The organism is Actinomadura sp. NPDC000929 (assembly GCF_040492065.1).
Taxonomy (GTDB): domain Bacteria; phylum Actinomycetota; class Actinomycetes; order Streptosporangiales; family Streptosporangiaceae; genus Spirillospora; species Spirillospora verrucosospora.
Genome location: NZ_JBEUPA010000057.1, coordinates 1 through 42,711 on the forward strand (window position 1 = coordinate 1; position 42,711 = coordinate 42,711).

39 protein-coding genes are annotated in these 42,711 nt (G+C 73.1%); 16 read left to right on the top strand and 23 right to left on the bottom strand.

Annotated elements, in window-relative coordinates:
• Positions 1-896, bottom strand: an 896-nt coding sequence (locus ABWI04_RS20765; RefSeq protein ID WP_353833450.1) for a serine/threonine-protein kinase, incomplete at its 3' end; no start/stop codon positions are given.
• Positions 896-2,737 carry a serine/threonine-protein kinase gene (locus ABWI04_RS20770; RefSeq protein WP_353833451.1) on the bottom strand — a complete coding sequence of 614 codons (1,842 nt, stop codon included), beginning with the start codon at positions 2,735-2,737 and terminating at the stop codon, positions 896-898. The genes ABWI04_RS20765 and ABWI04_RS20770, both read right to left, overlap by 1 nt.
• Before the next feature lie 158 nt (positions 2,738-2,895).
• On the opposite strand from ABWI04_RS20770, the gene lysX reads away from it, so the two are divergent.
• A complete protein-coding gene (gene lysX, locus ABWI04_RS20775) occupies positions 2,896-6,195 on the top strand; it encodes a bifunctional lysylphosphatidylglycerol synthetase/lysine--tRNA ligase LysX (protein WP_353833452.1) in 3,300 nt (1,099 codons plus the stop codon).
• Here lysX and ABWI04_RS20780 read toward each other — a convergent pair.
• Entirely contained in the window at positions 6,192-6,677 is a 486-nt protein-coding gene (locus tag ABWI04_RS20780; RefSeq protein ID WP_353833453.1) for a hypothetical protein, read from the bottom strand. The genes lysX and ABWI04_RS20780 overlap by 4 nt on opposite strands.
• A 111-nt stretch (positions 6,678-6,788) precedes the next feature.
• Here ABWI04_RS20780 and ABWI04_RS20785 point away from each other — a divergent pair, with 111 nt between their 5' ends.
• From ABWI04_RS20785 to ABWI04_RS20795, 3 genes are read left to right on the top strand one after another with little or no spacing between them, the layout of a single operon-like run.
• Positions 6,789-7,157, top strand: a complete 369-nt coding sequence (locus tag ABWI04_RS20785) for a type II toxin-antitoxin system RelE/ParE family toxin (RefSeq protein WP_353833454.1) — start codon at positions 6,789-6,791, stop codon at positions 7,155-7,157.
• Positions 7,157-7,456, top strand: coding sequence for a helix-turn-helix domain-containing protein (locus tag ABWI04_RS20790; RefSeq protein WP_353833455.1), 300 nt, complete (start codon positions 7,157-7,159; stop codon positions 7,454-7,456). The genes ABWI04_RS20785 and ABWI04_RS20790 overlap by 1 nt, the downstream gene beginning before the upstream one ends.
• A gap of 14 nt (positions 7,457-7,470) precedes the next feature.
• A complete protein-coding gene (locus ABWI04_RS20795) occupies positions 7,471-8,961 on the top strand; it encodes an alpha/beta hydrolase (RefSeq protein ID WP_353833456.1) in 1,491 nt (496 codons plus the stop codon).
• A gap of 12 nt (positions 8,962-8,973) precedes the next feature.
• Here ABWI04_RS20795 and ABWI04_RS20800 read toward each other — a convergent pair whose 3' ends face one another.
• On the bottom strand, positions 8,974-10,062 hold the full coding sequence (locus ABWI04_RS20800) for a winged helix DNA-binding domain-containing protein (protein WP_353833457.1): 1,089 nt from the start codon (positions 10,060-10,062) through the stop codon (positions 8,974-8,976).
• A 77-nt stretch (positions 10,063-10,139) separates the two neighbouring features.
• On the opposite strand from ABWI04_RS20800, the gene ABWI04_RS20805 reads away from it, so the two are divergent.
• On the top strand, positions 10,140-10,640 hold the full coding sequence (locus tag ABWI04_RS20805) for a CGNR zinc finger domain-containing protein (protein ID WP_345181668.1): 501 nt from the start codon (positions 10,140-10,142) through the stop codon (positions 10,638-10,640).
• 3 nt (positions 10,641-10,643) lie between these two features.
• Here ABWI04_RS20805 and ABWI04_RS20810 read toward each other — a convergent pair whose 3' ends face one another.
• The 4 genes from ABWI04_RS20810 to ABWI04_RS20825 all read right to left on the bottom strand — a co-directional run bounded on the left by ABWI04_RS20810 (position 10,644) and on the right by ABWI04_RS20825 (position 16,645).
• Entirely contained in the window at positions 10,644-14,804 is a 4,161-nt protein-coding gene (locus ABWI04_RS20810; protein WP_353833458.1) for a hypothetical protein, read from the bottom strand.
• Between the two features lie 83 nt (positions 14,805-14,887).
• Positions 14,888-15,091 (bottom strand): PspC domain-containing protein, encoded by a 204-nt coding sequence (locus ABWI04_RS20815; RefSeq protein ID WP_173397798.1) that lies wholly within the window; start codon positions 15,089-15,091, stop codon positions 14,888-14,890.
• Between the two features lie 145 nt (positions 15,092-15,236).
• Positions 15,237-15,998: an HAD family hydrolase gene (locus tag ABWI04_RS20820; RefSeq protein ID WP_353833459.1), complete on the bottom strand. Its 762-nt coding sequence runs from the start codon at positions 15,996-15,998 to the stop codon at positions 15,237-15,239.
• The gene (locus tag ABWI04_RS20825; protein WP_345181676.1) at positions 15,995-16,645 is read right to left on the bottom strand and encodes an MBL fold metallo-hydrolase; all 651 of its coding nucleotides are present in this window, start codon (positions 16,643-16,645) and stop codon (positions 15,995-15,997) included. Before ABWI04_RS20825 ends, ABWI04_RS20820 begins: the two co-directional genes overlap by 4 nt.
• A 116-nt stretch (positions 16,646-16,761) precedes the next feature.
• Here ABWI04_RS20825 and ABWI04_RS20830 point away from each other — a divergent pair, with 116 nt between their 5' ends.
• The 3 genes from ABWI04_RS20830 (at position 16,762) to ABWI04_RS20840 (ending at position 19,222) form a co-directional block, all read left to right on the top strand.
• Complete coding sequence (locus tag ABWI04_RS20830) at positions 16,762-17,826, top strand: phosphotransferase family protein (protein ID WP_353833460.1); 1,065 nt, start codon at positions 16,762-16,764, stop codon at positions 17,824-17,826.
• A complete protein-coding gene (locus ABWI04_RS20835) occupies positions 17,823-18,923 on the top strand; it encodes an Rv3169 family protein (protein WP_353833461.1) in 1,101 nt (366 codons plus the stop codon). Before ABWI04_RS20830 ends, ABWI04_RS20835 begins: the two co-directional genes overlap by 4 nt.
• 98 nt (positions 18,924-19,021) lie before the next feature.
• Positions 19,022-19,222, top strand: coding sequence for a hypothetical protein (locus tag ABWI04_RS20840; protein ID WP_345181682.1), 201 nt, complete (start codon positions 19,022-19,024; stop codon positions 19,220-19,222).
• 62 nt (positions 19,223-19,284) lie between these two features.
• Here ABWI04_RS20840 and ABWI04_RS20845 read toward each other — a convergent pair whose 3' ends face one another.
• The 3 genes from ABWI04_RS20845 to ABWI04_RS20855 all read right to left on the bottom strand — a co-directional run bounded on the left by ABWI04_RS20845 (position 19,285) and on the right by ABWI04_RS20855 (position 21,460).
• The gene (locus ABWI04_RS20845) at positions 19,285-19,584 is read right to left on the bottom strand and encodes a Fe-S cluster assembly protein HesB (protein WP_089310191.1); all 300 of its coding nucleotides are present in this window, start codon (positions 19,582-19,584) and stop codon (positions 19,285-19,287) included.
• A gap of 94 nt (positions 19,585-19,678) precedes the next feature.
• Positions 19,679-20,638, bottom strand: coding sequence for an LLM class F420-dependent oxidoreductase (locus tag ABWI04_RS20850; protein WP_345181685.1), 960 nt, complete (start codon positions 20,636-20,638; stop codon positions 19,679-19,681).
• A 54-nt stretch (positions 20,639-20,692) separates the two neighbouring features.
• Positions 20,693-21,460 carry an SDR family oxidoreductase gene (locus ABWI04_RS20855; RefSeq protein ID WP_353833463.1) on the bottom strand — a complete coding sequence of 256 codons (768 nt, stop codon included), beginning with the start codon at positions 21,458-21,460 and terminating at the stop codon, positions 20,693-20,695.
• Positions 21,461-21,671: 211 nt separating this feature from the next.
• Here ABWI04_RS20855 and ABWI04_RS20860 point away from each other — a divergent pair, with 211 nt between their 5' ends.
• Entirely contained in the window at positions 21,672-22,121 is a 450-nt protein-coding gene (locus ABWI04_RS20860) for a Zn-ribbon domain-containing OB-fold protein (protein ID WP_353833464.1), read from the top strand.
• Positions 22,118-23,308, top strand: coding sequence for a lipid-transfer protein (locus tag ABWI04_RS20865; protein WP_353833465.1), 1,191 nt, complete (start codon positions 22,118-22,120; stop codon positions 23,306-23,308). The genes ABWI04_RS20860 and ABWI04_RS20865 overlap by 4 nt, the downstream gene beginning before the upstream one ends.
• Positions 23,309-23,317: 9 nt before the next feature.
• Here ABWI04_RS20865 and ABWI04_RS20870 read toward each other — a convergent pair whose 3' ends face one another.
• Together ABWI04_RS20870 and ABWI04_RS20875 are read right to left on the bottom strand one after the other, a co-directional pair.
• Positions 23,318-24,925 carry a serine/threonine-protein kinase gene (locus ABWI04_RS20870; RefSeq protein ID WP_353833466.1) on the bottom strand — a complete coding sequence of 536 codons (1,608 nt, stop codon included), beginning with the start codon at positions 24,923-24,925 and terminating at the stop codon, positions 23,318-23,320.
• Between the two features lie 76 nt (positions 24,926-25,001).
• Complete coding sequence (locus ABWI04_RS20875; protein ID WP_353833467.1) at positions 25,002-25,373, bottom strand: DoxX family protein; 372 nt, start codon at positions 25,371-25,373, stop codon at positions 25,002-25,004.
• 361 nt (positions 25,374-25,734) lie between these two features.
• Between ABWI04_RS20875 and ABWI04_RS20880 the strand changes: the two genes are divergently transcribed.
• Genes ABWI04_RS20880 through ABWI04_RS20890 form a run of 3 tightly spaced genes read left to right on the top strand, consistent with a single transcriptional unit; the run spans position 25,735 to position 29,092 of the window.
• A complete protein-coding gene (locus ABWI04_RS20880) occupies positions 25,735-26,355 on the top strand; it encodes an ATP-binding cassette domain-containing protein (protein WP_353833468.1) in 621 nt (206 codons plus the stop codon).
• A gap of 28 nt (positions 26,356-26,383) precedes the next feature.
• Positions 26,384-28,501, top strand: coding sequence for a YhgE/Pip family protein (locus ABWI04_RS20885; protein ID WP_353833469.1), 2,118 nt, complete (start codon positions 26,384-26,386; stop codon positions 28,499-28,501).
• 15 nt (positions 28,502-28,516) lie between these two features.
• On the top strand, positions 28,517-29,092 hold the full coding sequence (locus ABWI04_RS20890) for a TetR/AcrR family transcriptional regulator (RefSeq protein WP_353833470.1): 576 nt from the start codon (positions 28,517-28,519) through the stop codon (positions 29,090-29,092).
• A gap of 3 nt (positions 29,093-29,095) precedes the next feature.
• On the opposite strand, the gene ABWI04_RS20895 is transcribed toward ABWI04_RS20890, so the two are convergent.
• The gene (locus tag ABWI04_RS20895; RefSeq protein WP_345181704.1) at positions 29,096-29,821 is read right to left on the bottom strand and encodes an SDR family oxidoreductase; all 726 of its coding nucleotides are present in this window, start codon (positions 29,819-29,821) and stop codon (positions 29,096-29,098) included.
• 144 nt (positions 29,822-29,965) lie between these two features.
• Positions 29,966-30,490, bottom strand: a complete 525-nt coding sequence (locus ABWI04_RS20900) for a pyridoxamine 5'-phosphate oxidase family protein (protein ID WP_353833471.1) — start codon at positions 30,488-30,490, stop codon at positions 29,966-29,968.
• A gap of 306 nt (positions 30,491-30,796) precedes the next feature.
• Here ABWI04_RS20900 and ABWI04_RS20905 point away from each other — a divergent pair, with 306 nt between their 5' ends.
• Entirely contained in the window at positions 30,797-31,306 is a 510-nt protein-coding gene (locus tag ABWI04_RS20905; RefSeq protein ID WP_353833472.1) for a hypothetical protein, read from the top strand.
• Between the two features lie 73 nt (positions 31,307-31,379).
• Here ABWI04_RS20905 and ABWI04_RS20910 read toward each other — a convergent pair whose 3' ends face one another.
• The 6 genes from ABWI04_RS20910 to ABWI04_RS20935 form a co-directional block, all read right to left on the bottom strand.
• Positions 31,380-31,880 (bottom strand): MarR family winged helix-turn-helix transcriptional regulator, encoded by a 501-nt coding sequence (locus ABWI04_RS20910; protein ID WP_353833473.1) that lies wholly within the window; start codon positions 31,878-31,880, stop codon positions 31,380-31,382.
• A 212-nt stretch (positions 31,881-32,092) separates the two neighbouring features.
• Positions 32,093-33,661, bottom strand: a complete 1,569-nt coding sequence (locus ABWI04_RS20915; RefSeq protein WP_353833475.1) for an acyl-CoA synthetase — start codon at positions 33,659-33,661, stop codon at positions 32,093-32,095.
• A gap of 18 nt (positions 33,662-33,679) precedes the next feature.
• Positions 33,680-34,837 (bottom strand): thiolase family protein, encoded by a 1,158-nt coding sequence (locus tag ABWI04_RS20920; RefSeq protein ID WP_345181716.1) that lies wholly within the window; start codon positions 34,835-34,837, stop codon positions 33,680-33,682.
• A complete protein-coding gene (locus ABWI04_RS20925; RefSeq protein ID WP_353833476.1) occupies positions 34,830-35,870 on the bottom strand; it encodes a thiolase family protein in 1,041 nt (346 codons plus the stop codon). Before ABWI04_RS20925 ends, ABWI04_RS20920 begins: the two co-directional genes overlap by 8 nt.
• Entirely contained in the window at positions 35,870-36,844 is a 975-nt protein-coding gene (locus tag ABWI04_RS20930) for a Zn-ribbon domain-containing OB-fold protein (RefSeq protein WP_345181720.1), read from the bottom strand. Before ABWI04_RS20930 ends, ABWI04_RS20925 begins: the two co-directional genes overlap by 1 nt.
• Positions 36,834-38,393, bottom strand: coding sequence for an acyl-CoA synthetase (locus ABWI04_RS20935; RefSeq protein WP_345181723.1), 1,560 nt, complete (start codon positions 38,391-38,393; stop codon positions 36,834-36,836). The genes ABWI04_RS20930 and ABWI04_RS20935 overlap by 11 nt, the downstream gene beginning before the upstream one ends.
• A gap of 170 nt (positions 38,394-38,563) precedes the next feature.
• On the opposite strand from ABWI04_RS20935, the gene ABWI04_RS20940 reads away from it, so the two are divergent.
• Together ABWI04_RS20940 and ABWI04_RS20945 are read left to right on the top strand one after the other, a co-directional pair.
• The gene (locus ABWI04_RS20940) at positions 38,564-39,376 is read left to right on the top strand and encodes a crotonase/enoyl-CoA hydratase family protein (RefSeq protein WP_353833477.1); all 813 of its coding nucleotides are present in this window, start codon (positions 38,564-38,566) and stop codon (positions 39,374-39,376) included.
• Positions 39,377-39,480: 104 nt separating this feature from the next.
• The gene (locus tag ABWI04_RS20945) at positions 39,481-39,879 is read left to right on the top strand and encodes a hypothetical protein (RefSeq protein ID WP_345181726.1); all 399 of its coding nucleotides are present in this window, start codon (positions 39,481-39,483) and stop codon (positions 39,877-39,879) included.
• A gap of 69 nt (positions 39,880-39,948) precedes the next feature.
• On the opposite strand, the gene ABWI04_RS20950 is transcribed toward ABWI04_RS20945, so the two are convergent.
• Together ABWI04_RS20950 and ABWI04_RS20955 are read right to left on the bottom strand one after the other, a co-directional pair.
• Complete coding sequence (locus ABWI04_RS20950; RefSeq protein WP_353833478.1) at positions 39,949-41,064, bottom strand: hypothetical protein; 1,116 nt, start codon at positions 41,062-41,064, stop codon at positions 39,949-39,951.
• Between the two features lie 168 nt (positions 41,065-41,232).
• On the bottom strand, positions 41,233-42,342 hold the full coding sequence (locus ABWI04_RS20955) for an NAD(P)H-dependent flavin oxidoreductase (RefSeq protein WP_345181730.1): 1,110 nt from the start codon (positions 42,340-42,342) through the stop codon (positions 41,233-41,235).
• Positions 42,343-42,711 lie beyond the last annotated feature (369 nt).

Genomic DNA, 42,711 nt, shown 5'->3' on the forward strand with positions numbered 1-42,711 from the left:
CGCGAGCGCACCGGCCGGGACTCGGCCAAGAAGATCTTCGAGCGGTACCACGCGCTGCCCGCGAGCTCGCCGATCTTCAGCCTGTGCCCGGAGGCGACCGCCTTCAGCGCCGCCTCGGCCCGGTCCCCGGTCATCCGCCGCACCGGGTCGCGCTCCAGCAGCCCGGTGAGGACGGGCGCCAGCGGCCCCGCGTTCCTCGGCGGCGGGACGTCCTGCGTCATCACGGCGGCGAGGACCGCCATCGCGTCGCTGCGGTGGTGCGGCGCCTTGCCCTCCGTCGCCGCGTACAGGGTGGCGCCGAGCGCCCACAGGTCGGACGCGGGGATCGCCGGGTCGCCGTTCACCCGCTCCGGCGACATGTACGCGGGCGACCCCATGATCAGCCCGGTGCCGGTGAGGGTGGCGTCGCCCGCCACCTGGGCGATGCCGAAGTCGGTGAGCACGGCCCGGTCGTCGCCGGTGACCAGCACGTTCGCCGGCTTGACGTCGCGGTGCAGGACGCCGATCGCGTGCGCCGCCCGCAGCGCCCCCGCGATCTGCGCGCCGATGGTCGCGACCCGTCCGGGCGGCAGCGGCCCGTCCTCCTCCACGACCTCCTGGAGGGAGCGGGCGCGCACCAGCTCCATGACGATCCACGGCCGGCCGTCCTCGTCGACGACGTCGTGCACGGTCACGACGCCCGGGTGGTTCAGCCTGGCCGAGGCGCGGGCCTCGCGCAGCGTGCGGCGGTGCCGGTTCTCGCGCTCCTCGTCGCTCAGGCCCGCGGGCAGCACGACCTCCTTGACCGCGACCTCGCGGTCGAGGGTCTCGTCGGAGGCGCGCCACACGGTGCCCATGCCGCCGCGCCCGACGACCGATTCGAGCCGGTACCGACCGGCCAGCAGCCGCCCCTCCATCAGGCGTCCGCGGGCTTGAAGAACCGGTAGACCGGCTGGAGTTCGGAGTACACCTCGTCCCAGTCGCCGTCAGGGGCCCGCAGCAGGATCGCGTAGCCGTGCCCCTTCGTCACGAACCCGCGGTTGAGGATGTGCACCCGGCCTCCGTCGCCGTCGTAGGTGAACTCCCAGTCCGCCGACTTGTCGCCGTTCCCGGTGTCGGGCACCGGCGGGTGGTCGCCGGTCGCGGCGATCCTGAGCTTCTTGTAGCCGGGCCAGCCGGAGCCGCCCCGCTCCTGCCGCCGCCAGTCGTCGATCGCGCTCGGGCCGGGGTCGTCGGTCTGGTCGATCTGGATGTAGGTCTTGCGTCCGGGCGCGTAGAAGAAGTCGCCGCCGTTCTTGCGCTCGGGTCCCTTCCAGCCCTCGGGGACGGGAACGGAGTAGCCGCTGCGGTCCTTGTGCGTCCTGAACCCGGCGGGAAGGGCCGGGCTCGGGTTCTTCGACTTGACCGGGGAGGACGAGGACGCCCTCCCCGTGGCCGGCGGCGTCGAGGCGCTCTTCTTCGCGCCCTTCCCCTCGTCGTCGCCGCCGTTGCTGGCCAGCGCGATCCCCGCGATGACCAGGATGACGAGGAGCACCACCCCCGCGATGATCAGCACGTTGCGGTTGGACGTCAGCGCCGGCCGTCCGGCGGAGGGGTGGTGGGTCGTCGGCGGGAAGTGCGTGTCCGGGCCTGGCTCGGGCCCCCGGCTCGGGACCGTGACCCGTCCGGCGGGCTGGGTGCGGGGCCCCGGCCGCCAGGAGCTGACCCTGTCGGGGTCGGGCGCGGTCTCGGCGGGGTTCGCGGCCTCGGGCGCGCTCGGCGCCCCCCTCGGGAGGTCGAAGCTGGTGAGCTGGTCGGGCCGGTCGCCGGCGCCGGCCGGGCGGGGCGCCTCGTCGGGGGCCTCCGGCATGGTCGTCTGCGTCCCCGGCGCCTCCTCGACCGGGTACTCGACGGCCATCGTCCGCTGGGTGTCGATGGTCTCCTGCCGGACGATGTCGTCCAGCATCCGGCCGGCCTCGATCGCGTCCATCCGCTGGTCGGGGTTCTTGCGCAGCAGGCCCTCGATGACCGGGACGAGCCGGCCGCCCTTCTCCGGCGGGTCGGGCTCGTCGGAGATCACCGCGACCAGCGCGGCCATCGGCTCGGGACGCTCGAACGGCGACTTGCCGTGCAGCATCGCGTACAGGGTGACGCCCAGCGACCACAGGTCGGAGGCCGGACCGGCGACGCGGCCCCGGGCCCGCTCCGGCGCGATGTAGGCGGGCGAGCCCATGACGAGCCCGGTCTGGGTGAGGGTGGCGTCGCCGGAGGCGGTCGCGATGCCGAAGTCGGTGAGCACGGCGCGCTCGCCCATCCGCCCCGTGCCGGTGATCAGCACGTTGCTCGGCTTGACGTCGCGGTGCAGCACGCCGGCCTCGTGCGCGGCGTGCAGCGCGGCGAGCATCTGCCGGGCGATCTCCGCGGCGCGGCGCGGCTCCATCGGCCCGTCCTGCTTGATCACCTGGTCCAGGGAGCGCGCCCTGATGAGCTCCATGATGATCCAGGGGCGGTCGTCCTCCTCGACGACGTCGTAGACGGCGACGACGCCCGGATGACTGAGCCTGGCCGCGGTGCGGGCCTCACGGAACGTGCGCTTGTGGTGCACGGCGCGTTCCTCATCGGTGAGACCATGCGGGAGGATGACCTCCTTCACCGCAACGTCACGACCGAGGACCTCATCGTGCGCCTGCCAGACCGTCCCCATGCCGCCTCGGCCGACCTGGGTCACCAGGCGGTAGCGGCGGGCGAGCAACCGCTCACCGGTGGGTTCATTTGGCATATCCGCGACCATATCGACTTTTGCTGACAACCTTGGACTGAGAGTGCAAGCCACATCCCCTTACCCGTACGACGCCCGAGATCACTCCGCGGTTCGCCGCGGGCCGGGCGCGCGGGGGCGGAGACGTGATCGACGTGCGACCCGGTAGAAAGGGGACCATGACCGAGCAGGGCCAGCAGCGCGGCCTGCGGGGCGAGTGGGGGCGGCTGATCCAGGCCGCGCCGACGATCTTCTTCTGGTACACCCGACTCTCCGGGATCCTGTCGCTGCTCGCATGGGTCTCCTATGGTCTCATCCTTGAGATAGCCGATATCTGGGCGTTGCGATGGATCGGTTATCTCGGCTGGTTCCCGAGCGTCCCGATCGGCCTGCTGTGGATCCTGCTGTCGATGGGCGTCCGGCGGCGCAAGAAGGCCGCGTGGCGGATCCTCGTCCTGATCTTCTGCCTGCCCACCGCGCTCGGCGTCACCGCCGTCCTGACGACGCTGATCAACCCGGACAGGCCCACCCCCGTCGGCCTGATCGTCACCGCCGCCGTCTACCTGGCGGTGCTCGGCCTGCTGATCTCCGCGCGCGGCCAGTTCACCACCCTGCCCGACCGGGCCAACCGGCGCCTGGCCACCCTCGTCTTCACCAGCCTCCTCATCGTGACCTGCGGCATCGGGACGTTCCTCGTCACCGTGACCGACCGCATCTCCCGCGGCGACTTCTGGACGCACCCGCTCTACGCGATCGCCCAGACCGTCCTCGGGCCGCGGGTCACCGGCAAGCCGATCGACGTGTCGGTGCCGTTCTGGGTCGACGTGATCCTGTGGGTGCTCGGCACCGGACTGATGATCGCCACGTTCTGGGCGCTGTTCCGGCCCGGGCGGCGCGACCCCGTCCTCAGCCCCCCGGAGGAGCTGGCGGCCCGCGCCCTGCTCGCCGAGTACGGCGACCAGGACTCCCTCGGCTACTTCGCGCTGCGCCGCGACAAGGACGTCATCGTCGCGCCGAACGGTAAGGCGGCCATCGCCTACCGGGTGGAGGGTTCGGTCTCCCTGGCCAGCGGCGACCCGCTCGGCGACCCCGAGTCGTGGGACCAGGCGATCGAGGCGTGGCTCGGCGAGTGCCGCGCGCACGCCTGGATCCCCGGCGCGGTCAGCGTCGGCGAGCGCGCCGCCCGCATCTACAAGCGGCACGGCTTCGACGCGCTGGAGCTCGGCGACGAGGCCATCGTCGACCTCACCGACTTCAACCTGGACGGACGGGAGATGCGGCAGGTCCGCCAGGCCGTCCGGCGCGTCGAGCGGGCCGGGTACACCGTGCGGATCCGCCGCCACTCGCAGATCCCCGGCTGGGAGATGGCCAAGCTCATCCGCAGCGCCGACGCCTGGCGCGGCGAGGAGACCGAGCGCGGCTTCTCCATGGCGCTCGGCCGGCTCGGCGACCCCACCGACGGGCGCTGCGTCATGGTCGAGGCGTTCGACGCGCACGGGGAGCTGCGCGGCCTGCTCAGCTTCGTCCCCTGGGGGCGGGCCGGGCTGTCGCTCGACCTGATGCGCCGCGACCGGCTCGCCGAGAACGGCCTCAACGAGTACATGGTCGCCAAGCTCGCCGAGAAGGCCGCCGCGGTCGGCGCGCAGCAGCTGTCGCTGAACTTCGCGATGCTGCGCTCGGCGTTCGAGCGCGGCTCCCAGATCGGCGCGGGCCCCGTCGCCCGGCTCTACTACCGGTTCCTGTCGTTCGCCTCGAAGTTCTGGCAGCTGGAGTCGCTGTACCTGTCGAACGCCAAGTACATGCCCGACTGGCGTCCCCGCTTCATCTGCTACGAGCACGGGCGGCACCTCGTCCGGCTGGGCCTCGCCTACGCCCGCGCCGAGGGGTTCCTGCCGAGCCTGAACCGCCCCAAGCTGGACCGGGCCGCCTCGATGGTCCCCTCCGACGACCTCGTCGAGAGGATCAAGGAGATCGAGGAGGCCGCGGAGGCCGCCCGCGCCCCCCAGCGCCGGCTGTCGGAGCAGGAGCGGGTCCGGCACGCCAAGCTCGACCAGATCCGCGCCGCCGGGATGGAGCCGTACGCGCTCGGCTGCGAGCGCACCGACGTCGCCTCCGGCATCCGGGAGCGGCACTCCGGTCTCGCCCCCGACACCCGCACCGGCGACTCCGTCGCGATCGCGGGCCGCGTCGTCCTCGCCCGCGAGCACGGCCGGCTGATCTTCGTCACGCTGCGGGACGAGACCGGCGACCTGCAGGTCATGCTGACCGCCGACTCGGTCGACGAGGAGTCGCTGCGCCGCTGGAAGGCGCTCATCGACCTCGGCGACCAGGTCGGGGTGCGGGGCGAGGTCGTCACGTCCCGGCGCGGGGAGCTCTCGGTTCTCGCGTCCTCGTGGACGCTCGCCGCCAAGTGCCTGCACCCGCTGCCGAACAAGAGCTCCGGGCTGTCGGACCCGGAGGCCCGCGTCCGGCAGCGGTACGTGGACTTCATCGTCAACGACGAGTCCCGCCGGATGCTGCGGATGCGCGGCGACGCCGTCGCCGCCGTCCGGGACGGCCTGCGCGCCCGCGGCTACCTGGAGGTCGAGACGCCGATGCTCCAGCCGGTGCACGGCGGCGCCACCGCCCGCCCGTTCACCACCCGCATCAACGCCTACAACATGCAGCTCTACCTGCGGATCGCGCCGGAGCTGTACCTCAAGCGCCTCCTCGTCGGCGGCGCCGGCCGCGTCTTCGAGCTGAACCGCAGCTTCCGCAACGAGGGCGTCTCGCAGCGGCACAACCCCGAGTTCACGATGCTGGAGGCCTACGAGCCCTACGGCGACTACGACACCATGGCCGAGCTGACCCGCTCCCTCGTCGTGGACGCGGCCCGCGCCGCCCTCGGCACCACGGTCGTCGTCCGGGACGGCGCCGAGTACGACCTCGCCGAGCCGTGGCAGGAGATCACCGTCTACGAGTCGGTGTCCAAGGCGCTCGGCGAGGAGATCACCCCGGGCACCTCGCCGGAGCGCGTCCACGCGTTCGCCGAGCGGGCGGGGCTGAACGTCGACCCGCAGTGGGGGCAGGGCAAGGTCGTCCAGGAGCTGTTCGAGGCGCTCGTCGAGGAGCACCTGACGGCGCCCACGTTCGTCCGCGACTACCCGGCCGAGACGTCCCCGCTGACCCGCCCCCACCGCGACGACCCGCGCCTGGCCGAGAAGTGGGACCTCATCGTCTTCGGCCTCGAACTCGGCACCGCCTACTCCGAGCTGATCGACCCCATCCTCCAGCGGCAGCGGCTCACCGAGCAGTCGCTCCAGGCCGCGGGCGGCGACCCGGAGGCCATGGAGCTCGACGAGGACTTCCTTCGTGCCCTGGAGTACGCGATGCCGCCCGCCGGGGGCATGGGCATGGGCATCGACCGGCTGCTGATCACGCTGACGGGCCGCAGCATCCGCGAGACGATCCCGTTCCCGCTGGTGCGCCCCGGCTCCTAGAGGCCGCGCGGGACGGGCCGGAACCCCTGCCCCGCGAGCCACGCCCGTGCCGCTCCCCGCCGGGCGTCCTCCCCCTCGGGCAGGACGCCCGGCGGAACGGGCAGCCCCTCCGCCTCGTCGGCCGGGAGCACGTCCCCGCGCTCGGGATCGAGCACCTGGAAGCCGTCCTCCATCGCCGCGGCGACCGCCCCCAGGTCGACGGGAAGCGGAGCCAGCCCGGTCGGCGCCCCCGCGCCCAGGGCGGCGGCGAGCTCGTCCGCCAGCTCGGCGTCGCCGGGCAGGTCGCGCTCGTTCAGCTCCTCCAGGCACGCGAGGGCGAGGGACCGCGCGTCGCGCCCCTGCGCCAGGGCCGCGACGAGGACGTCCCCGGCGTACTGGAGCACGGGAGCCAGCGGACGGCCCCGGAGCAGCTCGGCGTCCCCGAACCCCCGGTGCGCCGCCGCCCGCAACCGCGCCAGCGCCTCATCGCCCCATTCCGTCACGCACACATTTGTACAGACAACCTCTGACACGCGCGCTCGATTCATTGCCCGTGCGGCCTGGACATGGCGAACGGCGGCGACATACCATCAATGAAATATACCTTGGAGGGTATGTTCGAGATCGAGAGGGAACCCGAGGTCGTCGCGTGGCTGGACACTCTGACCTTCGTCCAGTACCAGCGCGTCATGCGGAACGTGGACGACTACCTTGTGGACCGTGGAGACCTTCTCGACGGCAACCACACCCGAGCGTTACGAGCCGGCGTTCGTGAGTTGCGTCTTCACTTGGAGGACACCACGTGGCGGATCACCTACTGGCTGCCGACGGCCCGCGGACGCCTCATCGTGTTGCTGACGGCTTTCCAGAAGGTTCGCAATGGCTCCCAGCCGCAGGATGTCGAAAGGGCGGTCTTCATGCGAAGAATCTGCGAGTCGTCCCACTTGGCACCCACAGGGCACGTCTATGAAAGGAGCGAGTGATGGCCGGGCATAGCGGGTGGCGGGCCTACCGCGCGAAGCGACTGCGGGAGGAGACCGCGGCCCATCTCGAGTACGAGCAGGCGGGGCTCGACCTCCGCCTCGGTGACATGGTGCGCGAACGCCGACTCCGCCTCGGGCTCACGCAGGCGGTCGTCGCCGAGCGCGCCGGCATCACCCAGCCCGCGCTCTCGCGGCTCGAAGGGGGTGGCGGAATTCCCACCCTCGCGATGCTGGACCGCATAGCCAGGGCCATGAACACCACCTTCACGATCACTGTGGGAGAGGACGCGGCGGCCTGACCTCCATCAGGATCGTGGCGGTGGTGGTGGGGGTGGTGTGTGCCGTCGTCGGGGGTGCGGGGGTGCTGGCGGCGGACGCCGGGCTCCGGCGGCGGGCCGTGGTGGTGGACGGGGTGCCGGTCGAGATCGTGCGGCAGGCCGGGGCGTCCGGGCGGGCGCCGGGTGTCGTGGTGGCGCACGGGCTCGGAGCAAGCGGGCGCCTGATGCGCGGGTTCGCCGACACGCTGGCCCGGCGCGGGTACGCGGTGGCGCTCGTCGACCTCGCGGGGCACGGGGCCAGCACGCGGCGGCTCCCCGGGAACGGGGACGGCCCTGCCGCCGATGCCCGGCTCGACCGTGACGTGGACGTCGCCGTCACGCGCCTGCGGGCCATGCCGAAGGTGGACGGGGAGCACATCGGACTCGTCGGGCACTCGCTGGGAGCCGCCGCGGTCATCCGCTACGGCGCGGCGCATCCGTCCGTCGGGGCGACGGTCGCGATCTCGCAGGGGTCGATGGCGGTGCCGGCGTCCGCGCGGAACGTGCTGCTGGTCGCCGGCGGCCTGGAGTTCCCCGCGTATCGGGACGGCGCCGTCCAAGCGCTGCACGCCGTCCACCCGGAGGGGCGGCCCGGCGCGACCTACGGCGATCCGCGCGACGGGACGGCGCGACGGGCCGTCATCGTCGGCGGTGTCGAGCACGTCGGCGTGCTGTTCAGCCCGCGCACCCATCGCGAGACCGGCGCCTGGTTCGACGCGGCGTTCGGGCGGCACTCGGCTCCGGTCTCCGACGTGCGCGCCGTCCAGCGCGCGGGGTCGGCGCTGCTGCTTCACCTCGCGGCCGTGCTGACCTTCGGGGCGATCGCCTCGGCGCTGCTCGGGCGGCCCTCGGACGCCCGCGAGGCGCGCCGCCGCGTCCCGGTGCGGTTCGCGCTGCTCGCGGCGGCGTTCGCGGCCGGGGTCGCGGTGCCCGTGATGGGGGTCTTCCGGTTGCCGCTCGCGGTGGCCGGTCCGCTCGCCGGGTTCTTCGGCGTCGCCGGCGTGGTGGCGCTCGTCTGCGCGAGGGACCCCGGCTTCCTCGGGGGCCGGCCCCGGGCGCGGACGGTGGCGGCGGCGGCCGTCCTCGTCGCCTTGACCGTGGTGTCGTTCGCCGTCCCGGCCCAGCTGGGGTGGGCGCACGCGGTGCCGGTGGGCCCGCGGGTGTGGGCGCTCGTCCCGATCACCGCGGGCACCGCCCTGTACTGCCTGGGGGTCGAGGCGCTGTGCGCCGGACATGATCGGCCGACCGCCATCGGCGTGCACGCCTGGGCGGCGACGGCCGCGCTGGCCGCCCTCCTCGCGGCCGCCCTCGTCGGGGCCGTCTCGCCGTTCGTGCTGCTGGTGTCGCCGCTGATCGCCGGACTCCTGGCCTGGCAGGGCGTCCAGGCGGCGGCGCTGCGCTCGATCCGGGCCCCGGCGTGGGCGACCGCGCTCGTCGGCGGCGTCCTGCTGGCCTGGCCCCTCGCGGTCACCATGCCGATCACCTGACGTCCGGTGAGCTCACCGCGCGAAGCGCAGGACGTGGTCGGCGTCGGCGGCGGCGAACGCCAGGAGGCGGGCCGCCTCCTCCCGGACCGGCTCCTCGTCGGGGAGGGGCGCGAGAAGGTCCACGGTCAGCTCGGCGCGGGCCGCCTTCCGGTCGTGCTTGAGCGTCCAGGTGCCGTGGACCCGCCCGTCGACGAGGACGGTCGGCTTGGTGACGGCCCCCACGCACACGGCTTTGCGCTGCTCGTCCGTCATCATGCGGCTCCGGTCGGAGTAGGCGAGGATCAGGTTGTCGAAGGCCGGGAGGAAGCGGACAGGCGCGGGGGCGTCGGCGTCCGGGAGCGGCATGCCGGGAAGGTCGAAGAGCTCCGCGCCGCTCTCGTCCCGGTAGGTCCGCAGGGACGGGCGGAGCTCCTCGAAGGCGGCGTCCATGCGGCGCAGCCCGGACCACATCTGGAAGTCCTTGACGGAGGCCGGGCCGAACGCGGCCAGGTAGCGGCGGATCAGCCGCTCCGGCGACTCCGGGGAGAGCGGGCGGCCGATCCACTCCTCCGCCAGGGCGAAGGGCGTCGCGCCGCCGGTGTTCCACGTCCCGCTGGGCGGCGGATGGACGACGGAGACCAGCGCCTGCGCCGACCAGCCGAGCGCCTGGAGGTCGCGGTCGGGCCAGCGCTCGGCGAGGGCGCGGGCGAGCTGGGGGCGGGTGAGGGTCCGCCCCCGCAGGAGCCTGCGCGCCTCGGCGGCGAGCCCGTCCAGGTCCCAGTCCCGGGTGGCGCTGCCGAAGGCCGCCTGGCGTCCGCGCAGGACGCTCTCCTGGACGAGGGGGCGCATCCACAGGAAGTCGGCGGTGGAAGCCAGGTGCTGCGTCCCCCGAAGGATCGTGCTGCGCACGGCGGACCGGTCATAGAGCAGGCCGGTGAGGTCGTCCCGGCGGAAGCCCTCCAGCCGCGTCCAGAGTCCGATGTACGGCATGTTGGTCTCCTGGGCCTGGATGGCGACGAGCCGTTCGACCGCTTCCAGGAGGGGCACGCCGGAGCGCTCCAGGAGCAGCTGCCGCTCAAGCGCCGCCCGGTTCAGCGTCCGGCGATCCAGTGTCCGCGTCATACCGCCAGTCTACCAGAACGGAATGCTCTATTCCGCAATTGGGCCCGTATCATCGAGCCGGGAAGGTAGGTGGTGATGTGCGTTACGTTGCCTACATCGGCAACCTGACCCGGCTCGCGGTCGAGCTGGTCAACGGGGACGAGCCCAGCGAGCTGCGGCGGGAGTTCTTCCAGCAGCACGACGTGGTGGAACCGGACGACCCGGGGGACCTCCTCCCGGCCCTGCGCGACGCGGTCGCGGCCGTCGCCGACGGCGGACCGCCCCTCCCGGTCAACCTCCTCCTGGACCGTTTCCCGCCCGCGATGCGCGTCGCCGAGCACGACGGCGACGGCCCGCACCTGCACTTCGCCCGCGACGGCGAGGACGGCGTCCAGTGGCTCGGCCGAAGCTGCGCCGCCGCCCTCGCCCACGTCCTGTGCGGGGACCCCGACGTCACCGTGGGCCGCTGCCGCGCGGACGGCTGCGCCCGCTTCTACGTGGACGAGTCCCGCAACCGCAGCCGCCGGTTCTGCTCGAACGCCTGCGCGAGCCGCACGACCGTCGCCGCCCACCGCGCCCGCCGCCGGGCGAGCCGGTGAGCGCTACCCGGCGCCCTCCCGGTACACCTCCACCGCGTACCGGAGGCGGGCCCCGACGAGCAGCGCCTCGTCCTCCGGGCACCCGAGGAGCCGGGTGACCAGCTCGACGATCTGGTCGTCGGTCAGATCCGGTTCGAGCTCGGCGACGTGCCCCACGATCTCGACCAGCTCGGGCCGCTTGTAGGACGCGATCGACCGCCCCCGCCGAACCCGCGTCTCCCCGACCGACCGCCGCTGCGCCGCCCCTTCCGCCTCCTGCGCAGCAGGCCGCACGTCTTCCGCCCGTGCCGAACCCTCCCCCCGCGAACGAGGCTGCGCAGGTTGCGGACGCTGCTCCTGCGCGGATTCTGGCTGCGAGGAAACCTCCGCCTGCGAACGATGCGCCGCTGGTTGCGGCCGCTGCTGCTGCGCAGGCTCGGACTGCGGAGGGACCTCCGCCTGCAAGCGGGGCTGCGGCTGCGAGGACTCCGTCCGCGAGCGAGGCTGGCTCTGTTGCGGGCGCTGCTGCTGCGCGGGTTCTGATTGGGGCGGGATCTCCGCCTGCGAGCGGGGGCGCGGCTGTCGTGGCTGCTGCGGCTGTGAGGGCTCCGTCCGCGAGCGAGGCTGCTCCTGTTGCGGGCGCTGGGGGCGCTGCTTCTGTGAGGGGTCGGTCTCTTGTGGGCTAGGTGCGCCCGGTTGTGGGGGTTGTGTTTCCGCCGTGGTTTCCCTCTGCGGGCGGGGTTGGGCTTGTTCTGGGGGATGGGCCTGCTGGGGCGGCTTCGGGCTCTGTGAGGGGTTCGGCAGCGGGCCGGGTCTGCCCCAGAGCGCGGGGATGTCCGAGCGGCCGGGAGGCGGGGCGTGCCCGGCCTCCGGGACGCGCGGGTCGGGGCCCGTGGCCTGGGCGCCCGGCTCCTGGGCGGGCTCGTCCCACCTCATGGCGTCCAGGCGCCGGGGCGGAAGGCTGCCGCCGCGCCCGCCCGGCCGGCCCTGGTCCTGCGGCTCTCGCCGGGGCGCGTCCAGACGTCGGGGCGGTGCGCCTTGCCCGGACGCGCCGGTGCCGGGACGCACAGGCGGTCGAGCGCGCACGTCCCGCTGCGTCACGTCCGGCCGCTCCCCCGCGCGCGGGTCACGGCCCCCCAGACCGGGGCCGGGACGCGGTTCTCTCGGTCGTTCCAGCGGGCGCGGGTCGCGCGGCCTCGTTCCTGCTTCCTTCCGCGGAGCCTCGGGCGGGACGGCGGCGGGCGGCCGCGACCGGAGGTCTTCTCGCGTCGCTTCCGGGCGCGGGGGCTGGATCGGGATGTCCCGTTGGGTCACGTCCGGGCGCTCGGACAGGGGGCGCGCAGCGGGAGGAGGCGGGGTGCGGGGAGTGGTGAGGGCGGTGAAGAGCGTGGTGGTGGGGGTTATCGCTTCGTGCAGGTGGGACGGGAGGCGGGGGCTCGGCGGCGGGCCCTCGGGAGGGGGGAGGTCGGGGCCGGACGGGCCGACGAGGATGGTGCGGGGCGCGTGCCAGAGGACGAAGAGGGCCTCGGCGCCGGCCTCGTGCTCGCCGTCCACGATGACGACGTCGAAGTCGTCCGGAGCGGGCGGGAGGACGTCCGGGACGCGCCACAGCGGCAGGATCCACGCGGGGACGATGTCGGGTCCGGAGCGGGCGAGGGCGGACGCCGCGGCGCGGGCGGCGGTGAGGTCGGCGCGGGCCTCGCGCAGGGCGCCCTCGGCCTCGGCGAGGGCGTCGCGGAGGCGGTCCGCGGCGGCGGGGCCGGTGGAGGCCGCGCGGCGGCGGGCCCACGTCCAGGCGTCGTCCCAGCGGCGGGCGCGGTCGTGCCAGACGTCGTCGCCGTCGGTGGCGATCATGAGGTGGGCGAGGTCGGGGTGGACGGCGCGGACGCGGGCGACCAGCTCCTCGCAGCGGATCTGCCGGGAGCGCTCGTGCCGGGCCTCGGCGAGGGCGCCGAGGGCGCGGCCGTAGGCGGCGGCGTCGCGGGCGTCGACGGCCGCGAGCGCGGCGCGGAGCTCGGGGGGATCGTCGGCGTCAACGGGGCCGATCGAGTCGCGGAGGGCGTCGAGGTCGGCGGTGGCGCGGCTGACGCCGAGCCCTTCGAGGGCGTTGCGCAGGGCCGCGGCGTAGTCGTGCCACTGGATCGGGTGGACGAGCGGGACGCGGAAGCCGGAGCGTTCGAGGAGCCGCCGCGTCGAGTCCAGGGCGGTCATCGCGTCGCGGACGCGGGCGAGCCGGGCGTGCGCGCGGACGAAGCGGGCGACGCGCTCGCCGGGCGGCAGGTCGGCGGGGAAGGAGATGCCGGCGGCCTCCCACACGTACTGCAGCTCCCGGCAGGTGATCCGCACCATGAGGTCGGTGTGGGCGATGTCGAGCAGCTCCGGCGTGGTCGGCGCCGCGCCGTCCACCTTGACCGTGGCGAGGAGGGGCTCGGCCTGGCGCTGGGCGGCGGACCGCAGCGGGCCGCGCTTGAGGACGCCGCCGTCGGCCAGGTAGGCGCGCAGGTCCTGGGCGGCGGCGGCGAGGCCGCGCAGGTCGGCGTCGGCGGGCAGCTCGACGCGGTGGCCGCTCAGCTCGCCGAGGGCGCGCTCGGCCCACTGCGCGCGGGCCGTCATCTCCACGACGCGGGCCCAGATGAGGGGGCGCCGCTCGGCGAGGGCGTCGCCGAGGGCGCGGACGGCGAGGTCGGAGGGGTTCCAGCCGCCCGGGTGGCCTTCCAGGCCGAGGTCGCGGAGCGCGGCGGCGACGACGGAGGCGTCCCCGTCGAGGCGGGCGAGGAGGGTGACGTCGCTGTCGCGCAGGAGCTGCGACAGCTCGGTCCTGGACCGCTCGGCGCGCTCGGCGGCGGCGGCCTCCGCCTCGATCAGGGTGCGGACGTAGGCGGCGCTCGGCAGCGCGCCCGGGTCGACGTCCCGCTGCTCGGTGCGGGCCTTGCGCTCGGCGGTCTCCTCCGCGAGGAGGACGACCAGTTCGGCGGCCTCGGAGCGGGAGATCGGCGGGCCCGGCGGCAGGTCGGGCCGGACCGGCATCCACGACAGCTCGGGCTCCTCGCCGCGCAGGTCGGGCGGCGGCTCCGCCGGCCCGCCGCCGCGCAGGCGCTCGGTGATCTCGGCGACCCGCAGGGCGGCGGCCTCCTCGCGCTCGGCGAGGGCGTCGAGGTCGGGTTCGCCCCCGGCGCGGACCGCCTCGGCCACGCGGGCGGCCATGGCCGCGTCGGTGGCGGTGAGGGCGGCGAGGCCGGGCGGGAGCGCGCCGCGCAGGGCGGCGGACGCGGCCGGGCCGGACGTGGCGACGAGTACCCGGCGGCCCCGCGCCAGCAGCCCGGCCAGCAGGTCGGGGACGGTCTCCGGCGCCCGCTCCGGTAGGTGCATGACCTGGGGCTTCAGCTCGGGCGAGACGAACCGCGCGACCCCCTCGGGGACGCCGCGCGGCAGCAGGCTCAGGAGCCTGGCGTGGTGGTCGGCGACGGCCTCGCGGCCCGCCGGGCGGACGACGAGGGCGGGCGCGAGGCGCAGCCGGGGGACGGGCGAGGCGGCGTCGGCGTCGGGCGTCCAGTCCTCGCGGTAGTCGGCGGGGCTCGTCAGCGCGACCTGGCACCATTTGCGCAGGACGTCCCCGACGGAGGCGTTGAGCCCGAAGCCCTGCCCGGCCTGGACGGCGTCGGCGATCCAGTCGGCGGGCCGGAAGCCGGGGTGCCCGGACAGCAGTTCCCGGTCGCGCAGGGTCGTGTGCCCGGTGAGGACGACGTCGACGCGTTCGGTCCGCTCGTCCAGGACGATCCGGACGGGCGTGCTCAGCAGGTGGTCGTGGACGGCGGGCCGCCACGACAGCAGGCCCGTCGCGAGGACCGCTTCCTCGCCGGCGAGCTCGCGCAGGACGCGGTACCAGGTGCGCAGGGCGAGCCAGCCGTCGAACTCCTCCAGCACGACCGGCGGCGTCAGCGGGATGACCGGGATGCTGAACAGCACCTCGCCGGGCCCGGCGTCGGCCTCGACGTAGACGTCGCCGGGCAGTCCGGCGAGCCAGTGGACGTGGTCGTGGTCGGCGAGGTCGCGCGAGGGGCGCCGCCGGGCCCGCGCCAGATCGCGCAGGTACCCGAGCAGTCGCGCCGCGTGGTCTGCCTCCCGCGCGGCGGCGTCGTCCAGGGCCCGGCCCGTCCGGCCGGGACCCGGAGCCTCGTCAGGCACCGCGGCTCCTCCCCACGGGAATGCTGGTGCCCCGATCTAACACCCCCGGGCGGCCCCGGTCGAGCGCAATCGTTGATCTTGAGTCAGCGGGCGCCGGCCATGTGGCGGTCCTCGTTCGGCATCATGACCCAGAGGACCAGGTAGACGACGAACTGCGGGCCGGGCAGCAGGCACGAGAGCAGGAACAGGATCCGGACGGTCCACGGGGTCATGCCGAACCGGCGCGCGAGGCCGGCGCAGACCCCGGCGATGACGCGGTCGCGGCGCGGACGATAGAGGCCGTTCATGGGTTCTTCTCTCCCCGATTCGTCGAGCGGTGAACGCGGCCGCGGTCTTCGCGGCCACGTCTCTCACGCTACGAACCGGGCAGGCGACCTCACATCGCTCTCGCGGCCTGTTCCCCGCTGCTACCTCAGGAGTACGGGACGTCCCCTAGGGGGCGGCGGGCCGGCCGGCGTTGTGCTCGGCGACCAGGCTCGGCAGGGCGGCGAGGTCGTCGAGCACGAACAGGCACTCGCCGAGCGCTTCGTCGTCCCTCTGGATGTTGCCCCACGGGCCGCGGCGCAGGAACGCCGCCCGCATCCCGAACGCCAGGGCGGGCCGGACGTCGTTGTCGATGCGGTCCCCCACGTACAGGACGCGGTCGGGCAGCACGTCGGCGAGCTGGGCGCAGCGCTCGAAGAACTCGTGGGACGGCTTGCTGACGCCCCACACGTCCGAGATGCCGACGACGTCCGCGTCCAGGGCCAGCTCCGCCATCTGCTCGGCCGCCTGGACCGGCTGGTTGCCCGCGATCCCGACGTACATGCCCTGGTCGCGCAGGCCCGACAGGCACGCCCGCGCGTCGGGGTAGAGGTCGTCCGGCCCGAACCCGTTCGGGACGCCCGCCTCCGCGCGGCGCCGCTCCTCCTCTTCCAGGTCGAACCCCGGCCGGAAGTACTCGAACAGGTCCGTGTGGTCGCCGCCGGTCGCGAGCAGCGCGCCGAGCTTGGTGAGGAAGGTGTGCCTGGGCACGCCGAGCCAGTCGGCCCAGCGCCCGTAGATCTCGCCCTCGTTGACGAGGGTCTCGCCGATGTCGAAGAACACGGCCTGGATGGAGCGCGGCGCGGGGAGGCCCGCCGCGTACTCGGAGGAGCCGGCGCGCTCGCCGGCCGCCGGCTCGGCGGCCGGGGGGATGCGGGGGGAGGCGTTCACTTGGCGGCCAGGTCCACTGAGGTGCCGGGAGTGAGGCGCACGAACTCCTTGCCGAGTTCGTCGCCGGCACTGGTGAGGACGCGTTCCATCACCTGGAGGCCGATGTCGTTCAGCAGCCCGTCGTGGATGGCGAAGGCGCGCCCCGGGCGGACCTCGCGCGTGTACTCGTACAGGTCGAGGGCGCGCATCCAGGGCGCGTTGCCGGGCAGGCACAGCGTCGGGACGGGCTCGGACGGGACGGTCAGCGCGTCGCCCGGGTGGAAGACCTCGCCGTCGACCAGGAACCCGACGTTCGGGACGGGCGGCAGGTCGGGGTGCATGAGCTCGTGGTCCTCGCCGTAGACGTGGACGTCGAAACCGGCGATCGTGACGGCGTCGCCGTGGCCGACCTGGTGGACGCGTCCGCCGAGGTCGGCGAGGTTCTCGGCCACGGCGCGGGACGTCCACGCCTCCAGCTCGGGGCGCTCGGCCATCGCGGCGCGCAGCGCGTCGGGGTCGAAGTGGTCGAAGTGCTCGTGGGTGATCAGTACGGCGTCGGCGGCGGCCAGCGCGTCCCCGGCCTCGCTGAACGAGCCGGGGTCGATGACGATCGTGCGGTCGTCCTCGGTGAGCTGCACGCACGCGTGTCCGAGCTTGGTGAGGCGCATCCGGCGATTTTTTCACGGGTGCGGCCCCGCCCATTGACCACCCCCCGGACCGTTGATAGAACACGTTCTAATTCGGGCGCGACCCCGGCCAGCAGGCACGGCAAGGAGGCGGTGCGATGCCCGTTCCCGACCAGCGCGACCCCGAGATCACCCGGCGGGCCCTCACGCGGTGGCTGGACGGCCATCTGCCCGGGGTCCGCATCCCGCACGTGGAGACCCCGCAGACCAGCGGCTTCTCCAACGAGACCCTGCTCTTCGAGGCCGAGTGGGACGGCGGCGGCGGGCCGAGACGCGAGCCGCTCGTCGCGCGGGTCGCCCCGGAGAAGTACCAGATCTTCCCCGAGCCGCGGTTCGAGGAGCAGTACCGGCTGATGCGGATCCTGGACGAGCGCACCGCCGTCCCGGTGCCGCCGATCCGCTGGTACGAGCCGTCCCGCGACGTCCTCGGCGCCCCGTTCTTCGTGATGGGCCGCGTCGACGGGCGCGTCCCGACCGACATGCCGCCGTACCACATGGACGGCTGGGTGACCGGAGTGCCGCCCGGTGAGCGGGCCGCGATGTGGTGGTCCACCCTGGAGATCATGGCGCGGCTGCACCGGCTGGACGTCGGCGAACTGGGTCTCGGCTTCCTGGACCAGCCCGCCTGGGGGGCGCCGGGCCTCGACCAGCGGCTCAACTACTACGAGCACTACCTGGGCTGGGCCTACCGGGGGCCGCAGGAGACGGCGCTCAGGGCGCTGGAGTGGCTGAAGGCGAACCGCCCCGACGAGCCGGACGACCCCGTCGCGCTGTGGGGCGACGCCCGCATCGGCAACGTGATCTTCCAGGACGGCGCGCCCGCGGCGGTGCTGGACTGGGAGGGCGCCGTGCTCGGCGCGCCGGAGGAGGATCTCGCCTGGTTCATGTTCCTGGACCGGCACCACTCCGAGGGCGTCGGCGCCGCCCGGCTGGAGGGCTTCCCCTCCTACGAAGAGACCGTCGCCCGCTACGAGGAGCTGCTCGGACGCCCGATGCGGCACATGGCGTACTACGAGATCCTGTCCGGCTTCAAGTTCTCGGTGATCATGGCGCGGATCGGCCAGGCGATGATCGACTTCGGCTGGATCGAGGAGACGGCCGACTTCCCCTACGACAACAACTGCACGCAGCTGCTCGCCCGCATCCTGGGAGGGGACCGGTGACGCTCTCGCCGCTCGACGACTACCCGATCCACCAGGCGCCGGAGGTGATGCGGCACGTCACCACCTCCGACCGGAACTTCTACGACCGGTACTACTTCAACGTCCACCCGTGCTCCGACGAGCTGATGATGATCATCGGGATCGGGCAGTACCCGAACCTCGGCGTCATGGACGCGTTCGCGGTCGTGCGGCGCGGACCGGTGCACAAGGTCGTCCGGGCGTCCCGCGAGCTGGGCGACGACCGGATGGACACCACGGTCGGGCCGTTCCGCGTCGAGGTGGTCGAGGGGCTCAAGCGGCTCCGGGTCGTCCTGGACGAGACCGAGCACGGCCTCTCGTTCGACCTCGCCTGGGAGGGCACGGTCCCGGCCACGCTGGAGCCGCCGCACTACCTGCGCTGGCAGGAACGCGTCGTCTTCGACTCCCGCCGTCTCGCGCAGACAGGCCGCTGGACGGGCACCATCACGGTCGACGGCGAGACCATCGAGGTCACACCCGACCACTGGTGGGGCTCGCGCGACCGCTCCTGGGGCATCCGGCCCGTGGGCGAGCCGGAGCCGCCCGGCATCCAGGTGAAGAACGCGGGCACGTTCTACTGGCTGTACGCGCCGATGCAGTTCGAGGACCACGCCATCTTCTGCATCGTGCAGGAGGACGAGAAGGGCCGCCGCATCCTGGAAGAGGCCACCCGCGTGTGGCCTGACCGCGAGCCCGAGTATCTGGGACGTCCCGAATACCGCCCGGAGTACGCGGAGGGCACCCGCGACGTGGTCACGGCGACGCTGCGTTTCGCTCCGCCCGGCGGGGAGCCGTTCGAGGTGAGGGCGACGCCGATCCTGCCCGTCCACCTCATGGTCGGCACCGGCTACGGGCTGGAGCCCGACTGGAAGCACGGCATGTACCAGGGACCCGACCTGAAGGTGCAGGGCGTCGCCTACGACACCCGCAAGCCGGACGACGCGGCCCGCATGTGGGGCATGGTCGACGCGGTCGGCCGCTACGAGTACCTGGACGGGGCGCAGCCCACCGCCGCCGCCACCGGCTACGGCCTGTTCGAGTACTGGGCCCTCGGCCCCCACCCCTCCTTCCCGGGCTGACCGGTGCCCGGAGCCCCGGCGGGCCCTGACTCCGTCCGCGCGGACGCACGGCCCGGGCGGTCGGCGGGGGGAGTGATCTATCTGCGACACTGGCGCTCGTGACGACCCCGCCCTCACGCGACCCCCTGGACGCGGGACGTTCGTTCCGGCGAAGACCGGACCGGCAGGCGCGCGACCGCTCCCCCGCCTGGCGCGACCAGCCGCGCGCCCTGGCCTGCGCGGTGATCGCGGCGTTCGCGTTCCTCACCGCGGCGGCGTTCGTGTTCGCCGTGGTCGCCGTCGTCGCGGCGATGCGCTGACACGCGGGGAGAACACGAGACCGGGGCGGCCCGGCGGGCGCGCCCCGGTCTCGCCTCCAACGTCAGGTGGGGGTTCCCTCCGACCCCTCGGCGATGGTGAAGGCCACGTCGCCCTGCGGGTCGACCTGGGCGTCGAGGGTCTTGTCGTCGAGCATCTCGGCGACCGTGGGCTCCAGGTACACCTTGGCGCCCTCTTCCTCCACGACCTGGTCGCCGGCCTCGGGGGCCGGGGCCACCGAGAGCCGCAGGGCGTCCGAGCCGTCGAGCCCGGACTCGATGCGGATGCCGGTCTCGGGCGGAAGCTCCGGGTTGGCGGTCACCGTACGGATGACCTGGACGGCACCGCTGGTCAGCGTGAGCACGATCAGCTCCTCACGTCTCTTCGTTCTCTGTCGGGATTTGCCCCACCCTCCCCGCTGCTCCCGGCCGTAAACATCGGGACGTGATCGAACGATCTCAGTCCGCACTCGGGGCGAGCGCCCGCACCGCCTCCGCCGGGGACAGGCCCCCGCCCGGGACGACCGCCAGCACCGGCGTGGTGAGGCCGTTGTCGACGTACTCGCGGACGCGGGCCCGGCACCGCTCCGGGGAGCCGTGCACGATCAGGTCGTCCACCACCTCGTCCGGGATGGCCTCCAGCGCCCTCTTCCGGTCGCCGGCCGCCCACGCCTCGTTCATCGGGGCCAGCGCCTCGCCGCGTCCCAGCCACTCGTGGAACGCCCGGTAGACGGGGACCGTCATGTACGCGGCGATCATCCAGCGGCCGATCGCGCGCGCCTCCTCGGCATCGCCCGTGGGGCAGACGAACAGCCGCGCGATCAGCTCCGGCCCGTCGCCGAGGGCGCCGCGGACCGTCCGGACGTCCTTCGGCGCGAGCCAGTTGGTGATCGCGCCGTCGGCCTCGCGGGCGGCGAGCCGCAGCATGCCGGGGCGCAGGGCCGCGAGGACGATCGGCGGCGGCGTCGCCGGTGCGCTCTCCAGCTTGAAGCCCTTCACGGCGAAGGTCTCGTACTCCTCCTTCACCTTCTCCCCCGCGAGCGCCCTGCGGAGGAAGCGCAGCGTGTCGCGGGTGCGCTTGTAGGGCTCGTCGAACGGGATGCCGTTCCAGCGCCGCACGATCGTGTCGGACGAGGTGCCGATGCCCAGCACGAAGCGTCCCGGCGCGAGGTCGGCGAGGGTGGCGGCCTGCTGGGCGAGCAGGGCGGGCCCGCGCGTGTAGACCGGCACGATCGCCGGCCCGAGGCGCAGCCCCGGGTCCCACTGCGAGGCGAGCGCCAGCGGGGTGAAGGCGTCGGCGCCGTTGGTCTCGGCCGACCAGGCGTCGGTGTAGCCGAGCCCGGACAGCCCGGACACGATCTCGCGGTGCTCGGCCAGCGGGAGGCCGGTCAGCGGAATGGTCAGTCCCCAGCGTGACATGCGCTTCTCCCTGTTCCCGTGTTCGCGGGCGTTCCTGTGTTCGTGGGCGGGCGGTCAGGCGATCGAGGGCCGGATGGTGGCGCCGCCGTCCACGACGAGCGTCTGCCCGGTCATCCAGGACGAGGCGTCGCCCGCGAGGAACACCGCGGCGTTGGCGATGTCCTCGGGCTCGCCAATGCGGCCGAGCGGCATGTACTTGCTGATCTCGGCCTCGTTGTTCTCCCACAGGGCGCGGGCGAGGTGCGTCTTGACCAGGCCGGGCGCGATGCAGTTCACGCGGACCTTCGGGGCCAGCTCCATCGCGAACTGCCGGCTGAGGTGGATCACGGCGGCCTTGGTGGCGTTGTAGTAGCCGATGCCGTGCTCGGTGAGCATGCCGCCGACCGAGGCGATGTTGATGATCGCGCCGCCGCGCTCGGCGAGGGAGGCGCGCAGCGCCAGCTGCGTCCACTGCACGACCGCGAACTGGTTGACCTGGACGGTCTTGGCCGCGGCGGCGGGCTCGATGTCGGCCATCGGGCCGAAGTAGGGGTTCGTGCCGGCGTTGTTGACCAGGACGTCGAGGCCGCCGAACTCGGCGACGGCCGCGTCCACGCAGGCCGCGGCCTGCTCGGCGTCGCCGACGTGGGCGGCCTTGGCGAGGACGCCCGCGCCCGGGTGCGCCGCGCCGATCTCCTTGGCGACCTCGTCCAGCGCCTCCTGCTTGCGGGAGGACAGGACGACGTTCGCCCCCTCGGCGGCGAGCGCGGTGGCGATCGCCTTCCCGATTCCCCGGGACGCCCCGGTGACCAGCGCCGTCTTGCCCTCTAGACCAGTCCGCATCCGCACGCTCCCTGCCTGTCCGCACCCTGAGGGCCTGCCTGTTCGCACCCTGCGGGCGGCATCACCAGAATCCGACTCGGTTCACTGTACCGAAGTGACTGACGAGTCAGTTAGGTGGGTTCGCGTGGTCCGTCCCGCTCACCGGACACGTCCCGTTCGGGGCGCTCGCCCGGTTGTTACGCTGCGCCCGGTCGGAGACGAGGAGGACCGCGTGACCACGACCAAGGAACGCCGTCCGGCGATCGAGGGCTGGTTCGCCGCCGCGGACGGCGACGTCAGCCTGCTGGGCACCCGCTGCGGCGCCTGCGGAACGCCGTACTTCCCGCGCAACGAGCTGGCCTGCCGCAACCCGGCCTGCACCGGCCCGAAGGACGGCTCCGAGCTGGAGCCGTACGCGCTGTCGCGGCGCGGGCGCGTCTGGTCGTACGCCGACTCCCGGTACAAGCCGCCGCCTCCCTACGTCTCCCCCGACCCCTTCGTCCCGTACACCGTCGCGGCCGTCGAACTCGAAGCCGAGCGCATCGTCGTCCTGGGGCAGGTCGCCCCCGGCCACACCGTCGACGACCTCGCGGTCGGCATGGAGGTCGAGCTGACCGAGGGCGTCCTCTACGAGGACGACGAGGCCGAGTACACCGTCTGGATGTGGAGGCCCGTGAAATGACGCGCGACATCGCCGTGCTGGGCGCGGGCATGCATCCGTGGGGCAAGTGGGGCCGCAACTTCGTCGAGTACGGTCTCGCGGCGGCGCGGGCCGCGCTCGCCGACGCCGGCCTCGCGTGGACGGACGTCCAGTACGTGGCGGGCGCGGACACCATCCGCAACGGCTACCCGGGGTTCATCGCGGGCGCGACGTTCGCGCAGGCGCTCGGCTGGTCGGGCGCGCGCGTGTCCAGCTGCTACGCCGCGTGCGCGTCCGGGGCGCAGGCCATCAACAACGCGCGCGCGCAGATCCTCGCGGGTCTCTGCGACGTCGCGCTGGTCGTGGGCGCCGACGCCGCGCCGAAGGGCTTCTTCAAGCCCGTCGGCGGGGACCGCCCCGACGACCCCGACTGGCTCCGCTTCCGCCTGTTGGGCGCCACCAACCCCATCTACTTCGCTCTGTACGCGCGTCGGCGGATGGCGATGTACGGCGCGACCCTGGACGATTTCGCCGCCGTCAAGGTGAAGAACGCCCGGCACGGGCTGTCGAACCCGAACGCCCGGTACCGCAAGGAGGTGACCGTGGAGGACGTACGCGAGTCCGCCGTGGTCGCCGATCCGCTGCGGCTGCTGGACATCTGCGCCACCAGCGACGGCGGCGCGGCGCTCGTCCTGACGTCCATGGAGTTCGCGCGCGGGCACGGCATCGCCGACCCGGTGCGCATCCCGGCGCTGTCGACGGCGACGCCCACGTTCCCGAAGACCGTCCTGGACCTGCCCGACTTCGCGACGGACTCGGCGATGACCGTCCCGGAGCCCGAGCGGCCGTTCCGGTCCGCGATCGCGCACGCCGCCTACGAGGAGGCGGGCATCGGCCCCGAGGACCTGTCGCTCGCCGAGGTCTACGACCTGTCCACCGCCCTCGAACTCGACTGGTACGAGGACATCGGCCTGTGCGAGAGGGGCGGCGCCGAGGAACTGCTCCGCTCGGGCGCCACGGCTCTCGGCGGCCGCGTCCCGGTCAACCCGAGCGGCGGGCTCGCCTCCTTCGGCGAGGCGATCCCGGCCCAGGCGATCGCGCAGGTCTGCGAGCTGACCTGGCAGCTGCGCGGCCAGGCCGAGGGCCGCCAGGTGGAGAACGCGCGGGCCGGCATCGCCGTGAACCAGGGCCTCTTCGGCCACGGCTCCGCCGTCATCACCGTCCGCTGACCGGAACGGCTAGGCGACGGTGAAGCCGTCGCAGGTCAGGTAGTAGGCGTCGCCGTTCGGGCGGACGTGGAACCAGATGACCGTCCAGTCGCCCTTCATCAGCGGGTAGGTGCCGTTTCCGGCGCCCTCCCATTTGAACTCCGACGGGTAACGCATGTTCAGCCACGCGGCCTGGCCGGGGTACATGTGCGGCTTGCTCTGCACCACCCCGGTGACGCCGTTGCCCTGCTGCTCCACCGGCGGACGGACCTGGATGGCCACGTAGTACTTGGCCGGGTCCGCGTACTTGAAGCGCAGGCCGAACTCGACGGTCTTCTCGGTGTACGGCTGGCGCGGTACCGACGTCTGGGTGTCGTTGGTGAGGTCGAAGTCCTCCGGACGGGCGGCGGGCTGGCATGTCTTGGCCGCCTGGGTCCACCGGAGGTCCGCGATGTCGGCGGGCTGCTTGATCAGGATCCGGTCGGGCGGGACGCCGTTGGCCGCGGCCGAAGTCCTGCTGCCGGGGGTCGAGCCCGCGGGATCACCGGTCGCGGTGCCGCCCTGCGTTCCCTGCCCGGCCCGGGGCTTGTTCCGGTTCTCGTCGCCGCCGCCGTCCCCGTTGAGGACGAACCGCGCGAGCAGGGCGCCCACCAGGACCACGGCGGCCACCCCGGCGCCCGCCGCGATGACGGCGGCGCGCGACCGTCCGCGCGAGACGCCCGGGACCGTCCTCGTGCGGTCGGCCGGGACGAGCCCCGACGCGACCGCGTCGGTGACGCTGGCGGGCATCGGCGCCGGAACGCCCACGATCCGCCGGTAGGCGGGGTCGGCGGCGAGGGGGCCGAGCGCGGGCAGCTGCTGGAGCAGCCGCTCCAGCGGGATCCTGGCCTCCGGCTCCTTCGCGGCGCACTGCCGGACCAGCCCGGCGACGCGCGGGTCGACGCCCTCCAGGTCGATGTCACCGCTGAGCGTCCGGTGGATGATCGCCTCGATGCGCCCGCCGCCGAACGGGGGCCGTCCCGTCGCGGCGTAGGCGACCGTCCCGGCGAGCGAGAACACGTCCGACGCGGGAAGCGGCTGCTGCTCGCGGACCACCTCGGGCGCGACGAAACCGGGGGTGCCGTTCCACGCGCCGGTCTGGGTGATCTGCGTCTGGCCCTCGCCGCGCGCGATGCCGAAGTCGATCAGCCGCGGCCCGTCCGGGGCGAGGATCACGTTGCCCGGCTTGAGGTCGCGGTGCTGGACGCCGTGCCGGTGGATCTCCAGCAGCCCCTGCGCCAGTTCGGCGAGCAGCCGCACGCAGGTCTCGGGAGGCAGCGGCCCGTGCGCGGCCACCGCCTGACGGAGCGTCGGCCCGGGGACGTACTCCGTCGCCAGCCAGTACGGCGGCGCGTCCAGGCCGGCGCCGACCATCGCCGCGGCGAACCTGCTGCGCACCCGCTCGACGGTCGCGACCTCGCGCCGGAACCGGGCCAGCGCCGTCGGCCCCTCGAAGTCCTCCCGGATCACCTTGAGGGCGATATGCCGCCCGCTGGCGGTCAGCCCCAGATAGACCTGCCCCATGCCGCCGGCGCCCAGGCGCCCCAGCAGCGGATAGCCGCCGATCGCAGAAGGATCTTCCAGACGGAGTGCTTCCATACTTTCCCCGGCCCCTCGTCAACACGCACCGCCGCCAAATGATCTCATTCCGGGAGGAGCCGTGTGGACCGGGTTCTCAGTCGGCCTGGCGGGCCACGTGGAGGGCCCAGGCCACCAGGGGGGCCTGGAGCGGGAGGCGGGCGTAGGCGGCCGTGCGGAGGGGCAGCGGGCGGTGGCGCCAGTCGCGGGCCATCTTCACGTTGGCGGGGAAGACCGCCGCCATCAGGCCCGCCGTGGCGAGCGCGCCCGCCTTGCGGGTGCGGGGGTGGGCAACGGCCGCGGCGCAGGCCAGCTCGGCGACGCCGCTGAGGTAGGTCCAGGTTCGCGCGCCGCCGGGGAGCCGCTCGGGGACGAGCGCGTCGAACGGCTTCGGAGCGGTCATGTGGAGGGCGCCCATCCCGGCCATGAGCGCGGCCAGCCCGCGGTGCGCGTGTGACGACTCGGTCATCCCCGGAGTCTGTCAGATCGGACGGTCCGTCCAATAGTGGCGGCGCCGCCTCCCTGGTCGGATGGGGCGTGTGTGACCTAAATCACGGCATTGATCTGTGTGACCCCAGTCGTGGGGGTCACGTGTCTGATGTCACCGCTCGGGTGGATTCGCGAAGTTCGCAGCAGAGCTAGATTTGTACTGACCAGTCAGTTCAAAACCGGCTCTCCGGAAGGTCGCGATGACGTCCGATCACCAGACTCCAGGGGCGGCCGCCGTGGCCGGGGGGACCGCGGCGCCCGTCCCTGGACCCCGCCCGATCGGCTCAGGGGCTGGCGGGGGCCGCCCCGGAGCCGGCCCCGCGCCCGCGCACGGCTCGTCCGTGCGGGCGCGGGACCTCGGCGTGAAGGGGGCGCGGGGCTGGGTCTTCCGCGACGTCCACCTGGACGTCCCGGGCGGCGCGCTGGTCGCCGTCAGCGGCATCGCGGGCACCGGGCGGACCGCGCTGCTGCTCACGCTCGCCGGGCGGATGCGGCCCGCCGAGGGCACGGTCGCGGTGGGCGGCGTCACCGGGCTCAGGCGGATCCAGCGGGTCGCGGCCCTCGGGATCGTGCCGGGGGTGACCGAACTCGACCCGGCGCTGACCGTCCGGGAGCACGTCGACGAGGCGCTCGCGCTCCGCGAGGGCGTCCTCGGCAGGTTCCGCGGGCGCGAGGCCCGCAGGCGCCGGACCCTCGAACGGGTCGGCCTCGACGTCGCCCCCGGGACGCTCGCCGAAGAACTCGCGCCCGACGAAGCCCAGCTCCTGGGCGCCGCCCTGGCGCTCGCCGGAGATCCCGGGCTCCTCCTCCTCGACGACGTGGACGAGGGCCTGCCCGCCGACCGGCAGCGCGACCTGTGGCGGCGGCTCGCCGCCGTCGCCGCCGGCGGCGTCACCGTCATCGCGTCCTGCCACGACGCCGCGCCCGCCGAGGGCGTCGCCACGCACGCACTCCCCCTCTAGCAGAACCCCCAAGCCAGGAGACCCCCCGATGAGACTTCCCGCGTTGACCTCGGGACGCCTTGAGCTGCGCCGCTTCCAGCGCAACCGGCTGACCCGCGTCGCGATGGCCGGGCTCGTGCTGCTTCCGCTGCTCTATGCCGGTCTGTACCTCTGGTCCTTCTGGGACCCGTACGCGCGGCTCCAGCACGTTCCGGTCGCGCTCGTCGTCCAGGACCGGCCCGCCAAGGCCGGCGGCAGGACCGTCCACGCGGGGGCCGACCTGGCGGACGAGCTGAAGAAGCGCAAGGTCTTCGACTGGCGCACCGTCTCGGCGGCGAAGGCCGAGGAGGGCGTCCGGTCCGGGAAGTACTACATGTCGCTGACGATCCCCGCCGACTTCAGCGCGCGGATCGCGTCGCCGTCCGGGGACGGGACCCCCGCGCCGGCCGGGTTGCGGCTCCAGATGAACGACGCGAACAACTACGTCGTCGGGACGCTCGCCCAGGCCGCGTTCAAGGAGATCAGCGCCGCCGCCGGGAGCGAGGCGGTGCGCGGCTACCTCGACCAGATCTTCCTCTCCTTCGGCAAGCTGCACGGCGAACTCGGCAAGGCCGCCCAGGGCGCGGACGAGCTCGCGACGGGGGCCGGCCAGGCGCACGACGGCGCGGGCAAGCTCGCCGAAGGCGCGGGCAAGGCCGAGGCGGGCGCGGGGAAGCTGAAGGGCGGCATCGACGAGGCCCGCGCCGGCAGCGGCAGGCTGACCTCCGGCCTGGAGGAGCTCCGCACCGGAACCGGCCAGGTCGCCGCCGGAATGCAGCGGCTGACCGCGACCGTCGACCGCGCGGGCGACACCCTCGTGCCGCTGCTGAGGGAGAACGCCCCCGAGATCCGCCAGGCCGCGCTCGCCGTCGCCCAGGGGGCGGACGCCCTCGCCGACGGCGCCGGACGGCTTCCCGCCCAGACCGCCGCCGCCGTCCAGCGCGCGGAGAAGGCGCAGGCCGAGCTGGACGCCTACCTCGCCGCGCACCCGGAGGTCCCCGCGGACGTCCGCCAGGACCTCACCCGGGCGGCCGCGCAGGTCGTCGCCGTCGCGAAGCAGGTGGACGGATACATCAGCGACCGCACCGGCGACCTGCGCAAGGTCGCGGCCGACGCCCGCACGGTCGAGCGGGCCGCCCGCAAGATCGCCAAGGACGCGCCTTCCCTGGCCGCCAGGGTCGAGAAAGCGCGCCGGGACGTCGACCGCCTCAACGCCGGAACCCAGCGGGTCAACGCCGGGACCGGCCGCCTGCTCTCCGGATCGTCCCAGCTCACGGCGGGGCTCGGCACGCTCTCGGGAGGCGCGGGCGAACTCCGGGGCGGGCTGGGACGGCTGTCCGGCGGCGCCGTGACCCTGGAGACCGCCCTCGCGCAGATCTCCCACGGCAACGAGCAACTGGCGAACGGCCTCAACGAGGGCGTCTCCCAGATCCCGGACTACGGCGCCGGGGAACGCGCCGCGCGCGACGACATGATGAGCAACCCGGTGCGGCTGGCCAGCTCCACCGAGAACGAGGTGCCGAACTACGGGACGGGGTTCGCGCCGTTCTTCGTCCCCCTCTCCCTGTGGGTCGGCGGCATGATCATCTACATGCTGCTGCGCCCGCTGAACCCCCGCGCGCTCGCGGGCACCGCGCCCGGACGCCGCGTCGCCCTCGCCGGCTGGCTGCCCGCCGCGGCGATCGGCGCGGCGCAGGCCTGCGTCGTCCTCGCCGTCCTGCACTTCGCGCTCGGCCTGCGCGCCGAGCACTGGCCCGGCCTCGTGGCGTTCCTCGCGCTCGCCTCCGCCGCGTTCCTCGCGGTGATCCAGTGGGTGAACGCCCGCTTCGGCCCGATCGGCCGGATCATCGCGCTGGCGCTCCTGATGCTCCAGCTCACCTCCGCCGCCGGCACGTACCCGATCGAGACGAGCCCGGCGTTCTTCCAGGCCATCCGCCCGTACCTGCCGATGCCGTGGGTCGTGGACGCCGTCCGGCACCTGATCAGCGGCGGCGACCTGTCCTCGGTATGGCAGGGTTGTGCGGTGCTGGCCGCCTTCCTGGCCGGCGGGCTCGCGCTCACCGCCCTGGCCGTCCGGCACAACCGGGTCTGGACGGTGAAGCGCCTGCACCCGGCACTGAAGCTCTGATCGGAGGCAGGGGACGTGGCCCGCATCGCGACCCGGGAGAAGCTCTTCACCGCGGCGATCGAGCTGATCGCCGAGAGCGGGCTCGCCGCGACGACCGTCGACCAGATCGCCGAGCGCGCCGGGGTGGCCAAGGGCACCGTCTACTACAACTTCGACAGCAAGGCCGCGCTGTTCGCGGCGCTGCTGGAGTACGGCGTCGACCGCCTCGCCACCGCGCTCAGCGACGCCGCGTCCGGCCGCCCCCCGCTGGAGGCGCTGGACGCCGTCGTCGCCGCGGAGCTGGCGTTCATCGGCGAGCACGAGCCCTTCGCCCGGCTCCTGATCGCCGAGACGTGGCGGGCCGGCGGCGACTGGCAGCACGCCGCCCGCCTGATCCGCGAGCGCGCCATCGGCGTCGTCGCCGACGTCCTGCGCGAAGCGGTCGCCACCGGCGACCTGCGCTCCGACCTGGACACCGGCACGGCCGCCTCCGCCGTCTTCGGCATGGTCCTCACCGTCGCCCTGGACTGGCGCGCCCTCCAGCCCGGCCGCTCCCTGGACGACGTCCAGGCGACCCTGCTGGACCTCCTCCGAGGCCGCCTCACCCCCTGATCTTCACTGGACGAGCTGCTGGCCGCCGTCGATGTCGTAGGTCGCGCCCGTGAGCGCCGTGTTGGCCATGATGTGGACGGCCAGCGCGGCGACGTCGGCCGGGCCCACGACCCGGCCGATGGGGAGCGTCGCCCGCAGCTCGTTCCTGCGCTCGTCGAGCCGGTCCCCGAGAAGCGACGCCGACAGCGGCGTGTCGACGAAGCCCGCGGCGATGAGGTTGACCCGGACGGGCGCGAGTTCGAGGGCGAGGGTCGCGGTGAACGGCGGCAACGCGGCGGTGGCGGCGGAGATGAGCCCGAGCCCGCGGCGGACGCGACGGCCCCCGGTGCCGCCCATGAGCAGGAGCGTCCCCCCGGGGCGCATCCTCGGGGCCGCGCTGCGCGCGATCTGGAGCGCCACCACCATGTGCCCGCCGACCTCCTCGCGCACCTCGTCGGCGTCCATCTCCAGCAGCGGCTTGTAGCGGGGCCCTCCGGCCGTGATCAGCACGTGGTCGACGGGTGAGGGGAGCTCCCGGAAGAACCCCTCCACGGCGTCCCGGTCGTTGGCGTCGAACACGGCAGTGCTCCGCGCCCCGACGTCCAGCGCGGCGCGCTCCAGCCGCTCGGGGCTGCGCCCGGTGAGGACGGTCTCGGCCCCCTCGGTCCGGGCGAGCCGGGCGGTCTCCAGCCCGATCCCCGCGCTGCCGCCGACCAGGACGACCGTCTGCCCGTCCAGCTGCGTCCCCATGATCTCTCCCGGCGGGTGCTGGTCTTCGGGAGCCGCCGTGGCGGCGGCCTGAAGGCGTACGGCGTCACCATCACCCGCACCCTCAGGCCAAAACCCCTCTTTAACAGCCCTTACTGGCCTTTAGGCGGATTCTCGCCTCGCGCGCTACGGCGCGTCCGTGAGCTTGGCGGCGTCGGGCGCGTAGGCGGCCATCCAGTGCGGGTGCAGGCGGTAGTAGACGACCTCGTTGTCCCAGTCGAAGGCGTCATCGCCGTAGAAACCCTTGAGGTAGGCGCGCAGGTCCGGCCAGTCCGGGGCCGGTTCGCCGTCCCGCGGGTTGAGGATCTCCACCGTGCCGTGCGTGAACACGCCGAGGTCCTCCCCGCGCATGTGCGCCGCGCTGACGGCGGGCCGGGCGGCCAGATGGCGGGCCTTGGCCGCCTCCCGCGCCGTGCCGAAGTGCCACTTGCCGTGCAGGAAGTGCCCGTCCACTCCGCTGATCCGCGGCTCCCCCAAGGCGGTCACCGTGGACAGCGCCAGCGTGCACATGCCGGTGAGCACCCGGCAGAGCTGCTCGGCGGTCAACGTCCTCTCCGTGTTGATGATCGACCGCAGATGCGCGGTGGAGCGGGAAAGGGAGTCGTCCAGAAGGGTCTGGAGCTCTTTGAGTTCTTCTCTGGTTTCACGCATGACGAGTCCTAGTCCGAAGGGTCCGGTCCACACTTCATCCCCCAGCACTGGCCGGTGTCCCCACCCTGCCCTTAAAACCTGACACCTTCCGTCAGGCTTTCTCCGGGTGCGGAAAGTTCGGCGGCTCCGCGCGAACTTCTCGATGCCGTCGGGACATCCGGACGGCCGCGGCCGACCGTGGGTTCGGGGAGCGGCCGGTCGGATTGATCACGTCCCGCCGCGCCAACTCGCGCCGCGTCCCCCCGCATCTCACCCCCCAGAGCGCGATCACGAGAGACCGCGCACGGAGAACGGGAGCGAGGACCCATGCGGAAGATCATGATCACCGGAATGGCGGCGGCGCTGGCACTCGGCCTGACGGCCTGCGGCGGCGACGGCGGCTCCGCGGCGGCCTCGCCCTCCTCGCCCGCGGCCTCCGCGCCCGCGCCGAGCGAGTCCTCGACGCCGGACGGCGGGTCCACGCCTGGCGGCCCTTCGACCCCGCAGGGCCCGGGCGGCTCGGGTACCCCGGGCGGCCGGCACACCCCGCTCGCGCAGCAGGGCGGGCAGCAGGGCGGCCGGCAGGTCACCACCAAGTGGGGGCCGCTGCGCTACCTGGCGCCGGGCAAGTACACCGTCGGGAACGTCGCCTTCTTCACCGCCACCGACACCGTCGTGTACGTCGCCGGAGGCACCTGCCCCAACGGCGCGCCCACTCCGCCCGACGTCAGCAAGTGCTCCGTCGACGGACTCGACGAGTGGGTGAAGGCCGCCCCGCACAACGCCAGCGTCCGCTTCTCCGGCGCGACCGCCACCCGCATCACCGAGACGCAGTAGCGCGCGGCCGCCCAGCTTCGGAAGCCCCGCCGGCAGACCGGCGGGGTTCCCGCGCTTCCGGCGCCGGGCGGGGTCAGGGGAGTTTGCGGATCTCTTCTATGACGGACGGCATCGTCTCGTTGTTGTGGCGGATCCAGTCGAGGAGGACGGCGACCTGGTCGTCGGTGTAGGCGTCGAGGCGGTCGCGGAAGGCCCGGCCGATCGGTTCGAAGTAGCGGGCGAACTGGGCGACGTTCTCCTCGACGAGTTCGACGATCACGCGGCGGCGGTCGTCGGGGTCGCGGGTGCGGCGGACGTAGCCGGCGCGCTCCAGGCGGTCGATGACGGCGGTGATGGCGCCGCCGGTCGTGATGCCCATGAGCTGGGCGAGCTGGCCGGGCGTCTGGGGGCCGTCGAGCGTCAGCGCGTTGACGCACTGCGCGTCGGTGACGTTCATGCCCGCCTTGCTCGCGGTGGCATGGTGCAGCAGCACCGTGAACATCGTGCTGCGCTGCATCGCCATCTGCAGCTCGCCCGCCATCCGCTCGCGCTCCGGGGTCGACACGCCGAGGACCTCTCTCCCTATTTCTCTCATGTAGAGACACTCATTTCAAGAGCGACTCTCTAGGGGAGATTCTATCGACCCCACCCCGGCGGGACCAGGCAGGACGGCGACGGCATGTGGCGCAGCCGACACCGTTCAATGATCGCACCACTGCGGAGCGCGACCTACCATGGGTTTCGTTAGGACCACTAACAGAGGTCCGCTCCTGGCCCCGAATCCCACGAAGGTTCGGGGCCGCCCCCCTATCTGGCCTCCTCCGCCACCTGCTTCGCCCACCGGTAGTCCGCCTTGCCGGCCGGGGACCGCTTCATCTCCGCGACGAACGCGTAGACGCGCGGCACCTTGTAGCCCGACAGCTTCTTGCGGCAGTGCTCGTTCAGCTCCTCGGAGGAGGGCTCCGCGCCGGAGGGCTGGACGACCGCCGCGACCCGGCTGCCCCAGCGCTCGTCCGGAATGCCCGTCACGACCGCGTCGTAGACGGCGGGGTGGCCCTTGAGGACGGCCTCGACCTCCTCCGGGAACACCTTCTCGCCGCCGGTGTTGATGGCCTGCGAGCCGCGACCGTACACGGCGATCGAGCCGTCCTCCTCCACGGTCGCGATGTCGCCGGTGAGCAGCCAGCGCCGGCCGTCCACCAGGGGGAACGTCCGGGCGGTCTTCTCCGGGTCGTTGTAGTAGCCCTGCGCGATGTGGCCCGTGCGGGCGACCTGGCCGATCACGCCGGATCCCGGCTTCACGGGCTGGAACGCGTCGTCCAGGACGGTGACGTTCTCCACGTCCGGCGCGAACCGCAGGCCCTTCTCCGGGGTGGAGCCGGCGACCGCCTCGGCCGTCGAGCCCGACTCGGTCGAGCCGAAGCGGTCCAGGATCATCGTGTTCGGCAGCAGCCTCTGGATGCGGTCGCGGACCGTCCCGGTGAAGATCGCGCCGGTGGAGACGTAGGCCAGCAGGGACGAGGTGTCGTAGTCCCCGCGCGCCAGCTCCTCGGCCATCGGGATCGCCATGGCGTCCCCGGTGATCGTCAGCGAGTTGACCTTCTCCCGCTCGATCGTCCGCCACACGTCCGCCGCGTCGAACTTGCGCGTGTAGACGAGCGTCGCGCCCATGAACCAGGCGATCCAGGTGGCCATCTGGGCGGCGCCGTGCATCAGCGGCGCGACCGGCATCATGGTCATCGGGCCGCCGCCCCGGGCGTTCTCGACGACGTCCTCCGGCCTGGTCGGACGGGGAAAGGTGGGGTTCCAGAACGCGAGCAGCATCTGCTCGGTCGACCACATGACGCCCTTCGGCATCCCGGTGGTCCCGCCGGTGTAGATGATGTAGAGGTCGTCCTTGGAGCGCGCCGGGAAGTCCCGTGCGCCGGAGGCGTCCTCCAGAGCCTCGTCGTAGGCGACCGCGCCCGGGATGGACGGCTCGCCGCCCACCGCGACGAGGTGCCGCAGCCCGGGCGCCTCCGGGACGGTCGCCGCGACGCGGTCCTCGAACTCCACGTCGTACAGCAGCGCGACGCTGTCGGAGTCCTTGTACACGTAGAGGAGCTCGCTCTCCACGTACCGGTAGTTGACGTTGATGGGCACGGCCCGGATCTTCAGCGCGGCCAGCAGCGCGGCGGCGTACTCGACGCCGTTGTAGAGCTGGACGGCGACGTGCTGGCCGGGCCGGACCCCCGCGTCCGAAAGGTGGTGCGCGAGGCGGTTCGCGTGCTCGTCCAGCTCGGCGTAGGTGAGGCGCCGGTCGCCGCACACCAGCGCGAGACGGTCCCCGATCGCGTCCGCGACGCCCTCGAACAGGTCAGCGTGGTTGAACTCCATCGGACGGGCCTCCGGGAATCAGGGTTTGTCGCTGCCGACGATCCACATGGCGAAGAACTGGGCTCCGCCTCCGTAGGCGTGGCCGAGCGCGCGGCGCGCGCCGTCCACCTGGTGCTCGCCCGCCCGGCCGCGCACCTGCAGCGCCGCCTCGGCGAACCGGATCATCCCGGACGCCCCGATCGGGTTGGACGACAGCACGCCGCCGGACGGGTTCCACGGGATGTCGCCGTCCAGTGCCGTCGCGCCCGCCTCGGTGAGCTTCCAGCCCTCGCTCTCACCGCAGAACCCGAGGTTCTCCAGCCACATCGGCTCGTACCAGGAGAACGGGACGTAGACCTCGGCGCAGTCCAGCTCGCGCCGCGGGTCGGAGATCCCGGCCTGCCGGTAGACGTCCGCCGCCGCGTCCTTGCCGCCCTGCGGGCTGACGGTGTCGCGCCCGGCGAACTGCATGGGCTCCGAGCGCATCGCCGTGCCGTGCACCCACGCGGGCGGGGCCGGCGCCCGCTTCGCCGCGTCCTCCGAGGCCAGCACCATCGCGCACGCGCCGTCCGAGGACGGGCACGTCTCCAGGTAGCGGATCGGCTCCCAGAGCATGGGCGTCGACTCGACCATCTCGCGGGAGATGCCGGGGATCTTCAGGTGCGCGTACGGGTTCTTCAGCGCGTTCTGCCGGTCCTTGACCGCGACGAGCGTCCCGACGTGGTCGGGGGCGCCCGAGCGGCGCATGTAGGCGCGGATGTGCGGGGCGAAGTAGCCGCCCGCGCCCACGACCAGCGACGTCGTGAACGGCGAGTTCACCGTCAGCGCCCACGTCGCGTTCGACTCCGACTGCTTCTCCCACGCGATCGTGAGGACGCGGTCGTGGACGCCGCCCTGGATCAGCCCCGCCGCCACGATCGCCGTGGAGCCGCCAACCGACCCGGCGGTGTGCACCCGCATGATCGGCTTCCCGGCGGCGCCGAGCGCCTCGGCGAGGAACGTCTCCGGCATCATCACGCCCTCGAACAGGTCGGGGGCCTTGCCGACGACGACCGCGTCGATGTCCTTCCAGGTCAGCTGGGCGTCCTCCAGCGCCCGGCGGGCCGCCTCGCGCAGCAGCCCGGCCATCGAGACGTCCAGCCGCTTGGTCTTGTACGCCGTCTGCCCGACGCCGATGATCGCGCAACGGTTAGCCATGGTTCTCTCCCGACAGGACGCAGACGAGGTTCTGCTGGAGGCAGGGGCCGGACGAGGCGTGCCCCAGCACGCGCGACGCCGACCCGTCGTGGACGCGGGCCGCGGCCTCGCCGATCCGGATGAGGCCAGCGGCCATCATGGGGTTCGCCGACAGCGGCCCGCCGGACGGGTTGACCGCCGTGTCCTCGCCCAGGCCGAGCGCCTCCCGCAGGATCAGCTCCTCGTGCGTGTACTGCGCGTGCAGCTCGGCGACCTCGATCCCGGTCGCGCCGGCCCTCTCGCCCGCGACGCGGGCCGACTCCGAGCGGCTCAGGTCGCGGACGCCCGGCGCGTGCGGCTCGGTGCGGTGGTCGATCCCGGTGATCCACGCGGGGCGCTCGCACAGCTCGCGGGCCCGGTCGCCCGCCGCGAGGACGATCGCGGCGGCGCCGTCGGTGACGGGCGCGACGTCGTAGGGGTGCAGCGGGGCGACGTCGTAGTCGTCGCCCTCGGGGTCGGGCAGGTGCAGCGCGAACGGGTTGCCGCGCCCGGCCTCGCGGGACCGCGCGGCGACGGCGCGCAGGTCGTCCTCCTTCGCGCCCGACCGCTCCATGTAGGCGCGGGCCTGGAGCGCGGCCAGGGACACCGCGTCGATGCCGAGCGGCGCCAGGTGGTACGGGTCGAGCTGCTGGGTGAGGACGGCGCGCAGGTTCCCCTGCGACGACTTGCCGAACCCGTACACGAGCGCGGTGTCGATGTCGCCGTGCTGGAGCCTCACCCACGCCTCGTACAGCGCCCAGGCGGCGTCCATCTCGACGTGGCTCTCGGAGATCGGCGGCCACGCGCCGATGGCGTCCAGCGCCGACACGAACGCGAAGGGGGCGCCGGCGAGGTAGTCGCAGGATCCGGAGCAGGTGAAGCCGAACTGCTTCTGGCCCGTCCGCTCCTTGATCTCGGTGATGACGGGGGCCAGGATCTCGATCTCGGCCATCCCCCGGTCCTCACCGCTGTGCTCGGTCTGCGCGAACGCGACCACGGCCACGGGACGAGGCATCACATGAAGTCCTTGATCTCTTCGAAGGGGACGTCGGGCTCGTCGATCGGCTCGAACCACTTGATGTTGCCCATCGTCCGCTCCCACTCCTCGCGGGGCCGCCACGCCGCCTTCACCCGCATGCCCATCCGGACCTGGTCGGCCGGGATGCCCGCCACGAGCGTCAGCATCGTCAGGCCCGCGCCGTCCAGCAGGACGTAGGCGGACACGAACGGCACCTCGGGCGCGCGCGGGTCGGGGATGTTGTTGACCGCGAAGGTGGTGACGGTGCCGGTGTCGGGCAGCTCCACCTCCTCGGTCGTGGGGACGCCGTCGCGCGGGCACAGCCCCTTCATCGGGACGATCACCGATTCGCACACCGGGCACCGGTGGCCGAGGATGCGGCCCTCGGACATGCCCTCCAGGAAGCGCCGCAGGGCCTGCCCGCCCTTCAGGCGGTACTCCAGCCGCGTCGGCGCGTTGATCATGGTGACCTCGGGCTGGAAGCACTCGATGTCGCCGATCCCGCCGGTGCGCTCGGCCCGCCACCGGGGGCGGACGCGCATCCCGGTCCTGAGGAACTTCGGCGGCTTCGCGCCCTCCTCGAAGATGCCGAGGTCGAGGGCGTGCAGGAGCGCGGTGTCGGCGCCGTCCGGGCGGATCAGCGCCCAGGCGAACGGGCGGTCGAGCGGGTGCTCCTTCGCCGGGTGCGCCACCCACGACCAGGTCGTGACCGTCCCGACCGGGCCGACCTCGACGAACTCGTCCGTCACGTCCTCGCCCGTCTGCGGGTCGTACTCCGACGGCGGGACGAGGACCCTGCCGTCCGCGGTCCGGACGCCGACCAGCCGGCCGTCGCGCAGCTCGCTGAAGAAGCGGCCGATCACCGGGCCGACCGAGCGCGTGTAGCCGCCGGGGAACTCCAGGACGTGGTTCGGCTCGGGCGGCCCGGCGTCGGCGGGCGCGTTCTCGACGGGCGCCGTGTCAGATGGCACTGTCGCGGTCCTTCCAGTACGGGTCCCTGAGCTTGCGCTTGAGGAGCTTGCCGTTGGGTTCGCGCGGCATCGCCTCGATGAAGTCGACGGACCTCGGCCACTTCATCTTGGCCAGCCGCCCCTCCAGCGACGCGAGGATCTCCTCCGCGAGCCCCGGGCCGGGCTCGACGCCCTCGGCGGGCTCCACCACGGCCTTGATCTGCTCGCCCCACTCGTCGTCCGGGATGCCGAACACGGCCACGTCCCCGACCTTGGGATGCAGGATGATCTCGTTCTCGATCTCGGCCGGGTAGATGTTCGCCCCGCCCGAAATGATCATGTCGGCCTTGCGGTCGGACAGGAACAGGAACCCGTCCTCGGTCAGGTACCCGATGTCCCCGACGGTGAAGAAGTCCTTCAGCCGGTTCTTCTCCGTCTTCTCCTTGTCGCCCTTGTACTCGAACTCGACGCCGGCCATCTTCATGTAGATCGTGCCGTGCGTCCCGGTCGGGACGGGCTCGCCGTCGTCGTCCACGATCAGCAGCTCGCTGATCGGCCAGGCGTTGCCGACGGTGCCGGGGTGGGCGCGCCAGTCGGCCGGGCTGGCGATCGTCCCGCCGCCCTCCGTCGCCGCGTAGTACTCCCAGATGCAGTCGCCCCACCAGTCGAGCATCTGCTGCTTGAGCGGCACGGGGCACGGCGCCGCCGCGTGGATCGCCCACTTCATGCTCGACACGTCGTACCGGGACCGGACGTCCTCCGGCAGCGACAGCAGCCGCTTGAAGTGCGTCGGCACCATGTGGGTGTTGCTGACGCGGTGCTCCTGGATCAGCCGCAGGGTCTCCTCGGCGTCCCACCTGTCCATGTAGACGAGCGTGTGGCCCATCTGCAGGGCCGTCCCGCCGAACTGGGTGACGGCCGTGTGGTAGTTCGGGGAGGTGACGAGGTGCGCCTGGTGCTCTCCCCCGGCGGGGCGGCCCGGAGGGATGCCGAACATGCCGAGCAGGAACGTCATCAGCTCGGCGCTGTCGTCGGGGTCGAGCCCGGCCAGCGCCCGCTTGACGCCCTTCGGCCGTCCCGTCGTCCCGGACGTGTAGTGCATCGTGGCGCCGTTGCTGCGGTCGTCCGGCAGGGTGTCGGGCTGCCCGTCGACGAGTTCCGCGATCGGCCGGAAGCCCTCGACCTCCCCGAACGCGAACCGCCGGTGGGCCTCGATCTCCTCGCCCGCCCGCGCGCCCTCGGCGGCGTACCGCTCGTGGACGAAGAACGCCTTGGCCTCGCTGTCGGCGACGATGTAGCCGATCTCCGGGCCGGTCAGATGCCAGTTGATCGGCGTGTAGTACCAGCCCGCCTGGAGCGCCGCCAGGTAGAGGACGACCCCGTCCGCGCCGTTCGGGACGAGGCCGCAGATGCCGTCGCCCTTCTCCAGTCCGAGCGCGCGCAAGCCGTGGACGAGCCGGTTCGCGCGTGCCAGCAGGTCGCCCGCGGCGTGCTGCGTCCCGTCCGGATCGATGGCGGCGACCCACTCGGGATCGGCCTGCGCCAGCCGCCAAAAGCCCAATGACCCCATCGGATCTCCCTACGTGAGCACAGAGCACACAGAGCACAGAGCACCGGCGCCCGCTGCGGACGCCCGGCAGCCAAAGTAGATCACGTTCTCGTTTTGCAGTTCAACCCCTACCGGTAGGGCAGCGGCTTAACTAGAATCTGTTCTCGTTTGACATCTGAGCTGGAGGAACCATGACGGAACGGCTGCCGATCAGCACCGAGCACTGCGTCGTCGAGCGCGACGGCCACGTCGTCATCGTCACGATGAACCGCCCGGAGGCGCGCAACGCGCTCAGCTCGTCCATGCTGGTGGGCCTCGCCGACGCCTGGACCTACATCTCCGACACCCCCGAGGTGCGCGTCGCCATCCTCACCGGGGCCGAGGGCACGTTCTGCGCCGGCGCCGACCTGAAGGCCATGGGGCAGCAGCCGTCCGACCCCCGCGTCCGGGAGCGGATGGCGCAGATCCCCAACTTCCACTGGAAGGGCCTGCTGCGCGAGGGCCAGCCGACCAAGCCGCTGATCTGCGCCATCGAGGGCTACGCCGTGGCGGGCGGCACCGAGCTGCTCGTCGGCACCGACCTGCGCGTGGTCGCTGAGGGCGCCACCCTCGGCCTGTACGAGGCGAAGCGCGGCCTGTTCCCCATGGGCGGCTCCGCGATCCGGCTCCCCCGCCAGATCGGCTACGCCAACTCGATGGACATCCTGCTGACCGCCCGCTCGGTCACCCCGCGGGAGGCCCTCGCCATGGGCCTCATCAACAAGATCGTCCCGGATGGGCAGGCGCTGGCCGCAGCCCGCGAGCTGGCCGACCAGATCGCCGCCTGCGGCCCGCTCGCCGTCCAGGGCATCCTGCGCACCTACCGCGAGACCCAGCACCTGTCCGAGGAGGACGCCCTCAAGATCTCCGACGAGATCGGCTGGCCGGTCATCGGCTCCGAGGACGCCAAGGAGGGCTCGCGCGCCTTCAAGGAGAAGCGCCCGCCCGTCTACCACGGCAAGTGACGTCCGTCCGGCCGGAAATGGACTGTCCGTAAATAGGGGCCGGGTTTGCGGGGCGCCTCCCGTGGCATCGCCTGGGGCGAAGGCGAGCACGGAAGGACGAGGCCATGGCCTTGCATCTAGGACGCAAGCACGAGACGCCGGAGGAGACGTCCCCCCGTCCGCCCCGGCGGGCGCTCTGGCGGCGGACGGACGGCACGGCCGTCCAGCGCAAGCCGCCGCGCTGGCGGCGCACCAGGCCGAACCCCGTCAGCGCGATGATCATGGCGGCGGGCTGGGCGGCGGTCGCGATCCTCGCCCTCGGCATGCTGCTGACGTGGGGCGGCGCGAACCCCGGCAACACCCTGGTGGACGCCACGCTCGACGCGGGACGCTGGCTCGCCACGCCGTTCCACGACGTCTTCACGCGCAGCGACCCCGACGAGCAGCTCTACATCAACTGGGCCCTCGCGGGCGCCGTCTACTACGTCCTGGCCCGCGCACTGTCCTGGATGACCCGCTTCTGACCCGCCCCCGGGCCGAGGAGCCCGGCCGGCGCCAGAGGAACGGCGCCGGCCGGGCTCCCTATGCGGTCGTCAGTTGCTGCGCCAGTGGGCCAGGTCGGCCCACCGGGTCGCGTCGGTGATCGTATAACCGACCGCCCACATGGTCGTGGTGCCCGGCCGGAGGGCCAGCTCCGAGGGGTTGACCGTCGTCCCGGCGGGCCGGGTCAGCTGCTTGCCGGACCAGACGCCCGCCGCGGTGCGGTGGCGCATGGCGCCGCTGGCGTAGACCCAGATACCGCCGGCGCCGTCCGAGGCGACCCGTGTCATGTAGGTGCCGGAGGCGCCGAGGGCGGTGGTCCACTTGGTGCCGTTCCAGTGCGCCAGTATCGCCCGGGAGACCGTCTTGCCCGCCCCGTCCGAGACCCGCGCCGTGCCGACCGCCCAGACGTTCTTCCCGGAGGCGGCGTACACGTCGGACAGGGCGGACGCGATCTCTCCCTGGACGGTCCCGGCGACCTTGGGGAACGGGATGGTGGTCCACTTGGTGCCGTTCCAGTGGGCCGTGGCGGGCAGCCCCGCGCCCGCCCATCCGACCGCCCACGCGCTGGTGGGCGAGACCGCGGTGATCGCACGGGGCTTGATCCCGATCGGGGTGCCGGCCCAGGACGTGCCGTTCCAGTGCTTGGCCGCCGAGCTGCTGACGACCCACGTGTTGCGCGGGCCCGTGGTGGCGATGTCGGTGGGCTGGAAGGCCAGCGGGGCCTTGAACGTCTTCCAGGCCGTGCCGTTCCAGTGCAGCACGGCGTGGGAGTCGCCCGAGGTGTTGAGCTGGGCGGCCAGCCACAGGTTCGACGCCGACGTGGCCGCGGCGGCGTTGAAGCGGTACGGGGCGGCGGCCGCCGGCAGCGCCACGTTGCTCCAGGTGTCGCCGGTCAGGCGCTGGAGGATCGGCTTGTAGACGCCGCTCGCCTGCCGGCCGCCGGCGGCCCACATGGTGCCGTCGGGCGCCGCGGCGAGACCGCTGAGGCTGGTGCCGGTGTCGGCCTTCGGGCTGCTCTGCACGAGCGGCCACGTGGTCGCGGCGGCGCCCGCGACGGACGCCGCGCGGTGCTCGCCGGGGCGCGCCGCGACGATCCCGGCGGCGGCGACCGCCCCCAGAGCGAGGGTGGACCCCGCGAAAACGGCGAGCCTTCTGCTTCTCTTCACCCGATGCCTTTCCCCGTAAAAATGATCTTGGTGCGGGCACACCGTAACAGCGGCCACCGCCGGTATCAGGGGCTTTGATGATCTTCGTACGGTCGCCGCGCGACCGGGAAAGCGCGCGGCCCCGGCCGGGGCTGGGAGGAACAGCACCGGCCGGGGCCTTCGGGGCGGTCAGCCCTCGGTGATGGCGTTCAGGCGCTCGATCGCCTCGACGTACTCCTCGATCAGGTCGTAGACGACCTGCGCGGCCGGCTTCACCTGGTTCATCGATCCGACGATCTGGCCCACCGGGAAGGTGACCAGCTCCCCGTCGCCGGACCGCTGGATCCGGGGCAGGGCGTCGGCGATCAGCATGAACTGCATGGGCATCGGGAGGTAGCCCGGCGAGTTCTCGCTCTCCCACGCCTCGGTCCACGCGGTCTTGAGGAAGCGCGCGGGCTTGCCCGTCCAGGCCCGGGACCGGACGGTGTCGCGGGACGTGGCGTTGAGCAGCTTCGGCAGGGCCCGCTCGGGGGTGTCGGCCTCGTCGACCGTCAGCCAGATCGAGCCCGTCCAGACGCCGTCCGCGCCGAGCGCCATGCCGGCGGCCATCTGGCGGCCCCGGCCGATGCCGCCCGCCGCGAGCACGATGGTGTCCTCGCCGACGGCGTCCACGACCTCGGGGATGAGGACCATGGTGGCGACGTCGCCGGTGTGCCCGCCCGCCTCGGTGCCCTGCGCGACGATGATGTCCACGCCGACCTCGACCTGCTTGCGGGCGTGCCGCGCGTTGGAGGCCAGCCCGGCGACCTTCACGCCGTGCTCGTGCGCCTGCTCGACGACGTCCGCCGGGGGCGGGCCGAGCGCGTTGGCCAGCAGCGCGATCGGGTGCTTGAGCGCCACCTCGACCTGCGGCCGCGCGGTCACGTCCGTCCAGCCGAGCAGCGCCTTGCCGGCCTGCTCGCTGGGCGGGTCGACCCCGTGCTCGGCCAGCAGGTTCTCCAGGAACTCCCGGTGCTGCCCCGGGATCATGCCCTGGAGCTTGCCGAGCAGCTCCTCGGCGTCGCCGACGTCGGCGCCCTCGTACTTGGCGGGCATCACGACGTCCACGCCGTAGGGCTTGCCCCCCACGTGCTCGTCGATCCACTTCAGCTCGAGTTCGAGCTCCTCGGGGGTGAAGTGCAGGGCGCCGAGGACGCCCATGCCGCCGGCGCGGCTCACCGCCGCGACCACGTCGCGGCAATGACTGAACGCGAAGATCGGGTACTCGATGCCGAATAGTTCGGTGACTCGTGTCCGCACAGCCTCGACCCTAGGCGCGGACCCGTAAAACTGCAACAGGTTCTAGTTAGGAATCTCATCCCGGACGCCCGCCAGCCCGCCTTCTAGAACACGTATCAAAAGCACCCTCAGCGCCACGGGCCGACGCACAGGAAACCCCGCACCAGCAAAGCAAAGGCAACACGGCCCGCAGGCGGCGCAGGCCGTAGGTGGCCCAGGCCGTAGGTGGCCCAGGCCGCAGACAACGCGGGCCCCAAGCAACGCAGGCCGTAGGTGGCGCAGGCCGCGGGCAACGCGGGCCGCAGGGGGCGCAGGTAGCGCAGGCATGAGGCGGCGCGGGGCGGGGCGGGAGGCGGCGCGGGGCGGGAGGCGGCGCGGGGCGGGAGGCGG

Coding starts and splice junctions, on each gene's coding strand:
- ABWI04_RS20770 (WP_353833451.1), bottom strand. CDS start 2,737: ATGCCAAATGAACCCACCGGTGAGCGGTTGCTCGCCCGCCGCTACCGC.
- lysX (WP_353833452.1), top strand. CDS start 2,896: ATGACCGAGCAGGGCCAGCAGCGCGGCCTGCGGGGCGAGTGGGGGCGG.
- ABWI04_RS20785 (WP_353833454.1), top strand. CDS start 6,789: ATGTTCGAGATCGAGAGGGAACCCGAGGTCGTCGCGTGGCTGGACACT.
- ABWI04_RS20790 (WP_353833455.1), top strand. CDS start 7,157: ATGGCCGGGCATAGCGGGTGGCGGGCCTACCGCGCGAAGCGACTGCGG.
- ABWI04_RS20800 (WP_353833457.1), bottom strand. CDS start 10,062: ATGACGCGGACACTGGATCGCCGGACGCTGAACCGGGCGGCGCTTGAG.
- ABWI04_RS20815 (WP_173397798.1), bottom strand. CDS start 15,091: ATGAACGGCCTCTATCGTCCGCGCCGCGACCGCGTCATCGCCGGGGTC.
- ABWI04_RS20825 (WP_345181676.1), bottom strand. CDS start 16,645: ATGCGCCTCACCAAGCTCGGACACGCGTGCGTGCAGCTCACCGAGGAC.
- ABWI04_RS20830 (WP_353833460.1), top strand. CDS start 16,762: ATGCCCGTTCCCGACCAGCGCGACCCCGAGATCACCCGGCGGGCCCTC.
- ABWI04_RS20850 (WP_345181685.1), bottom strand. CDS start 20,638: ATGTCACGCTGGGGACTGACCATTCCGCTGACCGGCCTCCCGCTGGCC.
- ABWI04_RS20855 (WP_353833463.1), bottom strand. CDS start 21,460: ATGCGGACTGGTCTAGAGGGCAAGACGGCGCTGGTCACCGGGGCGTCC.
- ABWI04_RS20865 (WP_353833465.1), top strand. CDS start 22,118: ATGACGCGCGACATCGCCGTGCTGGGCGCGGGCATGCATCCGTGGGGC.
- ABWI04_RS20870 (WP_353833466.1), bottom strand. CDS start 24,925: ATGGAAGCACTCCGTCTGGAAGATCCTTCTGCGATCGGCGGCTATCCG.
- ABWI04_RS20875 (WP_353833467.1), bottom strand. CDS start 25,373: ATGACCGAGTCGTCACACGCGCACCGCGGGCTGGCCGCGCTCATGGCC.
- ABWI04_RS20885 (WP_353833469.1), top strand. CDS start 26,384: ATGAGACTTCCCGCGTTGACCTCGGGACGCCTTGAGCTGCGCCGCTTC.
- ABWI04_RS20895 (WP_345181704.1), bottom strand. CDS start 29,821: ATGGGGACGCAGCTGGACGGGCAGACGGTCGTCCTGGTCGGCGGCAGC.
- ABWI04_RS20900 (WP_353833471.1), bottom strand. CDS start 30,490: ATGCGTGAAACCAGAGAAGAACTCAAAGAGCTCCAGACCCTTCTGGAC.
- ABWI04_RS20905 (WP_353833472.1), top strand. CDS start 30,797: ATGCGGAAGATCATGATCACCGGAATGGCGGCGGCGCTGGCACTCGGC.
- ABWI04_RS20910 (WP_353833473.1), bottom strand. CDS start 31,880: ATGAGAGAAATAGGGAGAGAGGTCCTCGGCGTGTCGACCCCGGAGCGC.
- ABWI04_RS20915 (WP_353833475.1), bottom strand. CDS start 33,661: ATGGAGTTCAACCACGCTGACCTGTTCGAGGGCGTCGCGGACGCGATC.
- ABWI04_RS20920 (WP_345181716.1), bottom strand. CDS start 34,837: ATGGCTAACCGTTGCGCGATCATCGGCGTCGGGCAGACGGCGTACAAG.
- ABWI04_RS20925 (WP_353833476.1), bottom strand. CDS start 35,870: ATGCCTCGTCCCGTGGCCGTGGTCGCGTTCGCGCAGACCGAGCACAGC.
- ABWI04_RS20935 (WP_345181723.1), bottom strand. CDS start 38,393: ATGGGGTCATTGGGCTTTTGGCGGCTGGCGCAGGCCGATCCCGAGTGG.
- ABWI04_RS20940 (WP_353833477.1), top strand. CDS start 38,564: ATGACGGAACGGCTGCCGATCAGCACCGAGCACTGCGTCGTCGAGCGC.
- ABWI04_RS20945 (WP_345181726.1), top strand. CDS start 39,481: ATGGCCTTGCATCTAGGACGCAAGCACGAGACGCCGGAGGAGACGTCC.